Source organism: Gilliamella sp. B3172 (genome assembly GCF_026536465.1).
In the GTDB taxonomy this organism is placed as follows: Bacteria; Pseudomonadota; Gammaproteobacteria; order Enterobacterales; family Orbaceae; genus Gilliamella.
The window spans coordinates 115,343-169,535 of sequence record NZ_JAFNOA010000005.1 but is presented as its reverse complement, the minus strand read 5'-3'; the positions used below and the strand labels follow the sequence as shown (position 1 = coordinate 169,535).

Here is a 54,193-nt window from a genome sequence, read left to right as displayed (position 1 = left end):
CTCTTATGCGGGAATAGCTCAGTTGGTAGAGCGCAACCTTGCCAAGGTTGAGGTCGCGAGTTCGAACCTCGTTTCCCGCTCCAATATCGCGTTTAAAAACTTCTCTATACATCTTTTATTCATTAAGAAATCGAGCGGTTTACGTTTTATCTGTCCGTATAGGTTTTTATTAATATCGATTCATTTAAGATAAAATGAATTGTTACTTGTATGAGTATCTGTTCTGTTCCTTTATTACCCAGTAATAAATCTCTATCTATCACTGGGTTGTTTATGTTGTTTATTTTAAGGTAATAATCATTTTATTATTGAATCGTATCATCAAGTTCATGGCTGATGCAGTCTGAACTCTTTAATGATAAATGATAATTTTCAACACAATAGTTGTTAATACGCCCCTTTCATGCGGTTTGATGATTTGGAAAACGTAATCTAAAAAACAAACTTTAAACATTTAAAGATGGTAACGGTCTTTAGTTATTAGTCGATACTAATTGAAGTCGTTGGCATTTACGTTATTATTGGCTAAAAAACAACAAATGATTTGTTTTATTGAATATTCTAAAATAATTTCAAAAAAGGTATATATTAAAGTTTTTGACATACGGCAGAAACTTTTACAAGGAATTGATCCTCAAAACTTAACAAGTCAGACAGGCAGGATAAGCTAAAAACTGGGACAACATATAGCACAATTCCGTATAACTAACGCCTCACTATGCTTCGTTATCGAATCCTACGCAGGTCATACCTGTGTAAGATTGGCACGAAGGAAGGAAAAAAGTAAATTTATCTAGATATAGCCTTTTTTATGCAAACATATACTCATTTTTTTCTGAGCTTCTTTACGATTATTTTCTAAATAATCTATAAGAGAATCAGGATATGAAGAATTTTTAGAAAAAACATCAAACTAAAAATACCGTTTTTGCATTCTTTACATTAGATTTGATAGTGAATATGATGTAAGTCATAATAGAAGATAGAACAATCATTTTTATATGGATAATTTTCAAAAAATACTGAAAAATTAGATTGAAGTCTTCTATAAAACGTCTAAAAACAACAAATAAAACCACTCTAAAACAGATAATCGAAAGCAGTAATAATTAAGCGCTTTTGCAAAATATATAAGGTTTTAGATTTAAAAAGTCGATTCTCAACCTATTATTTTGAGAAACGGCTATATTTATAAGAGTAATTTCAACTATTTAAAAAAATTAATGTATAAATTTAATAAAGCAATAGAAGAATTATTAATTTAATGAATAATAAAATTCACGTACTATCGTAGATGTTTTTTAAATGGATGCTAGATAAAAAAGGATAATTTATGGACAAAAATGCTCAATTTTTTGCTGGTTATTGGCGAAATTCTTTAGTCGATGCTGTTTTTGCCAAAGGTGGCTTAGATAGCAAGGACATTGAGCAGTTTATCACATGTGATTCAATTGTATGGGAAAAAGGTCAGATTAGTGATGAGTTAACTAAAAAACTTTTTCAAGATGAGTCAAAGGATTGCAGAACTATTGAGATTGTATTAAGACCCCGAATTTATCGAAATAGAACTGAACATGCTTATGCCAAAAAAGATATCCCCGAATATGTTGTACCAATAGCGACCAATGCATTGTTGGCGAGAAATGGCCGACTATATCCCCTTAGGAATCATACTATCATATCCCGCGACATTTTAGAGCCGCTGGTAAAAGGATCCTTTTCAATAGGTTCAGTAGATAGTCTTGATAGTTTTTTAACATCCAATATTGTGTCTGGTATTGGCTATCAAGAAGATGAGCAAGGTAATTGTGAACTAACCGATGAGAAATATGCTGTTGCTTGGAATACCTATTTAAAACATTGTGATTCACTACTAAAAGCCATTGCTCAAAATTGGCTTGAAAGCGATAATACTTTTGAGTTGTTGAATTACGGTTACATTATCAAGAAAGATATTGTCAAAAATGCAGCAATGCATATAGTTTCATTATATGATCAATTACGTCAATCTACTGATGACATCCCTCTTTTTAGCAAATTAGCCTCAAAACAGGCAACCATAAAACAACCTTGTTTGGCTAGCAATAGTCTTTTTTCAAAACGTTTGGCTCATTCAGGCGATAAATTTCCTTTAGCTGATGCGCAACGAGATGCACTGAATCATTTATTAAATACAGAAAATGGTGAAATTTTAGCTGTGAATGGTCCACCAGGAACAGGAAAAACAACAATGCTACTTTCTGTAGTGGCTTCATTATGGGCAAAACATGCATTAGATGAAAGTGAACCTCCGGTCATCGTAGCTGCTTCCACCAATAATCAAGCTGTTACCAACATCATCGATGCTTTTGGAAAAGACTTTTCTGTAGGGAAAGGATTTTTTGCAGGAAGATGGTTACCCGACATTGATAGCTTTGGCGCCTATTACCCTTCTCTAAGTAAAGCTGATAAAGTTGAAAATATATATCAGACCGAATCTTTCTTCAATCATATTGAAACTCATCAATACTATGATAAGGCAAAACAGCACTATATCAATTGCGCTCTAAATGCTTTTCCTGAGTTGAATGCAAAAGATTGTTCTGTCAAAGATATCATTAATAAACTCCACCAAATTTTAAAAATAGAAGTTGCTAAATTAGAACAAATTGAAAATTCATGGCTAAACTTATCAAACATACGCCAAACAATACAACAGCTTTATGGTGAGCCTATAACACAAACTAAAGCTAAATATGAACAACTGTTGCAAACTGAACAAGAAACAAAAAGTAACTGGCAAAATGTAGAAACATCTTGGCAGAAATATCTTGCTAATGAAAGCATATGGTATTCACTATTTTCATGGATACCACCAGTAGCTCAAAAACGTTTATTAAAAGCCAAGCTTTTTCTTAAAAAGATATGGCCTGCCGAACAAGCACAACGGCAATGGCAAACGATAAGCAGTATTTCCCTGTTTGTTGAAGGTAAAATTGACTCGCAGGAGCTGATAATACAAAAAAATAAAAAAGTTATAAAAGAGATAGATGATTTTTGCTTGAAGTTGGAAAAGTCTCTGTATGATTGGAATGTTGCATTACAGCCTTTAGGTATAACTGATAAAAACCAAGAAATAACATTAACCCAAGTTGACAGTATTACAGATCTTCAAATTCGTTTTAAAGTATTCTTACTGACAACTCATTATTGGGAAGGTCGTTGGTTAATGGATATGGAAGAACTGCTTCCATACTTAGAAGAGTGGAAAAGAAAAACTGGCTATAAACCTACTAAGAAACGTTGGCATTTGCGAATGAAGATCACCCCTTGTATTGTCTCCACCTTTTTTATGTTACCAGCTAAATTTACCTACATTGGAGCAGAGTATAAAAAGAATTATCTATATAATTTTGCTGATTTATTAATCGTGGACGAAGCAGGACAAGTTTTACCTGAAGTGGCCGGAGCATCATTTTCCTTAAGTAAAAAAGCATTGGTTATTGGCGACACATTCCAAACTGAACCTATTTGGTCAATCCCACCTAAAGTCGATATCGGTAATATGCAAAGCGCTAAAGTTATTTGTAGTGCAGATATTGAAAAAGAATATGAATTTCTTAAACATTTAGGAAAAACGGCCTCCTCCGGTAGTGTGATGAGAATTGCTCAACAAGCTTCAAAATATCACTATGATCAAGATATGGAGCCGGGAATGTTTTTGTATGAGCATCGCCGCTGTTACGATGAAATCATTGTTTTTTGCAATGAATTAGTCTATAAAGGCAAACTTAAACCAATGCGGGGAAGCGCATCTGAAAAGACAGCGTTTCCTGCGTTAGGTTACTTACATATTGATGGTATCTGCCAAAAGGTCAGTTCCGGAAGCCGTATCAATAAGCTTGAAGCGACAGTCATTGCCAAATGGCTTACAGAGAATAAAGAGATATTAGAAAACCAATACAAGGAGCCAATAAATAAAATTGTTGGTATTGTTACCCCTTTTGGTGCTCAAGTAGCAGAAATAAAAAGAGTAATTAGGGAATCAAAATGCGGTATAAACATTGATGATGAAGAAGATTCATTAACTGTCGGTACAATTCATTCCCTACAAGGAGCAGAAAGAAAGCTCATTATCTTTTCACCTGTTTATTCAAAACATGCCAATGGCGATTTCATTGATGATAAACCTAGCATGTTGAATGTGGCGATTTCACGAGCAAAGGATAGCTTTTTAGTTTTTGGTGATATGGATATATTCGACCCCATTTCAAAAACACCGAGAGGTATTCTGGCCAAATACTTGTTCGCCAATGAAGATAATGAATTGTCTTTTAACTATATCTCTAGGGAAGATTTAACTAATTCAAGCAATGTGGATTATCTGGTTCTTAATGGTGCAAAAGAACATGATGCATTTCTCCAAAATTCTATTAAAAATGCTGAAAAAGAGATACTTATTGTCTCACCATGGGTTAGATTAGCGGCTATTAAAAGCACCAATATATTAAATATCATGGAAATAGCTGTAAAAAAAGGCGTCAAAGTTTCTGTCTATACAGATAAACAACTAAATTTCTCTTACTGTAATAATGAAAAACGAGAAAAATTAGACAAAGAATTGTCTCAAATCTTGACAGAGTTTAAAAATAAAGGTATCGAAGCTAAATATGTTAACAATGTACATAGTAAATTGTTGATTAAAGACAATGATCTGTTGTGTGTAGGTTCATTTAACTGGCTTGGCGCACAAAGAAAAGGTAAATATGTAAGGCATGAAACGTCTATCGTTTATCAAGGTAAAAGTAATAATATTGACAATGAAATTAAACTTCTCAAGGGTAGCTTTGAAAGTCGTTTTTTTACAACAACTGAATAATATTTGCATTAGAAATGATAATCAATGATAAAAAAACAATGGTGGTAGGCAATATTTTTTAATATAAGAATTATTTACAAATGGAAGCAAAATAGATATTGAATCTTTGCAATCTATCTTGCTCGCCTCCATGAAGAAAAGAAACTCTATAAAGTAGATATTGATAGTAAATCTTTGCATAATAGGTACAGCTTCTTGCTGTTATTAGAATGGATTAAATCCAATCTGATTAACAGCAGGAATGATTGTAGTTAAATTAGCTAATCGATCAGGTTAAAAATTACTTATGCCAATAGCTCGAGTTTTACCTGCTGAATGATGCGCTTACGCACCATGAACATTACCGTAAAAAAGAGGAAATAATCGAAGAAAATGTAACATCACTAATAAATTCTTTTAATTCATTATATTTATCTGTATTTTCTTTCTTCAGTTTTTTAATGGCATCCTTTTCGTTTTCAGCTTGAATCTCAATATCTAATTTTTTATAAATATTACTGTCTAATTTATTTGTATCTATTTCATCTTTATCAAGAATCACTAATTTTTCATCTTTTATGAAGAATAAAAATGTTTTCATATAATCACCATGTTAAATTTTCTTGCTCCTGATAGCATCGTCTTTTTTATCAGGCGCCATAATCCATTCTAAAAAACTGACATTACCACAACTTTCAAGGAGCAATTTAATCTTTTCGCTGCTTGTCTCGCCATTAGGTTTGGTGGTGGGGCAAGTCAGTTTTTTAGAATTGTAGCTTCATTTTAAGATGACTTAAATAAATTTTTTAAAGCACCAATTGTTTTAATTTCTTAAGATAATTTTTTATTCAAATTTTGAAGTGTCGGTAGCACAAACACGGAGTCGATGACCATCAGGATCATTTCCTACAAATGTGTATCCGAAATCGAGCATTTGGGGTTCAAGTTCAATTTTAACGTTTAGTTTTTTCCATGCAGAATAAATCTCATCTACATCATTTTTTGTTACTTCACTAAAAGACAACTCAAAACCCCCATAATGATTGGGTGCCTTTGGCGTTATTTTATCAGCCTCTTGAAGGCCCAAAATAAAATTATCATTTAATAAAAATACAGCAAAACCAGGATAAGTTTTAACAGGTGGGCGCCCTAGTATTTTTGTGTAAAACTCTGTGCTAGCATCGACATCTTTGACATAAACAATAACGCTATTGGGTTTAAACATTTTTCTTTCCTTTTGGTGATAAAAATTAGTTTAAAGAATTTTAGTTATCTCTATTTTGATGTAGCATTGCTGACAACCGCATGTCATATTTAAAATTCAATCTAAATTATTTTGCAAACATAAAGCATGAAAATTAATCGTATAATTACTATCATCATGGTATTGCTTCAAAGAGAAAAAATAACTGGTAAAGAATTAGCAGAAAAATTAAATGTATCATTGCGTACTATTTACCGAGATATACAAGTTATTGAGGGAGCCGGTATACCCATTATTACCTATCAAGGAAGTGCCGGTGGAATAAGTATTTTAAAAAATTATAAAATTAGTAAAGGTCTATTCACTAAAGAAGATGTCATTGTTTTATTAAAAGGCCTCAACTTATTATCCTCTCCGGTTTTAAAAGAAAGTGAAAATTTAAGAACACTCGAAAAAATAAAGAGTTTTTTATCAGAACAAGAACTTGATGAAGTAGGAAATAACTTAAATCAACTTATTGTTGATTTATCGCCTTGGTTTTCCAAACATAATATTGATAACAAAATATCTATTATAAGACTGGCACTTAAAGAGCAAATGCTTTTATCGTTTGATTATTTAAGTGTTAGGAATAAACAAGCCTCACGTTTAATTGAGCCATATAAACTTATTTTTAAGGAAAAAGAATGGTATTTACAAGCTTTTTGTCTAACTAAAAATGACTTTCGTGTATTTAAATTGTCAAAAATGTCAAACATTAGAAAAACAAACACTAAATTTATTAAGCAGACAACGCCTGAAGCATTCTCTTTATTCCAAGCGGATATGAAAAAAAAGATTTTTAAAATAAAATTGCTAATAGATGAATCGCTTTTGGAACGTATTTTAGATTTTTGTGATGAAAAAGATATTAAGAAATTAAATGGACAACAGTATCTTGTAGATTTTAACTTTATTGATGATGATTACAGTTATGGCATTTTACTAGGCTTAGGTCATAAATGTATTTGTTTAGAGCCTGAGCATATACGTCAAAAACTCATTGAACGAGCGGAAACATTAGTTAAATCTTACAAAGAAACTGTCAATCCATTTATGTCAAATTAGCCTCAATAACTAAAAATTTATACATCTAATCTCCGGCATGTTAACCATTTTACTTTTTGCGGATCTCGATGATCAAAAAATTGACTTGTATTTGTATCAAGCGCTGCTATTTGTTGCATATCATTATCCGAAAGCTCAAAATCCCAAATATCTTGATTTTCAATTATACGCTCTTTACGCACAGATTTAGCCAAGCTTGCAATGCCTCGTTGTGCTAACCAACGCAATACCACTTGCCCTATTGTCTTACTATTAATACTCGGCGATGAGCTAATATGTAAAGATTTTATATAAGCCTAAAGGATCTAAAGGGTAACTTTTCATCTTTCTATTACCCAAATACCAAAAATGGCTATGTCTTTTAATTTACCTACTATATGTAGGTATTTTTTATCAGATACACACTTATTGCGTTAATTTTTTCCATTTTCTGATTTTAGTCCGAAAACTTTTGAAGGGAGCAACCGAGTTGATGTGAATAAATCTTGCAACAGTCCAGCTTTCAGGATAAGGCTTAGTCCAATTCCGGCTATCTTTTATAAATAGTGTCTCCTCCGACAATGAACCAATCCAGCCAGTCCAAATATCGACCGCTTGTTCAAAGTGCTGTATAAGCTCTTTTAAAGATAATTCTTTATATGCTTGATAGAATGACTGATAAAGCTCACCTAATTGATTCCATTTGTAACCTTTGGCAGGTAAAATGGGAATCTCTCCCGAGAGTTCGGTATCATCCCATGACTTTACTAACGCTAACCAACCTAGTTGATAAGCAATCATTTGAGCCGGTGTTTTATCAACACCATCCACTAAATTATCTTTTTTATCTTCAGGGACCGTTTTAAACTCTTCAATAAATAACTCAGCCGTTTTATTGATTTCATCTAATAATTGCTTTTTGTCCTGATAGATCATAGTTAGTTCTCCGTTAACCCAATTAACTTAGCTATTGTATGTTATAAGTATCTTACCCATTAATCAAGTAAACCGATACTGTCAAATTAAGGAAGAACATAAGCCAACAAACAATAATGATAATGTAGGTAAAACAATATGGACTAATGAAAATTTTTCATTAATCAGAATCAACCATGATTTGACTTATAATATTTTTATATCCGTCTGTGATGATGATTGCAGGAGTTTTTATAGGATAAAATCTAATCTAACAGAAAGCTGATAAATCGCCAACTGTTAGATTAATATTAAATAAACCTTAAGTATTGTATCTAATTAGGGTATTTACTGACACTCAAAATTAGTCGGATTATTGGTGTCTCCTTTTCCTTTATAAACTGTTTTTTGCGGATATGGGCATAATGGTCGTTGTAAAGTAATTTGACCTTTTTCTATTTTCTGGGCTGTAAGTGTTGTTGGCGGCTGTTTGTTTTCGACCCAATTTACCAGTGATTGAAAACCATTAATTCTATCTGCACCCTCCCCACCTTTACAATGATCAACACCTGGTGCCATGTAAAGTTTCAAAAATTCGTCTGTATCACTCTGTCCGCCCATTATTTTTAATACCCGATTGTAATAATGAATTGTTCCTTTCGGTGGTATCAACTTATCATCCCAACCGTGCCAAATAATCATTTTTCCGCCTAAATGCTTAAATTGGCTTAAATCAGCATTATCAGTACCGATAATGGGTCTATATAGATCGACTGAGTCATTAAAATAGTTTTCAAATCCTTTATAACCTAATTGTTTCCAATCAACAGTAGGATTTTGGTTGATCCAGTATTTCAAATAATCAACCGGAATAGGAAAAGGTGTACTTCCGGCTAAAGCATCCGTTTGTGCAGTCGGCTCTATGCCATACCATAAAAATTGTCCTGTTTTAGTCGTTGGGCCTTGCCAAATTTTTCTTAATGCGACAATTTCATTATTATTTAATCCCTGCTGTTTTAAAAATTCATCAGTTATTTCAAGCGAAGCTGGATCGTCGATAATGCCGTCTTTAATCCCATCTTGTTCATCGGCTAAATTTATAATTGCTTGGCGTACTTTATCTAATTTCGCTAAATCAATTGGCTGCCCTAGCTCTTCTTGCATGACAATTTGTGGCCATAATTCTGAAGGAAGAAATTTATCCCATTGTATGGCCGGTGCGGTAATATATAATCCATTGTAATCAGCTGGAAATTTTTGTGCTTCCATTAACCCTTGACGACCGCCAGTTGAACAACCATTCCAATAAGAAAAACTTGGCATTTGACCATAATAGTTTTCAATAACCTGCTTGGCTTTAATTGTCATTTCATGCACACTACGATAAGCGAAATCGGCAATAGCATCTGCTTGTAGCTGGTTATTTTTGAATACAAAATTTCCCTCTAAAAGATTACCTTGATGTCCGGTGTCTGTTGCAACAGTTGCATAACCGTCCTTAACAGCTACAGCTAACTCATCAAAAGGAATAAAACCTGCATAACCGCCTCCTCCAATAGCTTGTAACCGATGATTCCACTGTGTCGGTAACCAAATTTCTATATTAATTTCCGGCTGAATGGCTAATTCCACTCGACAAAACTGTGGAAGCCCCGTTATCACGTTATTTTCTGCGCCCCTCAGCGTATCAGCTAATTTTGTTAAAGGCGTAAATCGCTCTTCAATAAGCTCGCTTTTTATGACTTTAGCATTGTCAAATTTCATTTCCGTCAACGCATTACAACGCTCAACGATTGAATCGGGTGACACAGCTAAAGCTATATTACTGATTTGACTTAATAACGAAATAAATAACAGACTATATTTCATCATTCCCTATCCTCCTACTAATTTATGAAAAACCTTTTCAAGATGATTTCATATTAGTCTTTAACTATATTGCTGACAATAAAAATGCGCATAAACTATGCGCGACTTCAAATAATTAATTTAGTGAAGGAAATAAGGGGGAATTTATCAGTGATTGAGTCAACGCATTATTATTATGAATTTAGAATATCAAATAACCTAAATGTTTATAACTGTTTGAAAAGGCAAATCTCTGTTACAGAGAGATTTAATATTATGTGAGTTTGTTGATATGTTAATAAAATAAATATCGATATAGAGAAAATATTTCCCTCTGCTCATCGCCTTTTTCTTTATCAATAAAATATGCATTTATAGTCAATTCTAAAAAAGATAAACCTATAAAATTAAATTCCGGGCAAAAAAAACAAAATTTTTTCGAACTGTGATCTTCATCACGCTAGATATTAAAAGCAGGATTTGGTAAGTTGATGTCATTTTCTTTCAGTTTTTATAAACCAAATCTTCTCTAATTCATAGGTTAGCTCTAATAAAAATCATTTTTTGTTTTTTTAAAGTCTGAATAGTTATTTTTCATTTGTTGTTAAACAAAAGTATTTTTTCCATTTTTTAAAATCCTAATAATTTGTAATAAAGATCACAATTTCATAATGCACCTATGCCTATACTACAGATAACTTTGGTAGTTGAAGTCACCAAACTTTGTTTAATATTAAGGAGATTGAAATGAAAAAATCTTTAAAAAAATGGATCAAACTGGGATTACTTTCCTCATTATGTTTGCCCATAAGTTCTGCTTTCGCAGATGATTATCAATTATCTGGTCAAAATACTCAAATCAAGATTAGCAATAGTGATGATAAAAAAAGTATTACTGTTTTTAAAATTATTAACCCCAAAAACAACGATTTAATTGATGTCAAAACATTATTTGAAATCACATTAGATTCCGGTCAGAAATTAACGGATAAAGATTTTAGTTTAGACAGTCTACAGCAAAAAGATAATAGTATTTATTTAAACTATAATGGCCATAATATGACCATTGAAACGGTTCTTAATTTACAAGACGACAAGCATTTTGCCAGCTACGAATTACAAATTACCCCTAAAAAAGATGCGCTTTCAATGACATCTATTTCATTGATGCCATTTCATTCTCAAGCCCCTTTTGTTTATGGTTCTGTGGTTAGCTCTCCAATAATTAGCGACACTTTTTTTATCATTCCTGAAAATCCATTAACCAATACTGTGGCTTACGAAGGTGGTGTTTCGCAAAAAATTCCTCAAGCAATCCCGCTACAAGCCAACCATACTCTAAGTTATAAAACTTATATTGGTACTTATGAAAATGGTCAGTTAAGACGTAATATAAATCAATTTATTGATAATGTTAGAGAGCGCCCTTACCAACCTTATCTACACTATAATTCGTGGCTAGATATTGGATTTTTCAACCCTTATACTGAAAAAGAAGCCCTATTACGTATTGATCAATATGGTCAAGAATTAGTTGAAAAACGTCATGTTAAACTAGATGGTTATCTGTTTGATGATGGATGGGATAACTTAAAGAGTAACTGGGGCTTTGGTGATAATTTTCCTGATGAGTTTAAAAAGTTAAAGGTAGCATCAGAAAAATATCATGCCTCACTTGGCATTTGGTTATCACCATGGGGCGGATATAATAAACCACGTGATACTCGAGTCGCTAATGCTGCAACTTTTGGTTATGAGACAATGGACGGTAAATTAGCACTATCTGGTCCAAAGTATTATGCGAATTTCCATAAACGTATTTTAGAATTAATCAATAATCAAAATATTACCATGTTCAAACTTGATGGTACTGGTAATGCCGATAAAGTAATTAAAGGCAGTCAATTTACCAGTGATTTCGATGCTGCGATTCATTTAATTAAAAATATGCGTGAAGCTAATCATAATTTATATATTAATCTAACGACTGGTACTCAAGCGACACCTTCTTGGCTGTTTTATGCCGATTCAATTTGGCGTGGTGGCGATGATGTAAACTATTATGGTCCGGGTAGTAAAGTACAACAGTGGTTAACTTATCGTGATGCAGAAACTTACCGATCAATAGTATTGAAAGGTCCATTATTTCCTTTAAATTCATTAATGTTACACGGTATTGTTTATGCTAAACAGGCTAAACATTTACAACAGGAAAGTGCTAATGATTTCGCCGATCAAGTTTGGAGTTATTTTGGTACCGGAACACAATTACAAGAGTTGTATATCACACCGGAACTATTAAGTGCTCAAGATTGGGATACGCTTGCCGCTGCCGCACAATGGTCGAGAGATAATCAAAAGGTTTTATTTGATACTCATTGGATTGGAAAAGATCCTACAAAACTAGGCATATATGGCTGGGCTGGTTGGACACCGGATAAATCCATTATCACATTACGCAATCCTTCAGATAAACAACAAGTTTATTACCTTGATTTACAAAATGATTTAGAGTTACCTGAAAATGCCGGTCAGACCTTCAAAATTAGCATTGATTATCATAGTCAATCTTATGCTCAAAAGCCGACATCAATTGAAAAATCAGCAATGATTACACTCGATCCTTTTGAAACAGTTATTATGTCTTTAACTCCGCAGTAATTTTAAATGATGCCTTATTTAGTATAAATAAGGCATCAATACTTCTTTCTTTCACTTGCTATCTTGCAACTCTTTTTTCACCTATTTTGAACTTATCAATTAACTGTTTAACGTTTGATAAGTATTAAAATTTATATGAAAAACTTGCTTTAAAGTTGCGTGCTAAACCATAAGTATTTTCACCTAAATATAGTCGATAATCTTTGTTAAAGATATTATCAACGGCCAGTTTAACTTCAGCTTTTGGTAAAAATGTTGGCTGCCAGGTTGCAAATAAATTATGTAATGAATAACCTGATGAACGACCTAAACCATACGCGCCAAGATCAGCAAGTCCATCATGATTTCTATCTTCTGACCCTGTTCGATCTTGTTTTCTGACAAATTGAGCATTCCAACCTGCTCTTAAATTCCATTGAGGAATTTTAAAACCGGTAGTTAAAGTTGCTGTACGAGGTGAAATTGTCGCAACATAAGTTTTGTTATGCATCCATGGAGCTTGTGGCGCGGTGTCTCGCTCTCCTTTTTGAATGGAATAAGTTGCACTGGCAAACCAATATTTACTATCATAAAAAGTTTCTAGTTCAAACCCGTTTACCACTAACTTACCGGGCAGATTTCGATAATTAGATTGACCAACCGGACACGATTTACCGGGTCCACAAATAGAGCCATTAAAACCTCGAGTAACAAAAATTTCGTTAGTAACACGCTGTCTAAATAATGTGCTTCGAACTTGTAATTTATCATCGTCTAACATTAGATTATTGAAATCGAGGATATTTCCCACTCGAATTGACAAATCACGCTCTTTTTTCAAATTGCGACTGGTTGCAGAGATTTTACCACTACCACCATTTTTAGGTGTGAATTGAACCTCATAAGTTTCATCAATAGTCGGTGCTTGCCATGCATAGCTGATATCACCGAAAAATCCGATATTTTCTGTCGCTTGCCAATATGAACCCAGTCTAGGTGTCCAACCGGCATAGGTAACAGGCGAATAATTGTGTCCATAACGAGGATCCGGATCATTATAAGCTGATGCATAATTTTTCTTACCATGATTACGAACATAATCGTATCGAAGGCTTGGCGTTAAGACAAAATTGCTAATCGATAATTCATCTTGTAGATAAAAACTATAATTTTGTTGTTTTCCGGAAGGCATATAAGCAGGTTGGAAATAACCATGATTATAATTTGGTTTTTTCTCATAATTTTTGTAATACATCAACGTATCACGATCATGCAAATGCACTTGCGCACCAATTTTTAGAACATTATCAATTGGCCCTGTAGTAAAAATACTGTTATTTTCAAGCTCAACGGTTTTATCAGTGTAAGTGACCCAACTCTCATTGCCCATGGTACCTAAAGAAGAAACCGGATTATATTTGGCCGGCCTCGTGTCATGTTGCTTTGTTTTTGAATATGTGGCACGTAAGGTAAAATCGACTAACGGATTATAAGTTGGTTGATAGTTCCATTTAAATTGCGCTGATTCATCTGTTTGATCACGTTTGACTAATTTTCTTAGCCAAGCTGCTTTATATCCATATTTTTTAATTTGAGCAGGCGTTGGCGGCGTCATCTTTTCGACATATTTTGCTGCCCATGGCTGCCATGAATCTCGTTTTGAGCGGATACCGGATATCGTGAACGTATGCTCTTCATTAGGTCTAAAATTTAATTTCCCCATATAGGTGTCCATATCATCTTCAGAGAATACAAATCGAGAACCATCCGGTCTTTTAAAATTGCCACTATCGCGGTTAGTGTAGTAAAACAGTCCATCAAACATATCATCTTTTGTTCTACCGTAAACAGCAGTTGTTACCATATTTTGATGATTATTTGAATGGAAACTATATTTAACTAAAGCACCAACATATTTATCAGGATCGAGTAAATCAATCGCATCTTTAGTTTCCATAGTTACTACCCCACCAAATCCACCATTGCCAAATTTGACATCATGCGGGCCTTTATTCACTTCAATCCGTTTAAGCAATTCAGGTTCAACAAAAACCGAGCCTTGTTGGTATTTTTGGAAACCTTTTTGTGCACCATCAACAATAATTTTTACATCTTCTACTTTGCCAAATCCCCAAATATTTAACGTCTGTCCACCGGGTCTAACCGAACCGGCGGCGCTCACGCCTGGTAATGTATTGAGTAATTCAGCTACATTATCTGCTTGTTTTTGATCTATCAAACCTGATGTAAGTGTTGATCGCCCCGCAATAACGCTATTAATTTTTTTCAATTGATCTTGTGAGTTTGATCTTGCTATCACGGTAATAACATCATCGATATCTTCACTATTTACGTTACTTTTATTCCTTTTTGTCTGTAATTCTTGTTCATCTTTGTTTTCTGATGAAATATTCTCACCAGTTGAAGATTCTGCTTGAAGAGAAAAACTCATACAGAGTAACAGTATACTTATTTTCTTATATCCCATACTTAGTTCCTTTTAAAAAGCATAGTTATTAAATAAACACAACTAAATTAATATTACCCACATAAATAATAATGATAATCATTATCATATGAGGGTTAGGAAGTATAGGTTTTTTGGGTATAAATAAATAGCAAAATTTGAAATTAATTTATATCTTCGATAAATTTAAAAATACGCTGAACATAAAAAAGCCCTCTGTTTAACATGAGGGCGATATCTATTTTTTGGATTTTTAATCTGCTCCAATCTATTTATTGTCACAAATTTCATCAATTGATAACGTGGAAGGTATATTGCGATTATCGGTAAATTTGAAGCGAAATAAAAAACGAATATCATATAATCTTAATGCGTCAATCACATCTGGCTTATCACAAAATTGGTCACTAAGACCTTGTCGAATATTTTCTGAAAAATCGCTAATAGACATACTTTGACTATCTGTTGGCATATTATATTCAAAAATAACATAATTGAGATAAGAAAAAATATTAGCCACTTCATAGCCGCCTTCGACTTTAACCGGGAATTTTTCCTTAGGACCTAATAGTGAATTTTTAGCACTATCAGCTAACCCTTTTGTAATATTAGCAACAGGTGGTAATTGAGCACTATAAGCATAAGAAATGGTAAAAATCCAAGAAAACAATAATGCTAATCTCAAAAATCTTTTCATGGTATTATTCCTTTTGTTAATGAATTAAAAAAGTATAGAACCTAAAAAACGAATAGACAGCAGTGCATTACTTTTTACGTTAGACCGTAAACCGATATATTTCTCAATTAATTTATTTTTTATTTGGGATATATTTTAACTTTTTTCAAATCAAATAGGCACTAAAAATCATCATTTCTAAATAACAATCCCTATTTACCCTTTTTGTTTATCATCATAATAAAAGTTTAGCTATACAACAGAAAATTTTTAAGTAATAAAGCTTATCTAAGTTATTTGGCGTTTAGATTTTAAGCAATATACTTTTTTATGATCTACAGCATATAACAAAATTTATTAATAAGGAAAAAAACTTACTAAACAGTAATTATTTTGGATTTCTTTTTTTTTACATTCTTTTTATTGAATCAGGCAACAAATACTGTATATTTATACATGATATCAGAAGATATAAAAATATTTGATGAATTTCGTGTTGTTTTTAGGAGAATTTTCTTGAATAAATATTGTGTAGTATTAGGGATTGTAGATAATTCAATCAAAAACTATTTACCTTTAGTTGATACACCGGTTAGAGCAGGATTTCCTTCACCGGCCGATGACTATTTGGAAACCAAGCTTGATTTGACGCAGCATTTAGTCAAACATCCTAGCGCGACTTATTATATTAAAGCTGTAGGTGACTCAATGATTGATTATGGTATTTACAGTGGAGATCTATTAGTTGTTGACAGATCTTTAGAACCCAAAATAGACGATATAGTTGTTGCTGCTGTTGACGGTGAATTAACCTGTAAATGTTTAGGTATAATTGAAGAACAATACTACTTATTATCCGGCAATAAACAGTATCCCCCTATTTCGCTAACTGGTAAAGATGTCCACATTTGGGGAGTGGTAATACATACCATTCATTCGTTACGAAAACGAGGCCATTGATGATAGGATTAATTGACTGTAATAATTTTTATGCTTCGTGTGAACGTGTTTTTAACCCAAAATTAGAAGGAAAACCCATTGGTATCTTATCCAATAATGATGGATGTGTTATCGCTCGTTCTAATGAGCTCAAACCTTTAGTGCCAATGGGAATGCCAGCTTACAAAATTGAACCCAAAATTAGAAGAAAAATTAAATTATTGAGTTCTAATTATGAACTTTATGGTGATATGAGTGAGCGTGTATTTGATACAGTTCGTCATTATACTGCTGATATTGAACCCTACTCTATTGATGAAGCGTTTATTCAATTAACCGGATTTACAAATGTCACAACACATTGCAAAAACTTAAGAGCAGTTGTAAAACGTGATACAGGCATTCCGGTGAGTATCGGTATTGGTCATACCCATACTTTAGCAAAGTTAGCAAATCATATTGCTAAAAAACAACCCATTCATCAAGGCGTTTATTGTCTTCCTGATGATCCCAACTTACTGGATAATATATTAAAAACATTTCCTATTGATGAAATTTGGGGAGTTGGTAGGCGTATTGCTCAAAAATTGCAAAACCTAGGTATTACTACTGCGTTAGATCTTCGTCGTGCTAACTTAAAACAAATTAAGCAACAATTTTCAGTCGTACTTGAACGCACAATACTTGAACTAAATGGAATAAGCTGTATAGAATTGGATGATCTTTCTACCCCGAAAAAAAACATTATGACATCTCGTAGTTTTGGTCAATTAACTGGCGAATTATTTGATTTACAGGAAGCTATTCGTATTCATGCAAGCCGAGGGGCAGAAAAACTAAGGCAACAAAAATCAGTCGCAAATGCTGTACTTGTTTTTTTAAAAACAAACCACTTTCGTCAGGATTTAGCTCAATATAATCCATCGATAGTTGTACCGCTTAGTTCGCCAACTGACGATTCAAGATTAATTATTCGTGCAGCACAAAAAGGGTTACAAACAATTTATAAAAAGGGATTTATGTTTATGAAATCTGGCGTGATGTTACTTGATCTAAAGGCGAAAGATAACTATTGTCAGTCTGATTTATTTATTACTGAACAATCAATAATTTTACAACATAAGAATGATCAGTTAATGAAAACAATTGATCTGATAAATCAAAAAATGGGGAAAAATACCATTTCATTAGGTGGAACCAGAAAAGCAGCACCATGGCAAATTAAACGAGAGCTATTAAGTAAACGTTATACTACTCGTTGGAACGAATTACCATTAGTGAGATAATATTTTCCTCAACAATCTTAACATATTCTACAAATAACTCGATTATGGCAATGCGCCAAATAATTTTGGCTAATGTTTCTAGTTCACTATAGGCATTTTCAAATTATAAAGGTAAATCAGCATTTCATAATGGCGCAATAATAACAACAATACCGGATTGTTTGTTTACATTTATATCAACGCTTTTAGGATCCCATATTAACAATAGAGTTACGAAAACGTTTTAAAGCAAATAAAAAGAAAACTGTCCCAATTGCCAATAACCATGCAAAAGAAGTCCAAACGACATTTAGACCAGCTCCTCGATACAATATTGCCTGCCCTAATTCGACAAAATGAGTGGTAGGGGCAAACATCATAATATTTTGAACGATTTCAGGCATACTTTCTCTTGGTGTACTACCGCCAGATAACATTTGCAGTGGCAGCAATATCAAAATAAGTAACATCGCAAATTGAGCTGTTGATTTAGCAACCGTTGCCATAAATATCCCAAGTGACGTTGTCACAAATAAATGCAGTGCCGCCCCGACAAGAAACAACGTAATCGAGCCAGCAATTGGCACATTAAGCCAACTGTGCACAACTAACAGCAAAGCTACCCATGTTGATATCAAGACGACTAACCCCATTGACCAAACTTTAGAGATCATGATTTCAAATGGCGTCACCGGCATGGAAAGAAGATGATCAATTGTGCCATGCTCTCGCTCTCGCATTAAAGCCGCACCGGTAAGAATAATCGATAACGTTGTGACAATATTGATAATTTCCATAACAGAACCGAACCAAGATCGGCTTAAATTGGGGTTAAAAGCCGTATGGACTTGAATATTTACAGGTAAATTAGTTGCTTGACTATAACGATTAACGTATTGTGTAACTTCACCAGTAATAATTTGAGTAATATAACCATTTCCAACAAAAGCCTGCCCCATTCTCGTTGCATCAATATTGAGTTGAATTTCAGGGCTTTGATTATTTAGCACATCACGTTGGAAATTAGGTGGGATATTTAACGCAAAAGTGTAACTATCAGTATCCATTCCACGATCCACTTCATCCATGGAATATAACTTAACAGGTTTGTTAAACATCGGTGGATAAAAAGCGGCAGTAATTTGTCTTGATAGTGGCGAATCATCTTCATCGACAACAGCTATTGAGGCGTGATGTAATGAATCTGATGTTGCGGTCGCGGCAATATAGATATCAAAGGTAAAACAATAAGCAATGAGCAACAGCATAATAGGATCACGTAGTAGTCCCCAAAGCTCTTTAATACCTAAACGATAAATATTAATTAAACTTTGCATAATATCTATCCATCCTGTTTTTTAAGAAGCAAAATACTGGCACCAAGCACAATTGGAATTGTGATGATTAAAGCCAAAATAGAATGGTGCAAATCAATAAGCCCTAGTGCTTTGTTAAATACGCCTCTGGCAATAATTAACATATGCGTGGTTGGATAAACTTCACCAATATAACGACCACTTCCTTCTAAAGAAGCAACCGGGTTAAGTAATCCTGAAAATTGAATTGCTGGTAACATTGTGCCTACACAGGTCAAAAAGATAACGGCGATTTGGCTACGAGTGACGGTTGAAGCAAGTAAGCCTAGTCCTGTTGAAATGATACAATATGCAAAAGCCGCAAGGCATAAAGTAAAGAGACTTCCTTTTATCGGCACACCAAAAATAGTGATAGCCATAAAAAGTAGTAACAGAAAACTCAACATCGAAATGATAATGTATGGTACCTGTTTACCTAATAAAAACTCTGCTCTTGTCACTGGCGTCACGTAGAGATTAATAATAGATCCCATCTCTTTTTCACGAACAACAGATAATGCTGCAAGCATTGAAGGGATCATAAGAAGTAATATAGGAATAACGGCTGGCACCATTGATTGCAAACTTTTGATATCAGGATTATAACGATATCGAGTTTCAATATTGGCCAAACTAGTTGAATCACTTCCGGTGGTTTCTTTCACTTTTTGGCTTAACCACGCAAGATGCATGCCTTGAACATAACCTTTAATCGTTTCAGCTCGTAGTGGCATAGCGCCGTCAATCCATACAGCAATATCAACCGGATCACCACGTTGTATATCTCGTCCAAAATTAGGGGGAATTTCGATCGCCAGCGCAATATCATTACTACGTAATCGTGCATCCATGTCGTCATAATTAGTCAGCGGCGGCCTTTCAATAAAATATCGCTTAGAACCCGATAAGTTAAGCGTGTAATTTTGGCTAACCACTGTTTGATCACGATCAAGAACAGCAAAACGTAGATCTTCAACATCCATTGTAATACCGTACCCCATGACTAACATTAAGATAGCCGAACCTAACAAAGCCAATAGAGCTCGTAAGGGATCGCGCGATAATTCAAGCGTTTCTCGCCATAAACACCCAATCATCCGTGTTAAACTAAAGCCACTAAAATGCGGGTTTTGCGTTTTTTGTGTTTGATTTTCTGGCGAAGATTTCTCGGTTGTGGTTGAATTTTCTTCAGTATGATTATCGTCTGCGCCTGCATCGATTAAGTAGTTTATAAAAGCTTCTTCTAGCGTTTTTGCCCCTTTAGCAGCAATAATATTATCTGGCGTATCACTGGCTAGCACTTTACCGGCATGCATTAATGAGATGCGATCACATCTTGCTGCTTCATTCATAAAGTGTGTCGTTATAAAAACGGTAACTTTATCTTTGCGAGAAAGTTCAATGATCAAACGCCAAAAGTCATCACGTGCGATAGGGTCAACACCGGAAGTGGGCTCGTCAAGGATAAGAATTTCTGGATTATGCACTACCGCTACGGCTAAAGATAATCGCTGCTTGACGCCTAAAGGCAAACTATCGGGTAGATATTGTGCTTCTTGCACTAAACCAAAACGTTTAAGTAGTTCTTGTACGCGTGCAGGAATTTTACTTTCATTGATACCGTACAAGCGAGCATGTAAAACCAGGTTTTGCTCGACAGTTAATTCGCTGTATAAAGAAAAAGCTTGCGACATATAGCCAAGATGTCGTCTGACATTAATATCACTGGCATCTACAGGTTTACCAAATAACCATGCTTCACCCGATGAAATGGGCAATAACCCGGTCAGCATTTTCATTGTCGTTGATTTTCCACAACCATTTGAGCCTAAAAAACCAAATATCTCACCTTGCTTAATAGAAAAATTAACGTGATCTACAGCTATAAAATCGCCAAATTGTTTAGTCAATCCTTTAGCTTCAATAGCTATTTGCAAATCTTTATTTAGATCTAATGGTGGAATTTCAACCGCTTGATAACCTTGTCTGGCACTTTCAGGCATTAGCTGAATAAACGCATCATCTAAATTATCTTTACCGGTTTTAGCTAATAATGATTTAGGCGTGCCGGTTTCTAAGATTTTTCCCCCATACATAGCAACCAACCAATCAAAGTTTTGTGCTTCATCCATATAAGCCGTTGCAACAATGACACTCATCTGTGGTCTTTGTTTACGAATTTTATTGATTAATTGCCAAAATTGCGCTCTTGAAAGTGGATCAACACCGGTGGTTGGCTCATCTAAAATTAACAAATCCGGATCGTGAATTAAAGCAGAGCATAAACTGACTTTTTGCTTCATACCGCCAGATAAACGGCCAGCAGGTCTCGATAAAAAAGGATATAATCCGGTACTTCGTGTTAACTCATCAATACGACGGCGTCGCTCTGCTGCATCATTGCCAAACAGGCGGGCAAAAAATTGAAGATTTTCTTCAACAGATAAGGTGGGGTAAAGATTTTTTCCAAGCCCTTGTGGCATGTAGGCGATACGAGTACAAACCGATTTACGATGGTCTTTGTCACGCATATCACCTTCTAAAACATAGACTAATCCTTCTTGAATAACGTGAGCACCTGCAATGAGTGAAAGTAAGCTAGATTTACCAACACCATCAGGACCAATTAATCCAACCATGCATCGAGGTGGAATCGCTAAATTAATATTGGATAACGCACAGTTTTTCTTATAATGCAAACTAACATCGCTGATTTTGACGACAGCATCATCATCGGAGCTAGTTTCTGCGGAGTTCACTAAATCCTGTCTGTCTGATTCTGACATAAGCTATCTCCAATTATTTTGTTGGACATTTAGCAATATCAGATAAGCCGGCTGGCCATTCAGTTTTAGGATCAAGTCGAACCCAAGCAACGCCAGGTAATCCTGTTTTAACATGAGTGATATAACATCTCAATAATTCCGGACTTAATTGGGCTTTTACTCTAAACATCAATTTTTGACGCTCATCTTTGGTTTCCACTGTTTTCGGAGTAAATTGAGCGACGCTAGAAACAAAAGAGATTTTGGCTGAGATTGGTTTTTCAGGTAGCGCATCAAGTACCAGCCTTACTTCATCACCAATGGCAACTTTCCCGGCTATCGTTTCAGGTAAAAAGAAGGTTAAATAAACATCAGATAAATTGACTAAATTTAAGACTTTACCTCCAGAAGGTAAAACTTCCCCTAATTGAGCGATACGGTATTGGATACGTCCATCAACAGGCGCAGTTAAAGTACTATCATCAATGTCTGCTTGAATTTGTCTTATACTCGCTTGAGCAACTTGGATAGCAGATTGAGCGCTTTGTAATTCAGCTTTAGCAACGTCAATTGCTGCATCGGCAGCAACTACTTTGGATTTTGCCGAATCTAGGGTAGCTTTGGCACTGTTTACTTTCGCCGTATCATCATCTAATTGCTGTATGGATAATGCCCCTTTTTGGGAAAGGGTTTTTGTTCGTTGAAGATGTTTTTCGGCGATATCTAAATCACTGGCATATTGATTAACTACTGCTGATGCGACTGCTTTATCACTAATTTTAATGGCGACTTGAGCTTTCGCACTAGTTTCATTGCTGACTGCTTGCAAAAGCTGCGCTTGAGCCTCATTCAATTGTGCTTGCAAAGTATCAGTTTGCATCACAACAAGCGGTTGGCCTGCTTTAACAAAATCGCCTTCATCGACATTAATTTTTTCAATTCTTCCGGCTAATTTAGTTGAAATATTAATTTCAGTTGCTTCAATACGCCCATTTCCATTGGTAAAATCGGCGCCATAACCTTCAGGTTTAAATTGTTGCCATAAAATAAAACTAATAGCAATAATAACAAGTACAATAATAATCCATTTTTTGCTTATTTTTTTCATAACCAATACCTTGTTTTAAACTGATTAATTTTTAATATCAAGCTTAACGAAAGAATTAATCGTTATATGCTATTTGTCCATAATTTGTTAAATAATAGCAAATGTTTATTATAAATTAAATCAAGACATGAAATAAGCGCAATAAAAGCTAATTTTAGCTAAGCGATTAAACTCTATCGGTTAGTTATAGGCAAATAATGAAGTAAATGCTATGCTTAGAAAATTCTAAATGGATCTATTGTATATTTTTATTTAAAGGTGAATTTCATGGCTTTACCCTCTTTTTTAACGCTTTATAACGAATTAATCTCAACACCAACAATTAGCAATGTTTCTAATGAAAAATTAGATTATTCCAATAAACCTTTAATCGACAAATTAGCAACATGGCTTGAAGAGTTAGGCTTTACAATTGAAATTCAGCCCGTTCCTAATACGCGCCAAAAATTCAATATGTTAGCAACCTACTCCAACAGCAATAATAAAACACAAGGTGGATTATTATTAAGTGGACATAGTGATACTGTTCCGTTTGATGACGGTCAATGGACTAAAGATCCTTTTAAATTAACTGAAGAAGACAATAAATTGTATGGTTTAGGTACAGCCGATATGAAAGGCTTTTTTGCTTTTATCTTAGATGCGCTGCGCGATATTGATCTAAAAAAATTAACTAAACCAATATATGTTCTTGCTACTGCCGATGAAGAAACATCCATGGCCGGTGCATCATTTTTCGCCAGAAATACCCAACTTCAACCCGACTGTACCATAATCGGCGAACCGACTTCATTAATTCCGATACGAGCACATAAAGGATTTATCTCTAACTCGATAAAAGTGATTGGTAAATCGGGACATTCAAGTGATCCCGATAAAGGAATTAATGCTATTGAGGTAATGCATTTAGTCATTAAACGTTTATTAATCCTTAAACAAAAATTCAAAGAGCAATATCATAATGACGGGTTTAGCGTGCCCTATCCAACGCTTAATTTGGGTGTTATTCATGGAGGAGATGCGGCTAACCGTATATGTGGATGCTGTGAACTTATTATTGATATTCGTGTTTTACCAAATAATGATGTTGATTCGTTATATAACGCACTTTGTGAAGCGCTAAAACCAGTTATGGAACAATACCCAAATCGGGTTGCTATTGAGTACGAAGTTTCACCAATTCCCGGCTATGAATGTAAAAAAGATCATCCGGCTCTACAGCATATTGAAAAACTGGTTGGTCACAGTGCACAAACTGTCAATTACAGTACTGAAGCACCCTACCTAAATCAAATTTCGCCAACCATTGTGCTCGGTCCAGGGTCAATTGAACAAGCACACCAACCAGATGAATTTATTTCAATGGACTTTTTGAAACCAACTAAATTAACAATTGAAAACTTGATCAAAGATTTTTGTCTCTAATCATATAAATACGCCGACATCGTCGGCGAATAAAATTATTTTAAATTATGTTAAATTGTCATCTTTATGGTTATTTCACCATTGGCAAAGCATATCTAAAATAGGCACCAGAGACTTGCCTCTTTCTAATAACCCATATTCCACTTTAGGGGGGATTTGTGGAAATTCTTTTCTGAAAATCAATTTATCTTTTTCCATCTCTTTTAGAGTATTACTTAGTGTTTTAAAAGAAATGCCATTAATACTTCGTTTAAGTTCATTAAATCGCATTGATGGTTGATTTTCGTTTAACCAATAAAGAATAACAATCTTGTATTTACCTCGAATCATTGAGAGTGTGTAATTAAATCCACTATTCTCAAAATTATCTCCGGTACAATGATGATTTTCCATGTTTACACTCTCCCTAAAGATAGTACATAACTATAATTACCGTACTTTAAAAATAATTGTATCGATACTATTATGACTCAATTATAAGTAGATAAGGAATATTTACAATGAAACAGACTTTAGTGATTGTTGCTCATCCAGATTTAGCTTCTTCAAATGTTAACCGATGCTGGTTTAATAAATTAAATCAATTTCATGATCAAATAACCCTACATGATCTTTATTCACACTATCCCTCTTATAAAATAGATCCTAGTTTCGAACAAAGCTTAATTGAAAATCATCAAAACTTAGTTATTCAATTTCCAATATATTGGTTTAATTGTCCGCCATTATTAAAAAAATGGCTGGATGAGGTCATGACTTATGGTTGGGCATTTGGATCTTCAGGAAATAAATTAAAAAATAAAAAAGTAGGATTAGCGGTTTCGGCGGGTATAAAGGAAGCTGACTATTGCAAATCGGGACATTATAAATATACGCTCGAGCAGGTTCTTAAACCATTCGAATTAACGATGAATTATGTTCAAGCTGATTATCAGCCCCTTTTTGCGATTTATGGCGCAAATAATGAGCCAGACTACCCAGATAAAATCACACAAAACGATATAGAAAAAAGTGCAGACAATTATATAATTTGGATGAAAAAATTAGGGATGTTAATTTAAAATTCATCAAAGCTTATTAATACACTTATTAAGAAATATCGTTGACTAAAAGATAACAAAGATAGAGCATTTTATCCAAGATCTTTCAGTGAAATTTATTAATTTTATTCTGTACAGAAAAAAAGTGGTATATACGTCTTGATATTTTTTACAAAATCAATGCTTTCCAAGATTAACTGTCTTTTTACGAAGGAAGCCAACTGATACAAAATCAACTAGCCGATATGGTCGGCTAATTTTACTATACTTGAAAAGTAGCAAAGTCAGTTGCGATTTCAGTAGATGCAAAAATATTTCTAGCCTCATTGACTAATTTTGTTTTGTCATTCAAGGTATAGCGAGGACTAATATGCGTAATAATAAGTCGCTTAGCATTAGCTTTTTTAGCAATGTTTGCGGCGTGTACTGTTGTAGAATGCCCTCGCTCAAGTGCTTTTTCTTCAAGTGCATGTTCTTGCGTTGCCTCATGAACTAATAGATCTACTTCTTTTGCTAATTCAATCGAGGCATCACAAGGGATAGTATCGCCTAAAATAGCAATCTTTTTCCCGCTCCTCACTTCATCCAGATAGTCAAAACCATTAATCATTCGACCGTCATTAAGCGTTACACTCTGCCCCGCTTTCAAAAGTGAATAAAGTGGACCAATATCAATATTATCTGCTCTTAATTTATCGATGTTTAATCTGGTCGACAAATCTTTTTCGATAATTCGATAACCAAAACTTGGTACTCGATGCTGCAATAATTTTGCTTCGACAAAAAACTTATTATCATCGAAAACCAGACAATCATGCTCTAATTCAATAATATTAAGCGGATAAGATAGCCATGAATAACTCAAGTCAATAACTGTTTGAATAAATTGCTTAATTCCTTTAGGTCCAACTAACGTTAAAGCAGATTGGTGTTGCATTAAAGAACGGCTGGTAAGTACCCCGGGTAAACCAAACAGGTGATCGCCATGTAGATGAGTAAGAAAAATAACTTCAAGTTTTGAAAGGCTTAATTTAGCTTTTAACATTTGCATTTGTGTTCCTTCACCGCAATCAAAAAGCCATAATTTTCCTCTCTCTTCCCGCAGATCTAACACAATACTACTGACATTACGTTCTTGTGTCGGCGACCCTGCACTGGTTCCCAAAAAAGTTAATTTCATAATGTTTTAGATATTTTTGCGTTCAATAGTTTGTTCGCCCCAAAATAGTTTATCTGCTTTGGTTTTCGAAAATGCTAGCGGTAAAACCTCATCACTGCCTTCCGACCAAATCTGTTCAGCCAATTTTTCATCATAGTTTGCTAACTCAAAAATAGCTTCTGCAATTTCAATAGAAGTTTCGCGAATACTTGCCCAAGAACGAATATCATGTATTTCTTTTTTGGTAGAATTCATATTAAGACTCCTTATTTGATTAGATTAAGTGTAAAATAACCCCAATTCATCCAAATTACAATAGGGCAATAGCTTTATGTTAACAATCATCTCACCTGCAAAAACGCTTGACTATCAAAGTCCATTAATCACTTCTGATTATTCTAAACCACAATTTATGCCAGAAACTCAACAGTTGGTTGAAGTGTGTAAAAAACTTTCAGCTAACGAATTAGCTAAATTAATGTCCATCAGTCCTAAGCTGGCTGAAGTGAATTATCAACGATTTCAAGATTGGCATGCTAATTTCACCCCTGATAATGCCAGACAAGCGATATTAGCATTCAAAGGCGATGTTTACGAAGGTCTTCATGTCGAAGATTTTACGGATAAAGATTTGAGTTTTGCTCAATCCCATTTAAGAATATTATCAGGGCTTTATGGTGTATTAAGACCCCTTGATCTGATCCAACCTTATCGATTGGAAATGGGCATAAGATTAAAAAATGGTCATAATTCTAATCTTTATCAGTTCTGGGGTGATAAGTTAACCGATTATCTCAACAAGGAACTTGCTCAATCAGCCAATCCAACTTTGATCAATTTAGCGTCTAACGAGTACTTTAAGGCAATAAAAGCAAAACAACTCAAAGCAAGCATCATCCAGCCTGTATTTTTAGATAAAAGCAAAGGCGAATTTAAAGTTATCAGTTTTTATGCCAAAAAAGCCCGTGGGTTAATGAGCCGATTTATTATCAAAAATAATATTAATCAAAGTAATGATATTAAAAGTTTTAATTTAGAAGGTTATCAGTTTGATTCAAAACGTTCAACTGAATTAGAATGGTTCTTTATTCGAAACCATGCATAACACGATAGACAAAGATAGATGGAATTTCTCACAACATTAGGACAACAGTTTTTAGCGACTTTGCCCCTATTTGTCCTGATCTTATTAGGATACTTAGCGATTAAAATTGGGCGTTGGCAAAAAACAGTAACCGATAGTTTAACTAAATTTACTTTTTATATTGCTTTTCCAATTATGCTCTTTCAAATTATGAGCCATTTTTCTGAGCATTCGCAAATCGATATTAAATTGTTGTTGGTCTTTTTTGGAAGTTCCTTTATTGTTTTTGCATTGGGCTGCATCATTGCTTCGAAATGCTTTAAATTAAATGGAACTCAAAGCACTATGTTTGCAATGGGCGGTATTTACACAAACACCGTCTTTGTCGGTATACCGATAATTAAAATGTTGTTAGGCGATAACGCCATTCCAATTGTTGCCATAATTGTTATTTTCAATGCACTGATACTTTGGACACTTGCCACAGTTTGCATTGAGTTTGTTCAAATGGGGAAACTTTCAACTAAAGGTTTTGTTAAAGCGTTTAAAAATGTCTCAAAAAACCCAATTATTTTAGGTATTTTTGTAGGAATTGTAGTCAACTTTACCGGCATACCATTACCTCAATTTATTGATAAATCAGCCAAAATGGTTAGTGATATGACTGCGCCATTGTCATTGATTGTATTAGGAATGGGGCTGGCAGAATATAAAATTCGGGATGAATTATTGCTTACCGGCTCTATTTGTATATTAAAATTAGCCATATTACCGATTGTTACTTATATTTTAGCTAAAATAATCGGATTGCCAACACTAGAGCTGCAAGTCGTTGTTTTATTAAGCTCAGTATCGATAGCTATAAATTGTTATATGATGGCTCGACAATTTGAAGTACTTCAAGGACCTATTGCGTCGAGTTTGCTAATTTCAACGGCATTGTCGTCTATCACAACACCGTTGATTTTATCGATTATGATGCAACTACCTTTTACTTAATTAACCCTTGCTAGCATTACTTTTCACTTTGTAGTGTAATTTTAATGCTAAAACGATGACTGCACTACCAATTAAAAACCGCACCCAATCAATAGATTGATGACTAACAATAACATTAACTAAAATGCCTGACGGGATAACGACATTATTCATAATAGCCAACGTACCGGAATCAACTTTTGTCGCCCCATAATTCCATAAAAAATAGCACAACCCTGATGCAATTACGCCTAGCCAGACAATGACTATCCATTGTATATTGGTTGTGGGTAATTTGGATGAATCACCAAATAACCACCACCCTAAACTTGCGACAATTACCGCACCAAGGTAAACCCAAGCAAATGCTTGATGTTGCGGTAAAGGGTAGAGTTCCATAATGCGTTTATAACCAGCCTGCCCCAAAGCAAAGACAATATTTGCGCCTTGAACAAGTAAAAATCCAATAATAAAATCCTGGTTAATATGATCATAGCGAATAATGGCTGCACCAATGACTGCTAGAACAGCGGTAAGTAGATAATTTACTCTGAGACGATGTCCTTGCAATAAATCATAAATGACAGTCACATAAATTGGCGTAAAAATTGTAAATAATAAAACTTCCGGCACGGATATGTATTGAAAAGAGTTATAATAAAAAAAGTACATAATCCCTAATTGACACGCCCCTACTCCCATTAATAACAGCATTTGTTTAAGGCAAATGTTGCCAAAGCGTAAAAAAGGAATAAAGGTTAGAAAAGCCAATAACACTCGAATCACAACAGCAAACCAAGTATCCACCTGCCCACTTATATAAATCGCAATTAAACTAAATGAAAATGACCAAACAATGGTCACGAAAATAAGATAAGACATAATTGATAACAATAAAGAATGATAAATGGGCTGCATCGTATCAATTCATCTTACACTTGTAAACATTATGGGATTTGAATTGTGTACAACAGATAAAATAATAATGAAAATATTTACTGATTGCTTTTATAAAGAACAATAATTTCTGATATATTGGATTATAAATCCGACGAATAAGTCATATTACCTAAACTTTGCTAAACAAATAGCAATTTTTAAAACAATCATCTTCAAAAACAATCATCCTCAAAAAAGTTCAATTATGGCATAATGTGCGCCAAATTATATTTTTGCGACTTTGCTAAAAGTTTTTGATAACTTTTACGAACAAGCGCATGTTAAAGAGAGTAAATATTTGTGTTAAGTACAAACAACATCACCATGCAATTTGGTAGTAAACCGCTATTTGAAAATATTTCAGTTAAGTTTGGTAACGGCAACCGTTACGGGCTGATTGGAGCAAATGGAAGCGGCAAATCGACTTTTATGAAAATTATTGGCGGCGATTTAGTTCCAACATCCGGGAATGTTGCTTTAGATCCTCATGAAAGATTAGGTAAATTACGCCAAGATCAGTTCGCCTTTGAAGAGTTTACAGTGCTCGATACGGTTATCATGGGACATACTCAACTATGGCACATTAAGCAGGAGCGTGACCGTATCTATTCATTACCTGAAATGAGTGAAGAGGATGGGTTTAAAGTTGCCGATTTGGAAACACAGTATGCAGAAATGGATGGTTATAGTGCTGAGGCTCGAGCTGGAGAACTTTTACTTGGGGTGGGTATTCCGGTTGAACAACATTATGGACTTATGAGCGAAATTGCACCCGGCTGGAAATTACGTGTGCTTTTAGCTCAAGCACTTTTTTCAAATCCGGATATTTTACTTCTTGATGAACCAACCAATAACTTAGATATTGATACTATTCGTTGGTTAGAAGAGACATTAAATGAACGTGAAAGTACCATGATCATTATTTCGCATGATCGCCATTTTCTAAATATGGTTTGTACTCATATGGCGGATATGGACTACGGTGAACTTCGTATTTATCCGGGCAATTATGATGATTACATGACAGCGTCAACCCAAGCTCGAGAAAGACTATTAGCTGACAACGCTAAGAAAAAAGCGCAAATTAGTGAATTACAATCATTTGTTAGTCGTTTTAGTGCCAACGCTTCAAAATCGAAGCAAGCAACATCACGAGCAAGACAGATTGAAAAAATCAAACTCGAAGAAGTCAAAGCATCGAGTCGGCAAAATCCATTTATTCGTTTTGAACAGGATAAAAAACTTTTCCGTAATGCTTTGGTAGTGGAAAACCTTACCAAAGGTTTTGATAATGGCCCGTTATTTAAAAACTTAAATCTCATGGTTGAAGTGGGTGAAAAAGTCGCAATTTTGGGTACTAACGGGATAGGTAAATCAACATTATTAAAAACATTAATAGGGGAGATTATCCCTGAACAAGGCGATATAAAGTGGTCGGAAAATGCCAATATTGGCTATTATGCCCAAGATCATGAATATGAGTTTGAAGAAGATTTAACTGTATTTGACTGGATGAGTCAGTGGAAACAACCCAACGATGATGAGCAAGCCGTTCGCAGTATTTTGGGCCGACTACTGTTTTCTCAAGACGATATTAAAAAACAAGTTAAAGTGCTTTCCGGTGGTGAAAAAGGCCGTATGCTATTTGGTAAATTGATGATGCAACGTCCAAATATCATTGTCATGGACGAACCAACAAATCATTTGGATATGGAATCGATCGAATCATTAAATATGGCATTAGAGCTATATCAAGGAACTTTATTTTTTGTGTCGCACGACCGTGAATTTGTTAGCTCATTAGCAACTCGTATTGTTGAAATAACGCCGGAAAAAGTGATTGATTATACCGGTAATTATGAAGATTACTTGCGCAGCCAAGGGATCGAATAAAGATATAATAAAGATATCGTCTGATTAATAAAATAGCCACATCTGTGGCTATTTTTTTAGGTTAATTATGTTTAGATAAATTAAAACTCTAACTCATCCCACCAAATATCTATTAATGGACTGGTTTTAACATTTTTAAGCCCATGGCTTTCAAGCCATTTTGTGACAACGTCACGATTTTCTTCGGTACAATTACCCAATTTTTGAGTACAAATGATGCCTTTCCAATTTAAATATCCACTACCTTCGTAAGCCAAACCGTTTGCTTGTATCGCTTCAATGATAAATTGATCGACAACGTTATCAATAGTTTCTTCGCTAGTGCCTTCGTCAAATGTCCAACTGACAGTAAAACCTAGCTCTTTAAACTCTTCAATATGTAATTTTTTTCTTAAACGACGACTGCGATTAACCTTAGCCATAATGATATCCTTCTACTTTAGATAATTTAGTTAGTTTTAGAATATGTATGATGACTAGATTGCTTCATACTATTCTGGTTATTTTTAGAAGTTCGTGTTTGACTAACACGTCTTCTTTTTGCCGGAACCTGTTTGACTGTCGCTTTTTTTACTGATTCGGCTTTAATTCGAGGATCAACTTCAAATCCTTGAGTAAAAATTTCCGGGATTGTTTTTTTAATCAATTTCTCAATTGATTTTAATTGAGGAAGCTCATCAATACAAACTAATGATATTGCCTGCCCCTGATTTAGTGCCCGCCCTGTTCTACCAATACGATGTACATAATCTTCTGCTACTTGTGGCAATTCATAATTGACTACATGAGGCAATAGTTCAATATCCAACCCTCTCGCAGCTATATCGGTAGCAACGAGTGCTCGTATTTGTCCCGATTTAAAGTCCGCTAAGGCTTTGGTTCTTGCCCCTTGACTTTTATTACCATGAATCGCAGAAGCTTTAATACCATCTTTAGTTAACTGTTCGGCAAGATGATTAGCTCCATATTTAGTACGCGTAAAAATTAACACCTGCTGCCATTGGTTTTTACCAATCAAATAAGAAAGAAGTTCACGTTTACGCCGTTTATCAACCCGATGAATATATTGAGTAATTTGCTCAGATGCACTATTAGTTTTTGCTACAGCGATCGATTCGGGCAAATGTAAAATTGTATTTGCTAATGATTTAATTTCATCTGAAAATGTCGCTGAAAACAGTAAGTTTTGGCGCTTTTTGGGTAATTTTGCAATCACTCGTCGAATATCATGAATAAAGCCCATATCAAGCATACGATCAGCTTCATCCAGTACTAACGTTTTAACAGTTGAAAGGTCAACCGCATTTTGTTGAACCAAATCAAGCAACCGCCCAGGAGTGGCAATTAAAATATCAACTCCGCCTCGAAGTTTCATCATTTGTGGATTAATACTTACCCCACCAAATACCACCAACGAACGCACCGCTAAATAGCGGCTATAATCACGAATATTTTCGCCAATTTGCGCAGCAAGTTCCCGTGTTGGCGCTAAGATCAAGGCATACAACGGGCGTTTACCTTTTCTACCAGTCGTTCTTTGTGGAGCATTATTTTGTTGCTCAATTAACTTTTGTAAAATAGGTAATGCAAAGCCGGCTGTCTTACCTGTTCCTGTTTGTGCGCTAGCCATAAGATCATTACCTGATAAGATAACTGGAATGGCTTTTTGTTGGATTGGAGTGGGATGGGTATAGTTTTGTTCTTTTACTGCTTTTAAAATCTCGACACTTAAGCCAAGAGAGTCAAATGACATGAAATGATTCCTAAATAAACGAAAATTGAATTGTCGAAAATTATTATAAAACAATTCGACTATAATTGTTTGATTATTTACCGATACTGATTGAAAACATTGTGTATCAAACAATAACAGTCGAAAAGATAAGACTATTTTTTATAACGATTACTTCGCTTTAACTCAATAAACAGCAATTTATAAAAAATGAACACCCTGATTTTTAAAATGTTTTTTATAAAAAACCAGCTAAATGATATTTATTATCATTTCCATTTATGCTACTATCTCGCACCCAATTGTAATTGATTAATGGACTATGTATGCTTTTTAATTTCAGCCGTACAAAAAAAATACTAATAGCGTTAATTTTAACGACCGTTAGTATTAACTGCTTTGCTAAAGATGATATCACTTTTGCAAACTTTCGTGATATTCGTGATTTAAACCCTCATCTCTATTCCGGTGAAATGTGGGCACAAAACATGCTTTATGAATCTTTAGTACACTACAATGAAAATGGTACATTCTCGCCTTGGTTAGCTGAGAGTTGGACAATTACCAATCAAGGTAAAACCTATACTTTCAAATTGAGACAAGATGTCACCTTTAGTGATGGTGCAAAATTCGATGCACATAGCGCAAAACTTAACTGGGATGCTGTACTATCGAATAAAGTTCGTCATACATGGCTTGAAATGGTGCGTTTAATTACCGATATAAAAGCAATAGATGATTATACGTTGCAGGTGAATCTATCCGAACCTTATTATCCATTTTTGATTGAAATTGCAGTGACACGCCCTATGCGTTTTATTTCCCCAAATTCAATGAAAAACGGTGAAACCAAAGATGGAGTTAACGCTTATATCGGAACTGGTCCTTATGTATTAACTGATCATAAAAAAGATCAGTATGCCATATTTACCGCTAATCCGACTTATTGGGGCAATAAGCCGCAAATCAAAAAAGTCACCATGAAAGTAATTGCTGATAATCAGAGTCGCTTAATGGCACTGGAAAAAGGTGAAATTGATCTCATTTATGGTAAAAACATGGTTGATGCTGATTCTTATGAGCGGTTTTCCAAAATGGATAAGTTTCAGACATTAATGTCTAAGCCTGTTTCAAGCCGTATTGTTTTAATGAATACCACAAGACCAGCTTTAAGTGATATCCATGTAAGACAAGCTATTGAGCATATCATTAGTAAAAAAGATATATCGGAAGGTATATTTAACAATAGTGAGGCGCCAGCTGATACCTTAATGGCAACAAATATACCTTATGCCAATCTAGGACTGAAACCGTATGAGTATAATCCTAAATTAGCTGAACAATTACTTGATCAGGCTGGTTGGGTTAAGGCAAACGGTGAAAATTACCGTCAAAAAGATGGCAAACCTTTTGAAATTACCCTTTACTATGATAGTAATACTGCGTCACAAAAAACCATTGCACAATACATGCAAGACGAATTTGAGCAAGTTGGATTGAAGCTCAATATTCATGGCGAGGAAGAACAAGGCTATCGTGATCGTCAAAAAGCCGGCGATTTTGATATGGTGTTTGATATCTCATGGGGAATGCCTTATGACCCTCAATCATTCCTATCTGGCATGAAACTTCCGGTTTATGGCGACTATATGGCACAACAAGGATTAAAAGAAAAACCTCAGATCGATGCCAGTATTAGTAAAGCGCTAATTTCGACTGATGAGCAAGAACGTCAAAACTTGTATCGTTATGTACTGCAAACCCTGCATGATCAAGCGGTTTATATCCCACTAACTTATGAACGAAATCGTGCTATTGCAGTAAAATCATTAAAAGGGATCGAATTTGCGCCTTCTCAGTTTGATATACCATTCGAAAAAATGCACTATTAATCTACTGGTTTTATTGATCAATTAGCATGTTAAGTTATATCTTAAAACGTTTAATAATGATGATACCAATTTTATTTGGTATCTCATTTATCGCTTTTTTACTTATCAATTTAGCGCCTTCTGATCCCGCTGAAGTTGCTTTGCGTCTTAATGAAATCATGCCAACACCGGATGCTATTGAAAGTATGCGAGAGGAACTCGGATTAAATAAACCTTTTTGGAATCGTTACTTTACCTGGCTATATAACGTCTTTCACCTTGATTTTGGGCGTTCGTTTATACATCGTGACAGATTAGTTTGGGATGAAATGTTACGTAGCATAGTTCCAACAGTTGTTTTAGCCATTTCGTCTTTTATCTTTACATTGATTGTAAGTGTTATTTTAGGCGTATTATGTGCTATTTTCGCCAATTCGGTATTCGATCATATTGTACGGATAATCATATTTTTAGGTACCGCTATGCCAAGTTATTGGCTTGGTCTGCTTTTTATCTGGTTGTTTGCCAATTATTTAGATCTTTTACCCACTAACGGCTATGGCACATGGCAAAATTTAATTTTGCCAACTTTAACATTATCTTTCGTTTATATCTCAACCTACGTCCGATTTATTCGTAATAATATGCTCGAAAATATGCATAACTACAGCGTATTTTATGCACGTAGCCGAGGCTTAAAAGAACGCTCAATTATTTTAAAACATGTCTTAGTTAATTCATTACATACCACCATAACGGCATTAGGTATGACAATTCCCCAATTAATAGCGGGATCTTTTGTTGTGGAATATATTTTTTCATGGCCAGGGCTTGGACGTTTGTGTATTGCAGCCATTATGAATCGAGATTATCCGGTTATCCAAGCTTATATTTTAATTATGGCGATTTTATTTGTGGTGTGTAATTTCATTGTTGATGTCGTTCATCAATTGCTCGATCCTCGTTTACGAGATAGTGGTGGTATCAGATGATTATACTAAAGCAACTTATCAAAAATAAAACGGCTTTGTGTTGTATCGTCTTGATTACTTTAATCATTATTCTTGGGATTTTAGCACCCTATATTGCCCCATTTGATCCGAATAAAGTTCGTATAGTGCGTAAATATGCTAGCATGTCTGGCGAACATTGGCTGGGCTGTGACCATTTAGGACGAGACATTTTTTCTCGTTTACTTTATGGTATCCGCTCTACCCTATTTTTATCACTGCTTACGATGATAATCACCATTGTCATTGGTACCGTTATTGGTCTGATTTCAGGTTATCAACGTGGTAAGCTTGATGAATGCATTATGCGCCTTTGTGATGTTATGCTGTCTTTTCCTAGTCAAGTGATGATTCTGGCCATAGTTGGGGTGCTAGGTGTTGGAATTGAAAATGTTATTATTGCTAATATTGTCGTTAAATGGGCTTGGTATAGCCGCATGATACGAAGTTCGGTAATCAAACACAGTCGAAAAAATTATATTCTTTTTTCACGAGCCATTGGCGCATCCAATATTTTCATCATACGCCGTCATTTATTGCCAAATATTATGTCTGAATTGGTGGTATTAGCAACTTTAGATACTGGTTGGGTTATTTTAAATATTTCGGCGTTATCGTTCATCGGATTGGGTGTTCAAGCCCCTACGGCTGAATGGGGGCTTATGTTGAGCGAGGCAAAAAATGTGATGATCCAACACCCAATGCAAATGGTTTTTCCCGGAATAGCTATTTTAATTGTGGTGGCAGCCTTTAATATGTTAGGCGACTGTTTGAGAGATATTCTCGATCCAAAGGACAAATCAAATGAGTCATAAATTACTTGAGATCAAGGATCTTAACGTAACACTTAGTAATGGCAAAACACTATTAGATAATCTATCTTTTAGTATAGATCATTATCAATGCATGGGTATTGTGGGTGAAAGTGGAAGCGGTAAAAGCTTAACATGTAAAGCAATTATAGGCTTGTTAGAACCCTATTTTCGAGTTAAGGGCGAAGTTTTATTTTCTCCAAAACAAAAAAACAGACATTTTTCATCAAGTGCTGATCTATTGAAACAACGTAAAGAAGTATTACGTAATATTCGTGGCAACACTATTTCAGTTATCCTACAGCACCCGATGAATGCTTTTGATCCACTTTATTGTATTGGCAAGCAAGTTGTTGAAACGTTACTTGCTCACCGTAAATTGTCTAAAAGTGAAGCTATTGATAAAACCCTATGCATGATTGAAACCATCGGTTTAGATAATCCTAAAATAATTTACAACAAGCATCCACATCAATTAAGTGGTGGCATGCTGCAAAGAATTATGATCGGAATTGCTCTAATGCTAGAACCCGAGCTTATTATTGCCGATGAGCCGACAACGGCTTTAGACTCGATTAGCCAATATCATATCCTTAAGATGTTTGAACAAATTAAGCAACAATCAAAAACAGCCATGATCTTTATTTCACATGATTTAGGTGTGATTCATCATATAGCAGATCAAATCATTGTAATGAAAGACGGCGCTATTGTTGAACAGGGAACGCGAGATGAGATTTTTTATCATGCTAAAAATCAATATACCCAGTACTTAATCAATGCTCGAAAACAATTAGTAACAAAATTCAACGCTGCAGTTAAGCCTAAACCTCTTAATGTTAGCTTGGAGAGCATTTAAATGACCGTTTTACTACAAGCTGAAAATTTAAACAAATCATTTGTCCAACCCGATCAAGGATTATTTAGTCGAAAAAAAACTAAAGTGATCAATAATGTTTCTTTATCGTTAAAACACGGTGAGTGTCTGGGCATTATCGGTGAAAGCGGTAGCGGTAAAAGTACGCTCGGGAAATTGATTCTTGGACTGGAAAAACCCGACAGTGGTAAAATCTATTTCAATGGGCAAGACATTTCAAAAAAAGCCTGGAAAAAGTCAGTGATGCGACGTAATCTTAGCGCAGTATTTCAAGATTATAATGCTTCGGTTAACCCTTATTTTACCGTTGAGAATATTATTGCAGAACCAATTGATATTTATGAAAAAATATCTAATAAACAACGTAAAAAACGAATTGATGAACTGTTAGAGCAAGTTGGTTTAAATTATACTTTTGCTAACCGATTTCCTCATGAAATGAGTGGTGGCCAATTACAACGTATCTGTATTGCCCGAGCAATTGCTTGTCAGCCTCAATTTATTTTATTCGACGAAGCGGTCAGCTCATTAGATATCTCAGTGCAAGCACAAATTTTAGCATTATTGTCCGATTTACAAAAACAATTAAATTTAACCAGTATCTTTATTACACATGACTTAACGACAATCACTTATCTTTGTGATCGAGCCATGTTTTTTTATCAGGGACAAATTGTTGAACATGTTGATAATATCGAACAATTAGGCAATGTTAAAAATGCTTATTCTAAGCAACTTCTTGAATCTGTATTAGGTTTTTAAATTTATGACAACCGAATTAGACAACAACAAACAATTTTATTTTAAAGACTATTTAGCCTTGGTGATCCCTTTTATTATTTCAACCATTACAACTCCACTACTTGGAGTAGTTGATACAGCATTAGTCGGGCACTTACCTAATCCTGCATTTATAGCCGGTATTGCTGTTGGCGCAGTCATTTTTAATACCATTTATTGGTTATTCGGCTTTTTGCGAGTCAGTACAACTGGTTTTGCAGCACAAGCTTTAAATGATCCTATATTATTGCGTTCTTCGCTTATTCGTCCGCTATTTATTGCTATAGTTTTAGGTATCTTATTTATTATTCTACAGCAACCTATTTTTGATGCGTCCATGCAAGTGATTAAACCGAATAAGGAAGTCACTCATTTCGCAAAGACCTACTATTCAATTTTGATTTGGGGTGCCCCTTTTGTGCTTATCAACTATGTATTAGTCGGTTGGCTAATGGGAATGGCAAAAATAAAAGCGGTTTTGTTTTTACAAGTACTGATTAATGTACTTAACATTATTTTAGCTATAATCTTAGTTTGGGGATTTCATTCAGACATTGAAGGGGTAGCTTCTGCGACCTTAAGCGCACAGATCAGCTGTAGTTTATTAGGATTTTGGTATATCTATCGTTATCTACCAAAAACACAACAAAAAACCGATTTAAAAGCAATATTATCTTGGCAGTCATTAAAAGGGGTAATTTTAGTTAATACTAACTTGATGATCCGTACTATTTGTCTTTTAATTGTCACTAACCATTTTATATCAATTGGTTCTAGCTTCAGCACTCAAGTGCTTGCCGCCAATGCAGTATTGTTCCAAATTCACTATTTAATGGCATATCTTTTTGATGGGTTTGCTAATGCTTCAAGCGTATTTAGTGGCAAAGCTAAAGGGACGAAAAATATTACGTTATATAATCAAACCCTTAGATGGTCATTGCAGGCATGCATTATCTGTCCGATAATTTTAATTGCCATTTGGTTAGCTTTCGATACCGCAATTATAAAATTATTGACAAATCAAACAGAAATAATAGGGTTGTGTCAGCAATATCAATTATGGTTGATGATATTTCCAATAGCAGTTGCAGGTGGTTTGATTTACTATGGCGTTTTTTCCGGAATCAGCTATACATCATCAATTCGAGATTCAATGATTCTCGCACTTTTACTTTGGTTGATTGCTCAATATATATGCGTGCCAATTTGGGGAAATAATGGATTATGGTTTTCATATATTTTATTCAGTTTAGGAAGGACGCTGTTCTTAGTCATCTGGATCAAAAAATCTAAAGGCTACGTATTGATCTAAATTGTTGTTAGATTTTTTATCAAATTGATGAGAAAATAAAAGGTAACACAACCGGTTACCTTTTGATTTAAAAATATACAAACTATTTTTTAGATGGATGAGGATCTTTAACTGAATCACCTTGCCCACTAACTATATACCAACCATTTTTACTATGTGGTTTTTTATTATGATCCGGACAAGGGGGTAACGATTTCTTACTTTGGTTGGAATAAATATATCCACAGTCAGCACATTTATAAGTGCCGGCTGAAACATCACTACCGTATGCAGCAAATTTTTGTACCATTATAAGCTCCTCCAGTATAGTTATATTTAAGATAAGCTAATACTTATCAGTGATATTTATAAGCTCTGATTAAAAAAAAAGCAAGTATGTTTTTTAATCATACCCGATTTTACCGTTTTTTATTAAATGAATTTAACATCTATATTTAAAACAAAAATACAATTTAAGCACTATTTCACCATCAATCTTTTGATAATAATATAAAAAATATTGCCAAAATCTTTCAGAAAATACCTGCGTTTCAGTATAAAATTGAGGAAGTAGAAAATTCTTATAAACAAAACGATTTTGGATATTATTTAAAATAAATTGGATAATTTTATAATTCCAAAATTTCGTTAGGTTGCTAAATTTTAAGGTTTTATCATCTATAAGTTTGTTGTAGTAAGACCATTTTAGTTTGTTAAAAAGAACGCAAAAAATCGTTTTCAATATTAATTGAGTAGATTATTCTTCGATAATTGAGATTTTATATTTCATTAAATAAATAAACTAACTTTTCCTAAAATCTATCTTGAAGCCAGAGGCTGAAAAAAGATAATGTACAATTTGTGTCAACAGCAAAGCAAATAGCTTTCGGTGATAAATAGGAATGATTGAATTGATTTAAAACATTCTCTAATTACTTTTAAATGATAGCGTTGATAGTTAATTATCTAATAATACAACAAAATTAAAAAGGGGGTATTATTCTCCCCCTTTTTGACTGCTATTAAAAATGATACTTCTGGAAATATTTTTTAAATTTTATTTAAGGTGAAACACAAATCGCCTGAGTAAATTGAGTTTTTGTACCACTTATTGAATCACCTGTTACATCCACAATAAAATGTTGATTTGGAATTGGACTTGGGGATGGTGAACTGGTCCAAAAAGCAAATGGAGTCCAAGCATCGCCATAACCTCTATTTTTTAATGATCCCCACTCTGAAATCAATCCACCATTTATTTGTCTAATTTTCTGTTGACCATTTCCAGGATAGCCGCCTTCCCACCAACCAGGAATATTACCGTTAGTCAGATCTGACACAGTCGGCAATCTATAATTTGGCAAGCTTGCACAATAATTTTCAGCGTTATTATAATTGTTTTCTACCATATCGATACCATTACTATCCGCTTGAGGAATAAACCAGTGGCGCAATTTGAAACGATAAATTGGAATAGTTTTTGCTTGGTCAGCATAAATCGTAAATTGTGTTGGCACAAAACTCATTTTAGATGAAGGAGAATTAGAGTTTGGTCCTTTTAACTTCACTACGGCTACCTTATTAGATTCACTGAATTCTAAATCTACATTAGAATTGTTAGGCACTTTGCTATAACTAAGTTGACGATAATCTTTCAGCCCAGCAACAATCAATTTAAAATTAAGATCATTAGCGCCTGTTGCAGGAAAATTAGTTTCAGGATTATTAACATTTTGAACTATAAAAACATTTTTATCTGAATCCCACTGACCAGAAACACCGTTATTTTGTGTTAATGTTCTCGGTTGAACCCAGCAAGTATAAACTGAACTTGAACCAACATTAAGGAAATAATTATCATCAAGATCACTAAATGTTGTTGAATCTGGAACACCATATTGAGTCTTAATACTACTGTTTTCGACATGTAAATTGATATAATATGGCGCTAAACATTTGTCGACAGCATCAGTCCGCGCAACATTTTGACCTAGAGAATTTGTAATTCTCATAGAAATTTTACCGGTCCCTGCATTTACCAAATCACCATCATCATCACGACCATAATTATAAGGTGCTTGCAATATCGAACTGAAATCGATTGATTGTACATTATCTCTATCCATAGAAGAGCTAACCGGAACGATTGTTTGTATATCAGCAAAGGTAGCAATACTATTAGGAATGGCAATTGGTAAAGGTTTATTATTAGCATCCATTGGTGGCTTATTATGTTTAACCTCTTGACCATTTTCCATATAACTTATCCAAGATAATGCTTTAGTATCTGTACTTTTTGTTTGACCATTATCAAAAGTTAAGTAAGGTGCAGTACCATTAATAAATTTTGCTGTTTGGTTTGATAGTGCGGAAACAGAATTAGCAACGATGCTTAAGGTTAAATAACTTGATAAATAAAAAAGAACGGTGGTATATTTTCGCTTTCTGATATGTCTAACATGAGGTGAATATTTTTGATTAATGCTTGAAATATCTGAAGACTGTGTACAACTTAATGCTATCATGAATTACTACTCCTTTTGATTCTCTTTATGTTTTTTTTTGAATTAACAAGATCCATCTCGAGGTAGTACTAAAACGATTTGTTTGACATAAGAATAGGATATGAGCAAACCTGAAATCGGTTTCACAATAATAAATTAGATAAGGTAGTTTGTATCTGAATTTTATGTAAAGAGTTGTTAAGAATTTTACGACTTTGTAAGGCATATCAAACAGATAAATCTAGATAAGGGAAGTATTAATTTGACAGATTAGATTTAATTATTCTATCTACGAAAATTAAAATATTTTCGATCGTAGGCTAAAGTAATCCTTTACATTTTTGGGGTTTAGAAAATTCGTTTAATTTTTGGTAATCTTCTTCTAATGTAATCTTTTTCTAATAAAGATATGAATGACCAATAAAATATTTAGCATAATTTACATTAGGTTCGCCCTTGCCATATATATTATTTTTTTCAAATTCAGATTGACTGATTATTTTCATAATAACTATCCTCGTCAGGAAATGATTTAAAATTATTCGTGTAAAAGAACTTATTCTGTGGAAAATGGGCATATTTAATATTGATATATCCATTTAATTATAATTTTTTTATTGGCCTTTTACTGCACGGTTAAACCGTTCAAATTCCATTTCACCAATTTTTGATTTTAAAATATTAGCAATGGCATCTAATTTTGTAAAAGATACCCCGACATTTTGCGCAATTTGAATATGAGATTTAATCTGACTATCGGCACCAGCCAATGTTGATAGCGCAGCTAATGTCGCAATCTCTCTATCTTCATAACTTAAAATATCTCGACCAAAAATATCGCCAAAAAGATGGGCTTTTAAAAAATGATCGATAACAGGTGAAAAATCCATAATGCCGCCGGTAACGGGTTTGCCAACAACTCTTGTTTGAATTTTAGTACCCAACTCTAAAGCGCTTATATTAGTGGGTAATGGCGTTGACGTAGAACCAACTGTGTCAGTAATGCCTTCTCTTTGACGTTCTTCAAGCAGATCTTTGAAAACACTCAGCCCATTTAAACTCCTAGGAAAACCAACGTAGGCATAAAGCTGAACTAAAATTTCTTTAATTTCATTAATGGTTAACCCTTGGTTTAAACCATCAATTAAAGCTTGTTTTAATCCAATCATATCGCCCTTAGACATAGAAGCGGAAATAGTCACAATTGATCCTTGTTTTGGTGTTAAAGTATTCATAGCATTTACCTTTGCATAAATAGTTAATACTGTAATCGGTTACTTTTTCTAACCACCCTGGATGTTTACAAATTTGTGTGCCTAAAAATGATAGATGAGTTATTAATATTAGAGCCAGTGCATATAAAACATTAATCTATCAGGATTTGTTTTATTTTTGCATTTATATGATTTTTAATTCAATATATCTCAAAATAAACTATATTAAATTACCTTATAAAGAGTTTGATAATTCACTTGCTTATCGACAGGTAATTCAATTTAGTACGCAGCCCTATGAATAGGATTTTTACTTGCATTATGACAAACTCTATTTTTCAAATAAAATTTTGTAAAGTTCATCTTGATTATTAAGATAAAGAACAATCCCTCCAACTATTAGCATTATAAAATTCATGGCATTGACTAATTTCAATCGACGTTTAACTTTGGATATTTTAATAGATAGTTTTTGGATAGTATCCCCAGCTTCTTTATAAATTTGTGTTCTCTTCTCTAAAACTTGAAAACGCTTAAAAGATTTTTCTAGACTTGTATTTAACTCATCTAATGAATCTTTATATGATTGATTTGAGACAAATGTAATTAAGAAAATCATAAATAATCCAATGATTACTAACGATCCTATAAGTAGATTACCTGCTTTAATTAATGCCGAGGCAGCAATAAGAGCACCAGGTATTGCATAAGCCTTATTTTGAGTTGAGGAAATAATATCATTTATTTTTGAAGTATATTCGATATATTTGCTTTCTATTTCAGATAACACTTTATCAATAGAAAATTTTTTCGTATATAAATCAACTAAATCTTTATAACGCTTATAAATTTGTTTGTCTTGTTCGATTATTTCAGTTAATACACATTTATTATCAACAAAATCTGAAATAGCAACTCTCAATATAGATTGTCTTTCCGATGTCATGACATCATCTACTTCAATAATATTTAAAAGTTCATTTACAAAGTCAAAATTAATTTTATTTATTTCTACTATTTCATCTATTATAGATAGATTGTTAGATGGAATAATAATCTCAACTTCTTTTATGTTATTTTTATCTGGAACATAATAAATACATTTATCATAAAAAGAATATTTTGATATATTATTTATTAGCCTACTCCATTTTAAAAATAAGTTGATTTTTTTGATAATAGGTTCAGGCATTAAGAATGATATCATGCCATTATTTACTCGCTCTCCGCCATCAAGAATAATGTAATAAGGCAATTCATGATCCAGTGAAGATGCTTTTACCCAAAAGCTGTCTAACGTAGGAAAAATCACAGTATTTTCAGCTAAATCGCCTTTTTTTATTGGAAAGCTAACTAGATTATGAAATGAGGAATAATCTAATTCTTCACTTTTAACCCCAAAAGTCCTTAAAAGTTCTTTTAAATTTTCACCATTAATATCTTGCCCCAAAGAAATCTCAGCCCATCCGCCCTCGATCTTAATTCCACAAGATGACAATTGCGCAAAAAGATACTTTAGTTTCTTTATTTCATCTTGAGTTAATATATCTTTATTCATTTTTACTTACACCAAAGTAATCATTAAGATTTTTAATATCATTTTCATTTAACTTAATTGTTAGAGTGCCATCCGTTTGGTTATAAGTGATTTTTTTGTTTTCTTTATTATTTATACCTAAAGCACTATAAGAAATTTGACAACAATAATCTTTTTCTGCATCTTCCAATGTTAACGTTTCAAAAATTTTCTTAGATGATGGAGTAGGTTCAAAAAATTCATTAATCTTATAATCCCTAGATGCAACAAAATCACTAAATTTTCCTTTAATTGTTTCATCATCTAATGTGCTGTCTATAATGTTTTGAAAATTTTCTATCGATAATTTCCTATCAGCTTTTCTTTTTAATGTATTTTCCAATAATTTTGATATTGCTTCTTGAACATTATCTTTATCTCTCTTTTTAACATTAAAATGTTTCAAAAAATCTATAACAGCGCATTTAGCCTCGTCAATACTTAGAGTACTATCAAGTGTTTCGTTACACCCTAAAGCTCTCTTAAAGAAGTTACTCGTTGATTTACCTGTGATAAACTGAAGGTAAGGCTCTCCTTTATTATCAGGATAAATAGCATCAAATAAAGTTAAATCAATCATTGCAGCCTGTCTCAACGAATCCAAGTTAATAGTTGAAAACATTTTTGGGATTAAATCATCATCAAAATTAAACCCATTATTATTATCAACCATCAAAATAAACAATCTACCTAAAGAATCTTCTTCACTTTCAATATTGTAATGAATAAATATTATTGAACCTCCCTTTTTGCTTCGCCTATCAGCATTAGCCTCGGAACAAAGTTTTTCCATTATGGTTGAAACTAGAGATTCAAATTCTAATTCTCTTTTTGAATATTTAGATAAATTAACAGCTACACTAGTATTAGTTATACTTTTATAGATGTAACTATGATTTTTTTTATGCCTTTTGAATTTTTCATCTACTTTAGCGATGAATTCCAAAATATCGTTATCTGTTAATTTCCATAATTTACCAAGTATAAAGCTAAAATTAGCATTTTCACGCTTCAGATCTGCTGTAATAGCAAATTGAGGCAAATATTCAACCGCTCCTTGTTCTATTGATGAATCATACCCACAATCACTACAAACACCATTAACATCTAAATCACTATTACAATTGGTACATGTTTTTTTAAAAGCATCTGTCATATTGTTTATCCCGAATAATTTAATCAATTAATTATAATATAAACAATAAATAACCCTTACATGATAATAAATACAGCTAACAGTACACATATTCATTTTTATAAAATATGATGAAATTTACCTTTTAATTAGATTAATTGATTTACGTAAATTTAATTCAAATAAAAGACAACTCACATCATCGAGTTGTTGCATTTTGAACTAATGTCTCTATTCACAGGCAATACGCTATGCGAATTATTTGCTATTGGTTTGGATTGTATATGTGAAGAAGCCCTATAAAATTACTCTATTGTGACTTCTGTTATATGCTTAAGACAATATATACTGCTCTTCTCTTAAAAGTACTTATCTAGAATTGATTTTATAAATGATAGATAAAATTAAAGCCCGAAAGGGCTTTTTTTATTTATGATTGAAATTTCTAAATACTTTATATTGAATAAATTGATTAGTTGCTTTTATTATTTCTAACTCTGCACCTTTGTATCTTATAATTTTTGACTCCGATAAATCATATTCAACATTATTGGAAAATGCAGGACGAGCAATATCGTTATTAAATTCTCGATACCCTATGTTAATTTTATTACCAACCTTACCGTTATAAATCAATGTTTGCTGGAATCCATCCTGACTCGTCACATTAACCTTTTTATAAGTAAACTGTTTATTATTCTCACAAAAATCAGTCCCTGTTGGAAAAGATATACAGACTTGATTCTTAGATGAATCTTTACTAACTCTTATACCTACCGGAGCCACAGCAACATTGAAACTTTTCACAATAGAATTACCGTTTACACTTCTTATCGCAAAAAATAAATATTTTTTATCTTCACCTAACTTTGGATAATCGCCTGCATCAATGATATAAGAGTACCAAAATTTATTAACTTGAGTTGTTACTGGAAAAGATATCACATCCATTGTTTTAACGTTGCCTTGACGAACCATGTCATCACCTACATACGTGGTTGTAACTACATTAAGATCAGGATAGCTTTTTTGAGTAATTTCTGGCACATAATTATACTTAATATCGCTCACACATCCGACTAAAGCGAAACCAATTAAGCCAGCTAGTAAAATCTTTTTCATACCATTCTCCATAGTTTTTGATAATGGTATGTTATTTAAAGGTTTGGGGCAATAAAAAACCACTCGAAAGTGGTTATTTACTTTTATTTATTAATTTCACTGACTATTCTTCCATGATTTGTAGATCAAAAAATGTGTCCATTTTACAGATATAATTAATTTTTATTAACCACATGAGGCAATTGTGATCAAGCCCTGTGGCAACACCAATGCTTGCACACCATTGAGTAAATATTGCCTTTATTAATTTAAAATATATGAATTAAATTGCTATATTCTAGATATTCATTTGCGTAATCAACTTCTTTTAAGTAGAATGCCGAGACCTCATCGTTTGACGGCTCTTAAGTATATAAAGTATCGGCAAGATCACTAAACTACAGAAATTATTATTAATCCTACTGGTGCCTTATTACTAACTTAAGGTTCTGTTAGTAATGTCTAGCCAATAATAATCACAATAGCCAAAACCAATTATCTAACATACACAAATTCAGTCCAAAAATTTTATAGATGATGTAATTCTTTTTTGACTTACATCTAAATCAGATTTTCATATTAGAATCTAAAAATACATTAAAGAATACTTTGTATTAGGTATTTCTTTAATTTTGATTTCTTCTATTTTGGTAATGAGGTGTTTATCTTTTTTAAAACCATCTTTTAAATTTGATAACTTATCTTCGCTAAAATATTCTGTTTTAAAAACACCAATACAATTAATATTCTCACTATTTTTTTTATCAACGGCATTTTTTACTTTATAAAAGTCATCAACCATTTTATTAAAGCATGTTATAAAACTATCATATTGCTTTATTTCAGTATAAAACTCATTACCACTTGTGTTATAAAAAATAGTAAAATCAGGAATAATTTTTCCTTTTTTATTAGTATGAGAATATTCTGCTGTCCATTTAAAAGGACAATAGTTGAAAAATTTTTTCTTCTTAAAATAACATGCCAATTCGATTTGGAACCATTTTTCAAAGTGAACAAAATTAAATTCTGAAATAATATTTAATTTATTTTGGAAATCCTCTTCTTTAATGAACTTGAACACTAAAGATTTCATCGGATTAGTACGGTATCGTCCCATGATGCGCCTACAAAATACACTTCCTGCGTTTAATCATAATAGCATATATTATTTATCCATCAAAACTATCTTATACATATTTCTGTGAAAAAACTTGAATATAGGTTTTCTTGTCAATCTAATTTATAAAAAAGAGCTGGAATTAATATATTTCATTTTCCTGACCTGCGACATACTTAGGCAAGTTACCATGTACAAACATACACACCACTCGAAACATTAAAAAATTTACTGGAAACTATATATCTAATTCAAGCTATTTTCTATCTATAGCATTAATATCTATTTTATATCTTCGCTATTTTGCTTATTGATTAACAAACAAATACCACTTCTAATCGCTTTAATAAGAATTAACAAAATATAGCCACAAATGCTTGAAACGCTTGGCAAAATTGATAATAACATAAAAGCAAGCCCATTAAATCCCCAACTATTGTCATTATTCTCAAAATAAGCCACCAATATAGCAAACCAAATAAAACATACAAAAATACCAATATATAATCCAAGAAAAGAAGTTAGTTTTTGAGTATTTGGTTTGGTGAAGAGTTTTATTAGCATCGACAGAAATAAAATCACTTGAACGGTTAGAGTAGCAACTAAAAAAATAATAATAAAAGGATCAAAATTTTCAGAATAACTATGAAAACCGCCTCTACCGAACTCCATGGAAATCCTAAAGATTATGAACATAAGTACATAAAAAAAACCGTGTGCATAAAATAAGTTACGATCTTTGAATAGAAAATGAATCATTCCTAATTCACAATTTTTTTTTACAGCCATAAATCAATCTTCCCTTTAATTTATTAATTTGATATTAACATTGGTTAATAATTAATTTCCATTTTAAACTTTAAAAGTTTATAAAATAATACAGAAATGAGGTTCAAACCAATCTAGATTTGTTTATATTAAACTCAATTTTATTAATAATGATAATAGTAGTTTAATTATGATAAAAATTATCATATTATTTATATTTACCGCTTTAGCTGAAATTTCAGGCTGTTATTTTGTTTATATTTGGGCTAAAAAAGTGGTTTCTGCCTGTTTTCTAATACCGGCCGCATTAAGTCTTATGTTATTTGCTTGGCTACTTACTTTACACCCTGAAGCTAGTGGTCGGATTTATGCAACATATGGTGGTATTTATGTGGTAACATCTATTATCTGGCTTAAGTTAGTTGATCATGTCAAATTATCAACATTTGATTTAATTGGTGCCATGATTATCCTACTCGGGACCCTAGTTATTATTTGGGGTTGGAAAACATAAAATTAATTTTTAATTAAATTAATATATCCTACTCTTTTAACAAAAATATAAGCATACTCCATTATATTCACTGTATTGCATTAGTAATAATTTACGATTATTGCAAATTTTTTTGGTATTAAATAGTTATTTTTTTCGCGAATTAACCGGTTTTATAAATTCACTTTTCTTGATTAAAAGGCAATTTAACCCATGCTTTTTATATCTCTCCTTAATTGTAAGATTAACAAAGATGACAAAGTTTATTAATCTATTTTCAGTAACTATATAAAATTAAAAGAATAAAATTACTTTGAATTTATCGGATTAGATTATTATAAAATATGATTATAAATAATTTGTTAACTACATACTTTTTGAGTTGATGGTTCCTACTGGACTTGAACCAGTGACCAATAAATTATTAACGTTTTAATTGCTTCAAACGTGTCGGAAAATTCCTTACTTTACTCAGTATTGCTGTACATTGAAGACTTATACTTACCAAGAAAACAAGCTAAACCTCTAAAGCTTAGAACTACATCACCAAATTTTTTATTGCCTCCAAGTAAATACTCCTTAACCTTAGTCAAACAATCGGTAGCTCACTTGGGCGACCTATTTTTTCTTTTCGCCCTTTGTCATATGCTACCTTTAAAAATAAAAAGCCACACAAGACGACTGTTGATTAAATATGCAGTTATTTTTTATAACTGCTCGTGAATTTTTTAAAGTTTAGGTGTAAAAGCTTATATTTTGTTGCCACTCATTTGAAACTGTTACTTAACTTGATGTCGTCTACATGCTCTTGTTCTCATAAAATTACTCACATATGAATAATACAAAGCCCATCTATTAAGTGAGCTTATATTTTATGCGTTTGAAACCGCATTATAGTCATATATATCCGTTTAAACTTTCAAGTGCTTTGTTTTCTAAACCGCACGGTCTCCAGTGAAATGTTTCCATAATTTTGATTTCTCTAGACATGAAAAAAGCCCGCCGGAACGGCTTTTAACAAAAGAGTTTAATATTTAATTAAAGTTATCATTTTTTATAAAAGAAATCCGAACAATACCTATGTTATTTATGCTGTTTTCCGCTTTGATTACGGATATGGCGATTTTTAATTCAGTATCGATATTATCTTTGTACGTTTTTTCTGAAATTATACAGAGTTCCTCTTCTTCACAAATGGGGTTAATCCAAAAATTATTATAAGGTTCAACGTTTTTGTGAGCTGAACTCGAATAATATAATTTATCAAATTGACTAATATACGAGTTATATAACGATATAGCTTTTTCACCTGTTGAATCATAGTTAGTATCACTATCCAGTCCCGGCGAGGAATAGTAATTATTATTATGACTATAACTAACTAATCCATCATTTTTTTTAAATACAACCGATTTAAAATCCAGCTCAGGAAAAGAATCGGATTTAATTAAATAATACTGAAAATTATGATCCTCACTTTCCCCTTTGTAAAAAATATTAACCCCCATATGCTTTACATCATCAACACTCATTCCCCATTTCAGTTGGTTTGGTAGTTCAATTTTAGTTTCTTTTTTATTGCAACCAATGCTTAGAATACAAAACAGAATTATAAATAATTTTTTCTGCATACCATCTCCTTAATTTTTCATTAATGGTATGTTATTTAACGAGTTAAAGCAATAAGAACTACCCTTAGGTTGTTTTATTTTTATAATAATTGATTATGCTAATTTAGACATTTTTAACCTAATGATCGGTAAAACTCTATTCCAATTATCGGCTATTCCTTTAGATTGTATATGCTCTGTTTTTCGTTCGATTATTCTTCTAGTATCATTTAAAGTTCGCTTATATTCACGAGCTATAGAGTAAAAAGTTCCGCTAAAACTTGAATTAATCACACGTAATACAGGCTCTATCGATTCTATTTGATATCGCATTGTTTCAGCAGTTTTATATAACTTGCTAAATCATATAAATCTTCATCTGATAAGCCAATTCTGGGTGTAACCCGCCAAGCCACTTAAAGGTTTCCTCAATCTACTAGCTGGTAAATCTTGATAACGTGGGATTTTGAATTGCTGGAGAAACTTTGAATAAACCTTTGATGTCTTTCACCTGCTCGGTAAGTTTACTCATTAACAGTTTGTTGACTATATATTTTTGGAGTTGGTGGCCCCTACTGGACTTGAACCAGTGACCAATCGATTATGAGTCGACTGCTCTGACCAACTGAGCTAAGGGGCCTTTTTGAGGTTCTACTGACTTAGTAGGGTTGCGATTATAATGGAGAAAATTTTAATTTGCTACAATTAATTAACTAAATGGGTTGATTTGGTTAATTATTAAACTGTAATTTAATGCATTCTAATCATTAACAATAACTGATACTTTTTATTTTATTAAACTGATACAATAACAACGCTTATCATTATTTATCGTTTTACTGGTTGAGGAAATATTATGTCTATAAAAAAATTACTATTTATCGGTGCGGCTTTTTCTAGTGCTTTATTTTTAAACGCCTGTAGCAATTCTAATTATCAACTCACATCAGCAGGCCAACACGTTCAATTTATTGATACTAAACCTGCGGCTAGCTGCCAATTTTTGGGTAAAGCTGAAGGTCGTCGTAATACACTTTTTTCAGGTTTAAAAACACATAGTGAGCTTATTCGTGATGCAGCAACCGATCTTATGAATAAAGCTGCGTCAATGGGTGGTAATGTGATTTATAACGCTCAAGATGCATCATTACAATATGTTTCAGATATAGCGCCAACAGATGCTGTGATGACTGGTGAAGTGTTTAGTTGTAAGTAAACAATCGTAAAATGAAAAAAGGGATATTATACTATCCCTTTTTTATTGAACTTTACCAATATAATTAGCCATTTTGTTTTTCAAAAGCTTTCATGAAATCAATTAAATACTTGACTCCTTCAATATCCATCGCATTGTAAATCGAAGCCCTCATTCCGCCAGCAATTCGGTGACCTTTGATTCCAATGATATTTGCTTGTGTTGCTTCGCTAACAAACTTTTTATCGAGATCCTCATTTGGGGATAAGAAGGTTACATTCATGATTGATCGATTAGGGGTAGCCACGCAATTACGATAAAAATCAGACTGATCGATAAACTGGTAAAGCAATTGAGCTTTAGCTTGATTTCGTTGTTGCATCGCATTTAATCCGCCCAAATTTTTAATCCACTTAAATACCAAACCCGATAAGTACCATGCAAAAGTTGGGGGTGTATTAAACATCGAATCGTTATCGAAAAGAGTTTTATAATCTAATACCGACGGTAACACCTTTTTTGCGTGCCCTAGCAAATCTTCCCGAACTATGACAATAGTAATACCTGAAGGTCCAATATTTTTCTGAGCGCCAGCATAGATAATTCCATAACGGCTGACGTCAATTGGTTGAGATAAAATGCACGATGATAAATCAGCTACAACAATTTTATCGCCAAAATTAGGCTGTTCGAATATTTCAACCCCATCAATAGTTTCATTTGGACAATAGTGTATATAAGCGGCATTATCATTTAGTTGCCATGCCGACATAGGTTTTAGCGAAGTAACTCCATCGGTCTTAACAACAATATTTTGCTCGATAACATTACAATACTTTCCTGCTTCTTTAGCAGCACATTGGCTCCAATAGCCACTATTGATATAATCGGCCTGCGTTTTTTCGCCTAAAATATTTAGTGGCACAGCGGCAAATTGTGCTCTTGCGCCACCCTGGCAAAATAAAATTTTATAATTATCGGGGACATTTAATATGTCTCGTAAATTATTAGTAGCTTCAATTGCACATGCATCAAAATCCTTACCACGGTGACTTAACTCCATAACAGATGCGCCAGTATTTTGCCAATCTAATAACTCAGCTTGTACCTGTTTTAAAACATCAGCAGGTAATTTAGCAGGACCGGCACTAAAGTTGTAACTTTTATTCATTGCAATTCACTTTAATCCATTTATAAAAATAAAGTTATATTTTTACACTGTCTTAAAGTATATACAATCAAATTTTTGACAAGAACTTTCAGATTTACTATACGTTTTGGCATAAAAAAGCCGGCATAAACCGGCAAACAAGAAATAAAATTTAAACTATAAGGAGAGTTGTTGTTTGGCTGCTGCAATAGCGATTCTTACTTGTTGTGGTGAAACACCGCCTTTAGCACACCGTTTTGCTAAGCAAGAATCCAACGATAATATAGTATAAACATCATCTTCAATAACATGACTGAATGATTTAAGTTCG

44 protein-coding genes, 2 tRNA genes and 2 pseudogenes (1 of these 48 only partly in view) are annotated in these 54,193 nt (G+C 33.4%); 19 read left to right on the top strand and 29 right to left on the bottom strand.

The genetic code is table 11. The features are described 5' to 3' along the window. Positions 1 to 7: 7 nt before the first annotated feature. Positions 8 to 83: transfer RNA gene (locus tag J3U37_RS07725), tRNA-Gly, on the top strand. 1,250 nt (positions 84 to 1,333) lie between these two features. Continuing rightward, on the top strand, positions 1,334 to 4,858 hold the full coding sequence (locus J3U37_RS07720; RefSeq protein WP_267374163.1) for an AAA domain-containing protein: 3,525 nt from the start codon (positions 1,334 to 1,336) through the stop codon (positions 4,856 to 4,858). Positions 4,859 to 5,198: 340 nt separating this feature from the next. On the opposite strand, the gene J3U37_RS07715 is transcribed toward J3U37_RS07720, so the two are convergent. Continuing rightward, the gene (locus J3U37_RS07715; protein WP_267374160.1) at positions 5,199 to 5,438 is read right to left on the bottom strand and encodes a hypothetical protein; all 240 of its coding nucleotides are present in this window, start codon (positions 5,436 to 5,438) and stop codon (positions 5,199 to 5,201) included. A 243-nt stretch (positions 5,439 to 5,681) separates the two neighbouring features. Next, entirely contained in the window at positions 5,682 to 6,062 is a 381-nt protein-coding gene (locus tag J3U37_RS07710; RefSeq protein WP_267374158.1) for a VOC family protein, read from the bottom strand. A 126-nt stretch (positions 6,063 to 6,188) separates the two neighbouring features. Between J3U37_RS07710 and J3U37_RS07705 the strand changes: the two genes are divergently transcribed. Further along, positions 6,189 to 7,148, top strand: coding sequence for a helix-turn-helix transcriptional regulator (locus tag J3U37_RS07705; RefSeq protein ID WP_267374156.1), 960 nt, complete (start codon positions 6,189 to 6,191; stop codon positions 7,146 to 7,148). Between the two features lie 17 nt (positions 7,149 to 7,165). On the opposite strand, the pseudogene J3U37_RS07700 reads toward J3U37_RS07705, so the two are convergent. The 3 genes and pseudogenes from J3U37_RS07700 to J3U37_RS07690 form a co-directional block, all read right to left on the bottom strand. After that, positions 7,166 to 7,396 (bottom strand): annotated as a pseudogene (locus J3U37_RS07700) (aldo/keto reductase); the annotation flags it as partial. A gap of 157 nt (positions 7,397 to 7,553) precedes the next feature. Then, complete coding sequence (locus tag J3U37_RS07695; RefSeq protein ID WP_220217366.1) at positions 7,554 to 8,063, bottom strand: ClbS/DfsB family four-helix bundle protein; 510 nt, start codon at positions 8,061 to 8,063, stop codon at positions 7,554 to 7,556. A 327-nt stretch (positions 8,064 to 8,390) separates the two neighbouring features. Then, a complete protein-coding gene (locus J3U37_RS07690; RefSeq protein WP_267374153.1) occupies positions 8,391 to 9,914 on the bottom strand; it encodes a tannase/feruloyl esterase family alpha/beta hydrolase in 1,524 nt (507 codons plus the stop codon). Positions 9,915 to 10,637: 723 nt separating this feature from the next. On the opposite strand from J3U37_RS07690, the gene J3U37_RS07685 reads away from it, so the two are divergent. Continuing rightward, positions 10,638 to 12,551: an enterotoxin gene (locus J3U37_RS07685; RefSeq protein ID WP_324170099.1), complete on the top strand. Its 1,914-nt coding sequence runs from the start codon at positions 10,638 to 10,640 to the stop codon at positions 12,549 to 12,551. A gap of 124 nt (positions 12,552 to 12,675) precedes the next feature. Here J3U37_RS07685 and J3U37_RS07680 read toward each other — a convergent pair whose 3' ends face one another. Together J3U37_RS07680 and J3U37_RS07675 are read right to left on the bottom strand one after the other, a co-directional pair. Continuing rightward, positions 12,676 to 15,018 (bottom strand): TonB-dependent hemoglobin/transferrin/lactoferrin family receptor, encoded by a 2,343-nt coding sequence (locus J3U37_RS07680; protein ID WP_267374151.1) that lies wholly within the window; start codon positions 15,016 to 15,018, stop codon positions 12,676 to 12,678. 247 nt (positions 15,019 to 15,265) lie between these two features. Further along, positions 15,266 to 15,694 carry a hypothetical protein gene (locus J3U37_RS07675; protein ID WP_220217370.1) on the bottom strand — a complete coding sequence of 143 codons (429 nt, stop codon included), beginning with the start codon at positions 15,692 to 15,694 and terminating at the stop codon, positions 15,266 to 15,268. A gap of 495 nt (positions 15,695 to 16,189) precedes the next feature. Between J3U37_RS07675 and J3U37_RS07670 the strand changes: the two genes are divergently transcribed. Both J3U37_RS07670 and J3U37_RS07665 read left to right on the top strand, forming a co-directional pair. Next, a complete protein-coding gene (locus J3U37_RS07670; protein ID WP_267329533.1) occupies positions 16,190 to 16,633 on the top strand; it encodes a LexA family protein in 444 nt (147 codons plus the stop codon). After that, entirely contained in the window at positions 16,633 to 17,898 is a 1,266-nt protein-coding gene (locus J3U37_RS07665; protein WP_267374149.1) for a Y-family DNA polymerase, read from the top strand. Before J3U37_RS07670 ends, J3U37_RS07665 begins: the two co-directional genes overlap by 1 nt. 185 nt (positions 17,899 to 18,083) lie before the next feature. Here the strand turns inward: J3U37_RS07665 and J3U37_RS07660 are convergent, their stop codons facing one another. From J3U37_RS07660 to J3U37_RS07650, 3 genes are read right to left on the bottom strand one after another with little or no spacing between them, the layout of a single operon-like run. After that, entirely contained in the window at positions 18,084 to 19,214 is a 1,131-nt protein-coding gene (locus J3U37_RS07660; RefSeq protein ID WP_220217373.1) for an ABC transporter permease, read from the bottom strand. 5 nt (positions 19,215 to 19,219) lie between these two features. Further along, a complete protein-coding gene (gene rbbA / locus J3U37_RS07655; RefSeq protein WP_267374147.1) occupies positions 19,220 to 22,018 on the bottom strand; it encodes a ribosome-associated ATPase/putative transporter RbbA in 2,799 nt (932 codons plus the stop codon). 13 nt (positions 22,019 to 22,031) lie between these two features. After that, on the bottom strand, positions 22,032 to 23,105 hold the full coding sequence (locus J3U37_RS07650) for an HlyD family secretion protein (RefSeq protein ID WP_220217375.1): 1,074 nt from the start codon (positions 23,103 to 23,105) through the stop codon (positions 22,032 to 22,034). 267 nt (positions 23,106 to 23,372) lie between these two features. Here J3U37_RS07650 and argE point away from each other — a divergent pair, with 267 nt between their 5' ends. Further along, the gene (gene argE / locus J3U37_RS07645; protein WP_267374145.1) at positions 23,373 to 24,530 is read left to right on the top strand and encodes an acetylornithine deacetylase; all 1,158 of its coding nucleotides are present in this window, start codon (positions 23,373 to 23,375) and stop codon (positions 24,528 to 24,530) included. Between the two features lie 75 nt (positions 24,531 to 24,605). Here argE and J3U37_RS07640 read toward each other — a convergent pair whose 3' ends face one another. Further along, positions 24,606 to 24,923, bottom strand: a complete 318-nt coding sequence (locus J3U37_RS07640; RefSeq protein WP_267374143.1) for a winged helix-turn-helix transcriptional regulator — start codon at positions 24,921 to 24,923, stop codon at positions 24,606 to 24,608. A gap of 107 nt (positions 24,924 to 25,030) precedes the next feature. Here J3U37_RS07640 and J3U37_RS07635 point away from each other — a divergent pair, with 107 nt between their 5' ends. Further along, on the top strand, positions 25,031 to 25,591 hold the full coding sequence (locus J3U37_RS07635; protein ID WP_267374142.1) for an NAD(P)H-dependent oxidoreductase: 561 nt from the start codon (positions 25,031 to 25,033) through the stop codon (positions 25,589 to 25,591). 241 nt (positions 25,592 to 25,832) lie between these two features. Here the strand turns inward: J3U37_RS07635 and rnz are convergent, their stop codons facing one another. Further along, a complete protein-coding gene (gene rnz / locus J3U37_RS07630; RefSeq protein ID WP_267374139.1) occupies positions 25,833 to 26,750 on the bottom strand; it encodes a ribonuclease Z in 918 nt (305 codons plus the stop codon). A gap of 6 nt (positions 26,751 to 26,756) precedes the next feature. After that, complete coding sequence (locus J3U37_RS07625) at positions 26,757 to 26,984, bottom strand: YccJ family protein (RefSeq protein ID WP_220217378.1); 228 nt, start codon at positions 26,982 to 26,984, stop codon at positions 26,757 to 26,759. Between the two features lie 76 nt (positions 26,985 to 27,060). On the opposite strand from J3U37_RS07625, the gene yaaA reads away from it, so the two are divergent. Further along, entirely contained in the window at positions 27,061 to 27,834 is a 774-nt protein-coding gene (gene yaaA / locus J3U37_RS07620; RefSeq protein ID WP_267374136.1) for a peroxide stress protein YaaA, read from the top strand. Between the two features lie 18 nt (positions 27,835 to 27,852). Next, a complete protein-coding gene (locus J3U37_RS07615; RefSeq protein ID WP_267329526.1) occupies positions 27,853 to 28,812 on the top strand; it encodes an AEC family transporter in 960 nt (319 codons plus the stop codon). Here the strand turns inward: J3U37_RS07615 and J3U37_RS07610 are convergent, their stop codons facing one another. Further along, positions 28,813 to 29,673, bottom strand: coding sequence for a DMT family transporter (locus tag J3U37_RS07610; protein ID WP_267374134.1), 861 nt, complete (start codon positions 29,671 to 29,673; stop codon positions 28,813 to 28,815). Positions 29,674 to 30,030: 357 nt separating this feature from the next. Between J3U37_RS07610 and J3U37_RS07605 the strand changes: the two genes are divergently transcribed. Then, positions 30,031 to 31,623 carry an ABC-F family ATPase gene (locus J3U37_RS07605; RefSeq protein WP_267374132.1) on the top strand — a complete coding sequence of 531 codons (1,593 nt, stop codon included), beginning with the start codon at positions 30,031 to 30,033 and terminating at the stop codon, positions 31,621 to 31,623. An 80-nt stretch (positions 31,624 to 31,703) separates the two neighbouring features. Here J3U37_RS07605 and J3U37_RS07600 read toward each other — a convergent pair whose 3' ends face one another. Beyond that, positions 31,704 to 32,045, bottom strand: a complete 342-nt coding sequence (locus J3U37_RS07600; RefSeq protein WP_220217383.1) for a YggL family protein — start codon at positions 32,043 to 32,045, stop codon at positions 31,704 to 31,706. A 26-nt stretch (positions 32,046 to 32,071) separates the two neighbouring features. Further along, the gene (locus J3U37_RS07595; protein WP_267374129.1) at positions 32,072 to 33,376 is read right to left on the bottom strand and encodes a DEAD/DEAH box helicase; all 1,305 of its coding nucleotides are present in this window, start codon (positions 33,374 to 33,376) and stop codon (positions 32,072 to 32,074) included. A 305-nt stretch (positions 33,377 to 33,681) separates the two neighbouring features. Between J3U37_RS07595 and nikA the strand changes: the two genes are divergently transcribed. From nikA to J3U37_RS07565, 6 genes are read left to right on the top strand one after another with little or no spacing between them, the layout of a single operon-like run. Further along, positions 33,682 to 35,247, top strand: coding sequence for a nickel ABC transporter substrate-binding protein (nikA, locus tag J3U37_RS07590; RefSeq protein ID WP_267374126.1), 1,566 nt, complete (start codon positions 33,682 to 33,684; stop codon positions 35,245 to 35,247). Between the two features lie 26 nt (positions 35,248 to 35,273). After that, the gene (gene opp1B / locus J3U37_RS07585; protein WP_267374123.1) at positions 35,274 to 36,218 is read left to right on the top strand and encodes a nickel/cobalt ABC transporter permease; all 945 of its coding nucleotides are present in this window, start codon (positions 35,274 to 35,276) and stop codon (positions 36,216 to 36,218) included. A 2-nt stretch (positions 36,219 to 36,220) separates the two neighbouring features. Further along, entirely contained in the window at positions 36,221 to 37,051 is an 831-nt protein-coding gene (opp1C, locus tag J3U37_RS07580) for a nickel/cobalt ABC transporter permease (protein ID WP_416379997.1), read from the top strand. Further along, positions 37,041 to 37,907 carry an ABC transporter ATP-binding protein gene (locus J3U37_RS07575; protein WP_267374118.1) on the top strand — a complete coding sequence of 289 codons (867 nt, stop codon included), beginning with the start codon at positions 37,041 to 37,043 and terminating at the stop codon, positions 37,905 to 37,907. Before opp1C ends, J3U37_RS07575 begins: the two co-directional genes overlap by 11 nt. Next, positions 37,908 to 38,687 carry an ABC transporter ATP-binding protein gene (locus J3U37_RS07570; RefSeq protein ID WP_267374116.1) on the top strand — a complete coding sequence of 260 codons (780 nt, stop codon included), beginning with the start codon at positions 37,908 to 37,910 and terminating at the stop codon, positions 38,685 to 38,687. A gap of 4 nt (positions 38,688 to 38,691) precedes the next feature. Then, complete coding sequence (locus J3U37_RS07565) at positions 38,692 to 40,017, top strand: MATE family efflux transporter (protein WP_267374114.1); 1,326 nt, start codon at positions 38,692 to 38,694, stop codon at positions 40,015 to 40,017. An 82-nt stretch (positions 40,018 to 40,099) separates the two neighbouring features. Here J3U37_RS07565 and J3U37_RS07560 read toward each other — a convergent pair whose 3' ends face one another. The 8 genes from J3U37_RS07560 to J3U37_RS07525 form a co-directional block, all read right to left on the bottom strand. Then, a complete protein-coding gene (locus J3U37_RS07560; RefSeq protein WP_220217391.1) occupies positions 40,100 to 40,306 on the bottom strand; it encodes a hypothetical protein in 207 nt (68 codons plus the stop codon). 751 nt (positions 40,307 to 41,057) lie between these two features. After that, positions 41,058 to 42,521 carry a hypothetical protein gene (locus J3U37_RS07555; protein ID WP_267374112.1) on the bottom strand — a complete coding sequence of 488 codons (1,464 nt, stop codon included), beginning with the start codon at positions 42,519 to 42,521 and terminating at the stop codon, positions 41,058 to 41,060. A 593-nt stretch (positions 42,522 to 43,114) separates the two neighbouring features. Then, a complete protein-coding gene (locus J3U37_RS07550; RefSeq protein WP_267374110.1) occupies positions 43,115 to 43,735 on the bottom strand; it encodes a carboxymuconolactone decarboxylase family protein in 621 nt (206 codons plus the stop codon). A 310-nt stretch (positions 43,736 to 44,045) separates the two neighbouring features. After that, positions 44,046 to 45,272 carry a hypothetical protein gene (locus J3U37_RS07545; protein ID WP_267374108.1) on the bottom strand — a complete coding sequence of 409 codons (1,227 nt, stop codon included), beginning with the start codon at positions 45,270 to 45,272 and terminating at the stop codon, positions 44,046 to 44,048. After that, a complete protein-coding gene (locus J3U37_RS07540; protein ID WP_267374106.1) occupies positions 45,265 to 46,446 on the bottom strand; it encodes a nucleoid-associated protein in 1,182 nt (393 codons plus the stop codon). Before J3U37_RS07540 ends, J3U37_RS07545 begins: the two co-directional genes overlap by 8 nt. Positions 46,447 to 46,851: 405 nt before the next feature. After that, positions 46,852 to 47,547 carry a hypothetical protein gene (locus J3U37_RS07535; RefSeq protein WP_267374104.1) on the bottom strand — a complete coding sequence of 232 codons (696 nt, stop codon included), beginning with the start codon at positions 47,545 to 47,547 and terminating at the stop codon, positions 46,852 to 46,854. A gap of 565 nt (positions 47,548 to 48,112) precedes the next feature. Beyond that, the gene (locus J3U37_RS07530) at positions 48,113 to 48,646 is read right to left on the bottom strand and encodes a hypothetical protein (RefSeq protein WP_267329512.1); all 534 of its coding nucleotides are present in this window, start codon (positions 48,644 to 48,646) and stop codon (positions 48,113 to 48,115) included. A 282-nt stretch (positions 48,647 to 48,928) separates the two neighbouring features. After that, on the bottom strand, positions 48,929 to 49,435 hold the full coding sequence (locus J3U37_RS07525; protein WP_267336065.1) for a hypothetical protein: 507 nt from the start codon (positions 49,433 to 49,435) through the stop codon (positions 48,929 to 48,931). Positions 49,436 to 49,604: 169 nt separating this feature from the next. Between J3U37_RS07525 and J3U37_RS07520 the strand changes: the two genes are divergently transcribed. Then, complete coding sequence (locus tag J3U37_RS07520; protein ID WP_267374102.1) at positions 49,605 to 49,928, top strand: YnfA family protein; 324 nt, start codon at positions 49,605 to 49,607, stop codon at positions 49,926 to 49,928. A gap of 1,013 nt (positions 49,929 to 50,941) precedes the next feature. Here the strand turns inward: J3U37_RS07520 and J3U37_RS07515 are convergent. The 3 genes and pseudogenes from J3U37_RS07515 to J3U37_RS07510 form a co-directional block, all read right to left on the bottom strand. Continuing rightward, complete coding sequence (locus J3U37_RS07515; protein WP_267374100.1) at positions 50,942 to 51,538, bottom strand: hypothetical protein; 597 nt, start codon at positions 51,536 to 51,538, stop codon at positions 50,942 to 50,944. 93 nt (positions 51,539 to 51,631) lie between these two features. After that, positions 51,632 to 51,853, bottom strand: a pseudogene (locus J3U37_RS12170) (P22AR C-terminal domain-containing protein); the annotation flags it as partial. A gap of 227 nt (positions 51,854 to 52,080) precedes the next feature. Beyond that, positions 52,081 to 52,157, bottom strand: a tRNA-Ile gene (locus J3U37_RS07510). 216 nt (positions 52,158 to 52,373) lie between these two features. On the opposite strand from J3U37_RS07510, the gene J3U37_RS07505 reads away from it, so the two are divergent. Next, a complete protein-coding gene (locus J3U37_RS07505) occupies positions 52,374 to 52,733 on the top strand; it encodes a DUF4156 domain-containing protein (RefSeq protein ID WP_267329506.1) in 360 nt (119 codons plus the stop codon). Between the two features lie 64 nt (positions 52,734 to 52,797). Here the strand turns inward: J3U37_RS07505 and serC are convergent, their stop codons facing one another. Both serC and argH read right to left on the bottom strand, forming a co-directional pair. Continuing rightward, positions 52,798 to 53,883: a 3-phosphoserine/phosphohydroxythreonine transaminase gene (gene serC, locus J3U37_RS07500; protein WP_267374098.1), complete on the bottom strand. Its 1,086-nt coding sequence runs from the start codon at positions 53,881 to 53,883 to the stop codon at positions 52,798 to 52,800. Positions 53,884 to 54,039: 156 nt separating this feature from the next. After that, positions 54,040 to 54,193: the end of an argininosuccinate lyase gene (argH, locus tag J3U37_RS07495; protein WP_267374096.1), read on the bottom strand. 1,223 nt of this gene lie beyond the right edge of the window; 154 of the gene's 1,377 nt are visible here — the last part of the coding sequence; the start codon falls outside the window, past its right edge — the gene reads right to left on this strand; it ends in the stop codon at positions 54,040 to 54,042.

Bases quoted from the DNA above. Each gene is read 5' to 3' on its own strand.
- J3U37_RS07560 (WP_220217391.1), bottom strand. From the start codon at position 40,306: ATGGTACAAAAATTTGCTGCATACGGTAGTGATGTTTCAGCCGGCACT.
- J3U37_RS07530 (WP_267329512.1), bottom strand. From the start codon at position 48,646: ATGGGACGATACCGTACTAATCCGATGAAATCTTTAGTGTTCAAGTTC.
- J3U37_RS07715 (WP_267374160.1), bottom strand. From the start codon at position 5,438: ATGAAAACATTTTTATTCTTCATAAAAGATGAAAAATTAGTGATTCTT.
- J3U37_RS07635 (WP_267374142.1), top strand. From the start codon at position 25,031: ATGAAACAGACTTTAGTGATTGTTGCTCATCCAGATTTAGCTTCTTCA.
- yaaA (WP_267374136.1), top strand. From the start codon at position 27,061: ATGTTAACAATCATCTCACCTGCAAAAACGCTTGACTATCAAAGTCCA.
- J3U37_RS07555 (WP_267374112.1), bottom strand. From the start codon at position 42,521: ATGATAGCATTAAGTTGTACACAGTCTTCAGATATTTCAAGCATTAAT.
- opp1B (WP_267374123.1), top strand. From the start codon at position 35,274: ATGTTAAGTTATATCTTAAAACGTTTAATAATGATGATACCAATTTTA.
- J3U37_RS07525 (WP_267336065.1), bottom strand. From the start codon at position 49,435: ATGGCTGTAAAAAAAAATTGTGAATTAGGAATGATTCATTTTCTATTC.
- J3U37_RS07640 (WP_267374143.1), bottom strand. From the start codon at position 24,923: ATGGAAAATCATCATTGTACCGGAGATAATTTTGAGAATAGTGGATTT.
- J3U37_RS07540 (WP_267374106.1), bottom strand. From the start codon at position 46,446: ATGACAGATGCTTTTAAAAAAACATGTACCAATTGTAATAGTGATTTA.
- J3U37_RS07675 (WP_220217370.1), bottom strand. From the start codon at position 15,694: ATGAAAAGATTTTTGAGATTAGCATTATTGTTTTCTTGGATTTTTACC.
- J3U37_RS07685 (WP_324170099.1), top strand. From the start codon at position 10,638: ATGAAAAAATCTTTAAAAAAATGGATCAAACTGGGATTACTTTCCTCA.
- serC (WP_267374098.1), bottom strand. From the start codon at position 53,883: ATGAATAAAAGTTACAACTTTAGTGCCGGTCCTGCTAAATTACCTGCT.
- J3U37_RS07680 (WP_267374151.1), bottom strand. From the start codon at position 15,018: ATGGGATATAAGAAAATAAGTATACTGTTACTCTGTATGAGTTTTTCT.
- nikA (WP_267374126.1), top strand. From the start codon at position 33,682: ATGCTTTTTAATTTCAGCCGTACAAAAAAAATACTAATAGCGTTAATT.
- J3U37_RS07625 (WP_220217378.1), bottom strand. From the start codon at position 26,984: ATGAATTCTACCAAAAAAGAAATACATGATATTCGTTCTTGGGCAAGT.
- J3U37_RS07550 (WP_267374110.1), bottom strand. From the start codon at position 43,735: ATGAATACTTTAACACCAAAACAAGGATCAATTGTGACTATTTCCGCT.
- J3U37_RS07650 (WP_220217375.1), bottom strand. From the start codon at position 23,105: ATGAAAAAAATAAGCAAAAAATGGATTATTATTGTACTTGTTATTATT.
- J3U37_RS07565 (WP_267374114.1), top strand. From the start codon at position 38,692: ATGACAACCGAATTAGACAACAACAAACAATTTTATTTTAAAGACTAT.
- J3U37_RS07535 (WP_267374104.1), bottom strand. From the start codon at position 47,547: ATGAAAAAGATTTTACTAGCTGGCTTAATTGGTTTCGCTTTAGTCGGA.
- rbbA (WP_267374147.1), bottom strand. From the start codon at position 22,018: ATGTCAGAATCAGACAGACAGGATTTAGTGAACTCCGCAGAAACTAGC.
- J3U37_RS07545 (WP_267374108.1), bottom strand. From the start codon at position 45,272: ATGAATAAAGATATATTAACTCAAGATGAAATAAAGAAACTAAAGTAT.
- J3U37_RS07600 (WP_220217383.1), bottom strand. From the start codon at position 32,045: ATGGCTAAGGTTAATCGCAGTCGTCGTTTAAGAAAAAAATTACATATT.
- J3U37_RS07520 (WP_267374102.1), top strand. From the start codon at position 49,605: ATGATAAAAATTATCATATTATTTATATTTACCGCTTTAGCTGAAATT.
- J3U37_RS07660 (WP_220217373.1), bottom strand. From the start codon at position 19,214: ATGCAAAGTTTAATTAATATTTATCGTTTAGGTATTAAAGAGCTTTGG.
- J3U37_RS07720 (WP_267374163.1), top strand. From the start codon at position 1,334: ATGGACAAAAATGCTCAATTTTTTGCTGGTTATTGGCGAAATTCTTTA.
- J3U37_RS07665 (WP_267374149.1), top strand. From the start codon at position 16,633: ATGATAGGATTAATTGACTGTAATAATTTTTATGCTTCGTGTGAACGT.
- J3U37_RS07710 (WP_267374158.1), bottom strand. From the start codon at position 6,062: ATGTTTAAACCCAATAGCGTTATTGTTTATGTCAAAGATGTCGATGCT.
- J3U37_RS07610 (WP_267374134.1), bottom strand. From the start codon at position 29,673: ATGTCTTATCTTATTTTCGTGACCATTGTTTGGTCATTTTCATTTAGT.
- argE (WP_267374145.1), top strand. From the start codon at position 23,373: ATGGCTTTACCCTCTTTTTTAACGCTTTATAACGAATTAATCTCAACA.
- J3U37_RS07690 (WP_267374153.1), bottom strand. From the start codon at position 9,914: ATGATGAAATATAGTCTGTTATTTATTTCGTTATTAAGTCAAATCAGT.
- J3U37_RS07575 (WP_267374118.1), top strand. From the start codon at position 37,041: ATGAGTCATAAATTACTTGAGATCAAGGATCTTAACGTAACACTTAGT.
- J3U37_RS07695 (WP_220217366.1), bottom strand. From the start codon at position 8,063: ATGATCTATCAGGACAAAAAGCAATTATTAGATGAAATCAATAAAACG.
- J3U37_RS07515 (WP_267374100.1), bottom strand. From the start codon at position 51,538: ATGCAGAAAAAATTATTTATAATTCTGTTTTGTATTCTAAGCATTGGT.
- rnz (WP_267374139.1), bottom strand. From the start codon at position 26,750: ATGAAATTAACTTTTTTGGGAACCAGTGCAGGGTCGCCGACACAAGAA.
- J3U37_RS07705 (WP_267374156.1), top strand. From the start codon at position 6,189: ATGAAAATTAATCGTATAATTACTATCATCATGGTATTGCTTCAAAGA.
- J3U37_RS07570 (WP_267374116.1), top strand. From the start codon at position 37,908: ATGACCGTTTTACTACAAGCTGAAAATTTAAACAAATCATTTGTCCAA.
- J3U37_RS07615 (WP_267329526.1), top strand. From the start codon at position 27,853: ATGGAATTTCTCACAACATTAGGACAACAGTTTTTAGCGACTTTGCCC.
- J3U37_RS07505 (WP_267329506.1), top strand. From the start codon at position 52,374: ATGTCTATAAAAAAATTACTATTTATCGGTGCGGCTTTTTCTAGTGCT.
- J3U37_RS07595 (WP_267374129.1), bottom strand. From the start codon at position 33,376: ATGTCATTTGACTCTCTTGGCTTAAGTGTCGAGATTTTAAAAGCAGTA.